The 57,251-nt window shown below is 62.0% G+C and carries 54 protein-coding genes (1 of these 54 running past the window's edge); 34 read left to right on the top strand and 20 right to left on the bottom strand.

Going from position 1 to position 57,251, the window contains the following annotated elements:
• Both VF285_RS08470 and VF285_RS08465 read left to right on the top strand, forming a co-directional pair.
• Positions 1 to 659, top strand: partial view of an amino acid ABC transporter ATP-binding protein gene (locus tag VF285_RS08470; protein WP_346952184.1) — the 3' portion only. The gene continues 73 nt to the left of window position 1, outside the view; only the last 659 of its 732 coding nucleotides appear in the window; its start codon lies off the left edge, out of view; the stop codon is at positions 657 to 659.
• Between the two features lie 16 nt (positions 660 to 675).
• A complete protein-coding gene (locus VF285_RS08465; RefSeq protein WP_346952183.1) occupies positions 676 to 1,146 on the top strand; it encodes a MaoC family dehydratase in 471 nt (156 codons plus the stop codon).
• A 101-nt stretch (positions 1,147 to 1,247) separates the two neighbouring features.
• On the opposite strand, the gene VF285_RS08460 is transcribed toward VF285_RS08465, so the two are convergent.
• From VF285_RS08460 to ompR, 3 genes are all read right to left on the bottom strand, one after another.
• Entirely contained in the window at positions 1,248 to 1,796 is a 549-nt protein-coding gene (locus tag VF285_RS08460; protein ID WP_346952182.1) for a peroxiredoxin, read from the bottom strand.
• 68 nt (positions 1,797 to 1,864) lie between these two features.
• Positions 1,865 to 3,262, bottom strand: coding sequence for a sensor histidine kinase (locus VF285_RS08455; RefSeq protein WP_346952181.1), 1,398 nt, complete (start codon positions 3,260 to 3,262; stop codon positions 1,865 to 1,867).
• Positions 3,263 to 3,306: 44 nt separating this feature from the next.
• A complete protein-coding gene (gene ompR / locus VF285_RS08450) occupies positions 3,307 to 4,041 on the bottom strand; it encodes a two-component system response regulator OmpR (RefSeq protein WP_346952180.1) in 735 nt (244 codons plus the stop codon).
• Between the two features lie 143 nt (positions 4,042 to 4,184).
• On the opposite strand from ompR, the gene tsaB reads away from it, so the two are divergent.
• The gene (gene tsaB, locus VF285_RS08445) at positions 4,185 to 5,420 is read left to right on the top strand and encodes a tRNA (adenosine(37)-N6)-threonylcarbamoyltransferase complex dimerization subunit type 1 TsaB (protein ID WP_346952179.1); all 1,236 of its coding nucleotides are present in this window, start codon (positions 4,185 to 4,187) and stop codon (positions 5,418 to 5,420) included.
• Positions 5,417 to 6,244, top strand: coding sequence for a uracil-DNA glycosylase (locus tag VF285_RS08440; protein WP_346952178.1), 828 nt, complete (start codon positions 5,417 to 5,419; stop codon positions 6,242 to 6,244). Before tsaB ends, VF285_RS08440 begins: the two co-directional genes overlap by 4 nt.
• A gap of 15 nt (positions 6,245 to 6,259) precedes the next feature.
• On the opposite strand, the gene lplT is transcribed toward VF285_RS08440, so the two are convergent.
• A complete protein-coding gene (gene lplT, locus VF285_RS08435; protein ID WP_346952177.1) occupies positions 6,260 to 7,564 on the bottom strand; it encodes a lysophospholipid transporter LplT in 1,305 nt (434 codons plus the stop codon).
• 149 nt (positions 7,565 to 7,713) lie between these two features.
• Here lplT and smc point away from each other — a divergent pair, with 149 nt between their 5' ends.
• The 3 genes from smc to ligA are packed head-to-tail and all read left to right on the top strand — an operon-like array spanning position 7,714 to position 14,475.
• Positions 7,714 to 11,247 (top strand): chromosome segregation protein SMC, encoded by a 3,534-nt coding sequence (gene smc / locus VF285_RS08430; protein WP_346952176.1) that lies wholly within the window; start codon positions 7,714 to 7,716, stop codon positions 11,245 to 11,247.
• Positions 11,248 to 11,272: 25 nt separating this feature from the next.
• Positions 11,273 to 12,307, top strand: coding sequence for a cell division protein ZipA C-terminal FtsZ-binding domain-containing protein (locus VF285_RS08425; RefSeq protein WP_346952175.1), 1,035 nt, complete (start codon positions 11,273 to 11,275; stop codon positions 12,305 to 12,307).
• Positions 12,308 to 12,339: 32 nt separating this feature from the next.
• Complete coding sequence (ligA, locus tag VF285_RS08420; RefSeq protein WP_346952347.1) at positions 12,340 to 14,475, top strand: NAD-dependent DNA ligase LigA; 2,136 nt, start codon at positions 12,340 to 12,342, stop codon at positions 14,473 to 14,475.
• Positions 14,476 to 14,553: 78 nt separating this feature from the next.
• On the opposite strand, the gene VF285_RS08415 is transcribed toward ligA, so the two are convergent.
• From VF285_RS08415 to msrB, 4 genes are read right to left on the bottom strand one after another with little or no spacing between them, the layout of a single operon-like run.
• Positions 14,554 to 15,402: a peptidylprolyl isomerase gene (locus VF285_RS08415; RefSeq protein ID WP_346952174.1), complete on the bottom strand. Its 849-nt coding sequence runs from the start codon at positions 15,400 to 15,402 to the stop codon at positions 14,554 to 14,556.
• An 8-nt stretch (positions 15,403 to 15,410) separates the two neighbouring features.
• Positions 15,411 to 15,731 (bottom strand): BolA family protein, encoded by a 321-nt coding sequence (locus VF285_RS08410; protein ID WP_346952173.1) that lies wholly within the window; start codon positions 15,729 to 15,731, stop codon positions 15,411 to 15,413.
• Positions 15,728 to 16,300, bottom strand: coding sequence for a septation protein A (locus VF285_RS08405; protein WP_346952172.1), 573 nt, complete (start codon positions 16,298 to 16,300; stop codon positions 15,728 to 15,730). Before VF285_RS08405 ends, VF285_RS08410 begins: the two co-directional genes overlap by 4 nt.
• Positions 16,297 to 16,692 carry a peptide-methionine (R)-S-oxide reductase MsrB gene (msrB, locus tag VF285_RS08400; RefSeq protein ID WP_346952171.1) on the bottom strand — a complete coding sequence of 132 codons (396 nt, stop codon included), beginning with the start codon at positions 16,690 to 16,692 and terminating at the stop codon, positions 16,297 to 16,299. Before msrB ends, VF285_RS08405 begins: the two co-directional genes overlap by 4 nt.
• A gap of 291 nt (positions 16,693 to 16,983) precedes the next feature.
• Here msrB and VF285_RS08395 point away from each other — a divergent pair, with 291 nt between their 5' ends.
• The 5 genes from VF285_RS08395 to VF285_RS08375 all read left to right on the top strand — a co-directional run bounded on the left by VF285_RS08395 (position 16,984) and on the right by VF285_RS08375 (position 23,211).
• Complete coding sequence (locus tag VF285_RS08395) at positions 16,984 to 18,153, top strand: ABC transporter substrate-binding protein (RefSeq protein WP_346952170.1); 1,170 nt, start codon at positions 16,984 to 16,986, stop codon at positions 18,151 to 18,153.
• Between the two features lie 37 nt (positions 18,154 to 18,190).
• The gene (locus tag VF285_RS08390; RefSeq protein WP_346952169.1) at positions 18,191 to 19,228 is read left to right on the top strand and encodes a branched-chain amino acid ABC transporter permease; all 1,038 of its coding nucleotides are present in this window, start codon (positions 18,191 to 18,193) and stop codon (positions 19,226 to 19,228) included.
• A 4-nt stretch (positions 19,229 to 19,232) separates the two neighbouring features.
• Positions 19,233 to 21,026, top strand: a complete 1,794-nt coding sequence (locus tag VF285_RS08385) for a branched-chain amino acid ABC transporter ATP-binding protein/permease (protein ID WP_346952168.1) — start codon at positions 19,233 to 19,235, stop codon at positions 21,024 to 21,026.
• The gene (locus VF285_RS08380; protein ID WP_346952167.1) at positions 21,019 to 21,765 is read left to right on the top strand and encodes an ABC transporter ATP-binding protein; all 747 of its coding nucleotides are present in this window, start codon (positions 21,019 to 21,021) and stop codon (positions 21,763 to 21,765) included. Before VF285_RS08385 ends, VF285_RS08380 begins: the two co-directional genes overlap by 8 nt.
• 249 nt (positions 21,766 to 22,014) lie before the next feature.
• A complete protein-coding gene (locus VF285_RS08375; protein ID WP_346952166.1) occupies positions 22,015 to 23,211 on the top strand; it encodes an ABC transporter substrate-binding protein in 1,197 nt (398 codons plus the stop codon).
• A 69-nt stretch (positions 23,212 to 23,280) separates the two neighbouring features.
• Here VF285_RS08375 and VF285_RS08370 read toward each other — a convergent pair whose 3' ends face one another.
• The 9 genes from VF285_RS08370 to fdxA form a co-directional block, all read right to left on the bottom strand.
• Positions 23,281 to 24,267, bottom strand: a complete 987-nt coding sequence (locus tag VF285_RS08370; RefSeq protein ID WP_346952165.1) for a branched-chain amino acid ABC transporter permease — start codon at positions 24,265 to 24,267, stop codon at positions 23,281 to 23,283.
• The gene (locus tag VF285_RS08365) at positions 24,264 to 25,151 is read right to left on the bottom strand and encodes a branched-chain amino acid ABC transporter permease (RefSeq protein WP_346952164.1); all 888 of its coding nucleotides are present in this window, start codon (positions 25,149 to 25,151) and stop codon (positions 24,264 to 24,266) included. Before VF285_RS08365 ends, VF285_RS08370 begins: the two co-directional genes overlap by 4 nt.
• An 88-nt stretch (positions 25,152 to 25,239) precedes the next feature.
• Entirely contained in the window at positions 25,240 to 26,451 is a 1,212-nt protein-coding gene (locus VF285_RS08360) for an ABC transporter substrate-binding protein (protein ID WP_346952163.1), read from the bottom strand.
• Positions 26,452 to 26,509: 58 nt separating this feature from the next.
• Positions 26,510 to 27,223 (bottom strand): ABC transporter ATP-binding protein, encoded by a 714-nt coding sequence (locus VF285_RS08355; RefSeq protein ID WP_346952346.1) that lies wholly within the window; start codon positions 27,221 to 27,223, stop codon positions 26,510 to 26,512.
• A gap of 64 nt (positions 27,224 to 27,287) precedes the next feature.
• Positions 27,288 to 28,073, bottom strand: coding sequence for an ABC transporter ATP-binding protein (locus VF285_RS08350; protein WP_346952162.1), 786 nt, complete (start codon positions 28,071 to 28,073; stop codon positions 27,288 to 27,290).
• Positions 28,074 to 28,276: 203 nt separating this feature from the next.
• Positions 28,277 to 28,918 carry an endonuclease III gene (gene nth, locus VF285_RS08345; protein WP_346952161.1) on the bottom strand — a complete coding sequence of 214 codons (642 nt, stop codon included), beginning with the start codon at positions 28,916 to 28,918 and terminating at the stop codon, positions 28,277 to 28,279.
• Positions 28,915 to 29,526: an electron transport complex subunit RsxB gene (gene rsxB, locus VF285_RS08340; protein WP_346952160.1), complete on the bottom strand. Its 612-nt coding sequence runs from the start codon at positions 29,524 to 29,526 to the stop codon at positions 28,915 to 28,917. Before rsxB ends, nth begins: the two co-directional genes overlap by 4 nt.
• Positions 29,527 to 29,538: 12 nt before the next feature.
• A complete protein-coding gene (locus VF285_RS08335; RefSeq protein ID WP_346952159.1) occupies positions 29,539 to 30,756 on the bottom strand; it encodes a polyhydroxyalkanoate depolymerase in 1,218 nt (405 codons plus the stop codon).
• Positions 30,757 to 31,019: 263 nt separating this feature from the next.
• Complete coding sequence (gene fdxA, locus VF285_RS08330) at positions 31,020 to 31,346, bottom strand: ferredoxin FdxA (RefSeq protein WP_346952158.1); 327 nt, start codon at positions 31,344 to 31,346, stop codon at positions 31,020 to 31,022.
• Positions 31,347 to 31,524: 178 nt separating this feature from the next.
• On the opposite strand from fdxA, the gene VF285_RS08325 reads away from it, so the two are divergent.
• From VF285_RS08325 to VF285_RS08295, 7 genes are all read left to right on the top strand, one after another.
• The gene (locus VF285_RS08325) at positions 31,525 to 33,723 is read left to right on the top strand and encodes a bifunctional (p)ppGpp synthetase/guanosine-3',5'-bis(diphosphate) 3'-pyrophosphohydrolase (protein ID WP_346952157.1); all 2,199 of its coding nucleotides are present in this window, start codon (positions 31,525 to 31,527) and stop codon (positions 33,721 to 33,723) included.
• A gap of 140 nt (positions 33,724 to 33,863) precedes the next feature.
• Positions 33,864 to 35,063, top strand: coding sequence for a tryptophan synthase subunit beta (trpB, locus tag VF285_RS08320; RefSeq protein WP_346952156.1), 1,200 nt, complete (start codon positions 33,864 to 33,866; stop codon positions 35,061 to 35,063).
• A 9-nt stretch (positions 35,064 to 35,072) separates the two neighbouring features.
• Entirely contained in the window at positions 35,073 to 35,906 is an 834-nt protein-coding gene (gene trpA, locus VF285_RS08315; RefSeq protein WP_346952155.1) for a tryptophan synthase subunit alpha, read from the top strand.
• A complete protein-coding gene (gene accD, locus VF285_RS08310; protein ID WP_346952154.1) occupies positions 35,903 to 36,787 on the top strand; it encodes an acetyl-CoA carboxylase, carboxyltransferase subunit beta in 885 nt (294 codons plus the stop codon). Before trpA ends, accD begins: the two co-directional genes overlap by 4 nt.
• A complete protein-coding gene (locus VF285_RS08305; protein ID WP_346952153.1) occupies positions 36,784 to 37,065 on the top strand; it encodes a hypothetical protein in 282 nt (93 codons plus the stop codon). The genes accD and VF285_RS08305 overlap by 4 nt, the downstream gene beginning before the upstream one ends.
• Before the next feature lie 30 nt (positions 37,066 to 37,095).
• Positions 37,096 to 37,932, top strand: coding sequence for a fumarylacetoacetate hydrolase family protein (locus VF285_RS08300; protein WP_346952152.1), 837 nt, complete (start codon positions 37,096 to 37,098; stop codon positions 37,930 to 37,932).
• Positions 37,933 to 37,949: 17 nt separating this feature from the next.
• Complete coding sequence (locus tag VF285_RS08295) at positions 37,950 to 38,900, top strand: VOC family protein (RefSeq protein ID WP_346952151.1); 951 nt, start codon at positions 37,950 to 37,952, stop codon at positions 38,898 to 38,900.
• 108 nt (positions 38,901 to 39,008) lie between these two features.
• Here VF285_RS08295 and VF285_RS08290 read toward each other — a convergent pair whose 3' ends face one another.
• The gene (locus VF285_RS08290) at positions 39,009 to 41,825 is read right to left on the bottom strand and encodes an Rne/Rng family ribonuclease (RefSeq protein WP_346952150.1); all 2,817 of its coding nucleotides are present in this window, start codon (positions 41,823 to 41,825) and stop codon (positions 39,009 to 39,011) included.
• Positions 41,826 to 42,306: 481 nt separating this feature from the next.
• Here VF285_RS08290 and VF285_RS08285 point away from each other — a divergent pair, with 481 nt between their 5' ends.
• On the top strand, positions 42,307 to 43,272 hold the full coding sequence (locus VF285_RS08285) for an RluA family pseudouridine synthase (protein WP_414648100.1): 966 nt from the start codon (positions 42,307 to 42,309) through the stop codon (positions 43,270 to 43,272).
• Complete coding sequence (locus tag VF285_RS08280) at positions 43,269 to 44,000, top strand: HAD-IA family hydrolase (RefSeq protein ID WP_346952148.1); 732 nt, start codon at positions 43,269 to 43,271, stop codon at positions 43,998 to 44,000. The genes VF285_RS08285 and VF285_RS08280 overlap by 4 nt, the downstream gene beginning before the upstream one ends.
• A gap of 102 nt (positions 44,001 to 44,102) precedes the next feature.
• Here VF285_RS08280 and VF285_RS08275 read toward each other — a convergent pair whose 3' ends face one another.
• Both VF285_RS08275 and VF285_RS08270 read right to left on the bottom strand, forming a co-directional pair.
• Positions 44,103 to 44,810: an SAM-dependent methyltransferase gene (locus tag VF285_RS08275; protein WP_346952147.1), complete on the bottom strand. Its 708-nt coding sequence runs from the start codon at positions 44,808 to 44,810 to the stop codon at positions 44,103 to 44,105.
• A gap of 10 nt (positions 44,811 to 44,820) precedes the next feature.
• Positions 44,821 to 45,408 carry a Maf family nucleotide pyrophosphatase gene (locus tag VF285_RS08270; RefSeq protein WP_346952146.1) on the bottom strand — a complete coding sequence of 196 codons (588 nt, stop codon included), beginning with the start codon at positions 45,406 to 45,408 and terminating at the stop codon, positions 44,821 to 44,823.
• A gap of 134 nt (positions 45,409 to 45,542) precedes the next feature.
• On the opposite strand from VF285_RS08270, the gene VF285_RS14465 reads away from it, so the two are divergent.
• The 13 genes from VF285_RS14465 to lepA all read left to right on the top strand — a co-directional run.
• A complete protein-coding gene (locus tag VF285_RS14465) occupies positions 45,543 to 46,076 on the top strand; it encodes a YceD family protein (protein WP_414648099.1) in 534 nt (177 codons plus the stop codon).
• 76 nt (positions 46,077 to 46,152) lie between these two features.
• Entirely contained in the window at positions 46,153 to 46,335 is a 183-nt protein-coding gene (gene rpmF, locus VF285_RS08260) for a 50S ribosomal protein L32 (protein WP_346952144.1), read from the top strand.
• Positions 46,336 to 46,357: 22 nt separating this feature from the next.
• Positions 46,358 to 47,416, top strand: a complete 1,059-nt coding sequence (plsX, locus tag VF285_RS08255) for a phosphate acyltransferase PlsX (RefSeq protein WP_346952143.1) — start codon at positions 46,358 to 46,360, stop codon at positions 47,414 to 47,416.
• A gap of 21 nt (positions 47,417 to 47,437) precedes the next feature.
• The gene (locus VF285_RS08250) at positions 47,438 to 48,412 is read left to right on the top strand and encodes a beta-ketoacyl-ACP synthase III (protein WP_346952142.1); all 975 of its coding nucleotides are present in this window, start codon (positions 47,438 to 47,440) and stop codon (positions 48,410 to 48,412) included.
• 10 nt (positions 48,413 to 48,422) lie between these two features.
• Complete coding sequence (gene fabD, locus VF285_RS08245; RefSeq protein WP_346952141.1) at positions 48,423 to 49,355, top strand: ACP S-malonyltransferase; 933 nt, start codon at positions 48,423 to 48,425, stop codon at positions 49,353 to 49,355.
• A 1-nt stretch (position 49,356) separates the two neighbouring features.
• Complete coding sequence (gene fabG, locus VF285_RS08240) at positions 49,357 to 50,097, top strand: 3-oxoacyl-ACP reductase FabG (protein WP_346952140.1); 741 nt, start codon at positions 49,357 to 49,359, stop codon at positions 50,095 to 50,097.
• 134 nt (positions 50,098 to 50,231) lie between these two features.
• Entirely contained in the window at positions 50,232 to 50,471 is a 240-nt protein-coding gene (acpP, locus tag VF285_RS08235) for an acyl carrier protein (RefSeq protein ID WP_346952139.1), read from the top strand.
• 137 nt (positions 50,472 to 50,608) lie between these two features.
• Positions 50,609 to 51,838: a beta-ketoacyl-ACP synthase II gene (gene fabF, locus VF285_RS08230; RefSeq protein WP_346952138.1), complete on the top strand. Its 1,230-nt coding sequence runs from the start codon at positions 50,609 to 50,611 to the stop codon at positions 51,836 to 51,838.
• Positions 51,839 to 51,872: 34 nt separating this feature from the next.
• On the top strand, positions 51,873 to 52,472 hold the full coding sequence (gene rpoE / locus VF285_RS08225; protein WP_346952137.1) for an RNA polymerase sigma factor RpoE: 600 nt from the start codon (positions 51,873 to 51,875) through the stop codon (positions 52,470 to 52,472).
• 9 nt (positions 52,473 to 52,481) lie between these two features.
• Complete coding sequence (locus VF285_RS08220) at positions 52,482 to 52,991, top strand: sigma-E factor negative regulatory protein (protein ID WP_346952136.1); 510 nt, start codon at positions 52,482 to 52,484, stop codon at positions 52,989 to 52,991.
• Between the two features lie 53 nt (positions 52,992 to 53,044).
• On the top strand, positions 53,045 to 54,010 hold the full coding sequence (locus VF285_RS08215; protein WP_346952135.1) for a MucB/RseB C-terminal domain-containing protein: 966 nt from the start codon (positions 53,045 to 53,047) through the stop codon (positions 54,008 to 54,010).
• A 23-nt stretch (positions 54,011 to 54,033) separates the two neighbouring features.
• The gene (locus VF285_RS08210; RefSeq protein ID WP_346952134.1) at positions 54,034 to 55,515 is read left to right on the top strand and encodes a DegQ family serine endoprotease; all 1,482 of its coding nucleotides are present in this window, start codon (positions 54,034 to 54,036) and stop codon (positions 55,513 to 55,515) included.
• 90 nt (positions 55,516 to 55,605) lie between these two features.
• Positions 55,606 to 57,251 (top strand): translation elongation factor 4 (gene lepA / locus VF285_RS08205; protein WP_346952133.1); only part of this gene is annotated, 1,646 nt, incomplete at its 3' end.

Genomic DNA, 57,251 nt, shown 5'->3' with positions numbered 1-57,251 from the left:
ACGTGGAGACCGGCCAGGTGGTGGCGCTGCTCGGGCGCAGCGGTTCTGGCAAGAGTACGCTGCTTCGGTGTCTCAATGGCCTGGAGATCATCGACAGCGGTCGCATCGAGATCTCCGGCCACACGATGGACTACGAGCCCAAGCGCCTGCGCGCCTTGCGTCAGGACGTCGGCATCGTCTTCCAGAGCTACAACCTGTTTCCGCACCTGTCGGTGGCGGAAAACATCATGCTGGCGCCCAATCTGGTCAAGAGCCTGGACAAGACGAAAAATCGCCAATTGGCGGAACAGGTACTGGATCGGATTGGCCTGCTGGACAAGATTGATGCCTATCCCGACAAGCTGTCAGGGGGCCAACAGCAGCGGGTGGCCATTGCCCGCGCGCTGGCCATGGAACCCCGGGTGATGCTTTTCGACGAAGTCACTTCTGCGCTGGACCCCGAACTCACAGAAGAAGTGCTGGCCGTCATTGAGCAACTGGCTCGCGACGGCATGACCATGCTGCTGGTCACCCATGAGATGAATTTTGCGCGCCGAGTGGCCAACATGATTGTCTTCATGAATGAGGGCAGGATCTGGGAAACCGGTGAACCCGAGGCGATGTTCGCTCATCCGCAGACACCAGAATTCAGGGCGTTTACCAGCCGCAATGTGAAATGACACAAGAAGGTACTCCATGACTGAGCCGCTGGATGTGGACCCGCCGTTCTATTTGAAAGTGGGCGATTGCGTCCGTTTCTCGAAGACCGTTGCCGAAAGCGACGTCTATCTGTTTGCTGGCATCACGGGCGATCTCGCTCCGGTGCACACCAATCAGCAATACATGAAAGATTCATTCTATGGACAGCGCATCGTGCATGGCGTGCTGATCATGGGGTTCATGTCGACCGCCTCGAGTATGGTCGTCGCCCGGTGTGCACTCGAGAGCGACACCGAGGTCCCCGTCTCGCTGGGGTACGATCATGTCAGGTTCCTGGGGGCTGCGCTGATCGGGGATACCGTCACCGTGGATTATCGGGTGACGGCGATCGATCCTGCGCGATCCCGTTCCACCGCCGACATTCAGGTACACAACCAGGACGATCGCCTGATCGCTGTGGCAACGCATGTCCTGAAGTGGGTCCGGAATGATCGCACGCACGCCTGACCGGCCCCGGATGGCTCGCGAGGGGCGCTGGCGGAACACTGTGCAGCGGGTGGCAACCACTCGTTGACCGTGCGGTATGGCGGGTGCCCCGGTCGGGCCGATCAGAGTGTGTCGCCGCCCAGTGGGCGGTTGCAGACGCACGGTGCGTCCGTGAGCAGGCCATCGAGGATGCGCAGCGTCTCGTGCGGGCTGCGGCCGATCTTCAGGGTGTTGACCGACACGTGCTGGATGATGTTGTCGGGATCGACGATGAAGGTAGCGCGCAGGGCCACGCCTGTGGCGCGTTCGCGTACACCCAGTTGGTCGATCAAGGCACCCGCGATATCGCTGAACTGGTAGTGATTCAGCCGGCTCAGTTGAGGGTCGTCGCGCCGCCAGGCGAGTTTGACGTATTCGTTGTCGGTCGATCCACCCATGAGGACGGTGTCGCGCTCTTCGAATTCACCCACCAGCGAATTGAATCCCACGATTTCGGTCGGGCAGATGCGTGAAAAATCTTTTGGATAAAAGTAGATCACCTTCCATTTGCCGGGGAAGGACGATTCTGTAATGTCTTCGAAGGCTGAGACGCCGTTTTCCTCGTGCTCGTTGAATCCCGGCTTGACGCCGGTGACGCGGAAGGCCTCGAGCTTGTCGCCTATGGTCTTCATCGGGGCTCCTTGGTGACGTGGGCCAACCGGGCCCACCACCCCATTCTACGCCACCAGGCGCACCGTCTTCATGTCGTGGCGGCAGGACGGTCTGCCGCACGTGCCTTGATCTTCGGGATCTCGATGCGGGCCACCAGGCCTTGCGACGGGGTGGAGATGAGTTCGAACTTGCCACCCACCTGACCCAGCAGGCGCTCGACGATGGCCAACCCCAGCCCAGCCCCGCTCACCCCGGTACGCGCCGTCTCGCCACGCGCGAAAGGGCGCAGCAGCCGCTGGATATCGCCATGAGGAATGCCCACGCCTCGATCCTGGACGTCGATGCGCAGCAGGTTGCCCACCTGATAGGCGGATAGCGAGATGTGGGCTCTATCATCGCTGGGGCTGCGGCCATAGCGACGGGCGTTTTCGATCAGATTGCTGACAATGCGCTTGAGATCGTTGGCGCTGATGCGGGCCTGCAAGCCTGTGGCAATGTCCGACTTGAGCTCGCCTCCCAGGGATTCGGTATGACTGCGCTCGCGTTCGAACAGGTCTTGCAGCACGCGCGAGACGTCGATGCCGGCTTCGGGAACCTGTCCGGCGGGTCGTGCGTATTCCATGAGCTGACCAATACTGTGATTGATTTGAGCCAGGTCTTCGTCGATGGCCTGCCGGGCTTCGTCCGTCATGTGGCTCATCTCGATCTCGAGCCGCATGCGCGCGAGCGGCGTGCGCAGATCGTGCGAGATTCCCGCCAGCATGAGTTCGCGGTCCGCCTCATTCTGGCGCAGATCGCGCGCCATGCGGTTGAATGCAGTGTTCAGGTCGCGAATCTCGGTAGGGCCTTTTTCAGAAAGCGGGGTGGGCGTCTCGCCGCGTGCCAGTTGCTGCGTGACTTTGGCGAGACGGGCCAGTGGCTGGTTGATGAAGCGTACGCTGATGGCCGCACCCAGCAGTGCCAGCAGCAGCGTCGCGCTGATCCATCCCAGCCACTCGCGGCCGGTGGTCAGGCGCAATTGGTCGCGATCGAACACGAGCCAATATTGATCGTTGTCGATGTGAAAACTGATCCAGATGCCTGGTACCTGGTTCACGGACCACATCATGACGGTCTGTTTGCCGAGCTGGTTGCGGATCTCTGCAGAGACGTGATCCCAGTACGCCGTATCCGGCAGCGGTTCCATGACATCGGTCGTGGCGCGTGGCTGGACGCGCAGGCTTTCTTTGGTGGCCAGATCCAGCAGCAGTGCCGGTCGGACCTGTGGCGGCGCATACACCAGTGCCGAGCGGGTGATGCTCACCGTCGAGGCGACGCGTTGGGCCATCTGCGAGGCACGCGGGCCTTCTTCGATATTGAACGCGATCTGCAGCCAGGCGCCCAGGCTGACCAGCATCAGGAAGCCGATCAGCAGGAACGACCGACTGAACAGGCCGAGTCGCAGCCTGGGGAAGAGGTTGCGCCCCGATCGTTTGGTAGGCGTCATGGAAACCACCCGCCTGGATGCCCAGGCGAGTTGTCTAGAGAGGGTTATTGTCCGCCGTCGGGGACAAAAACGTAGCCCAGGCCCCAGACCGTCTGGATGAAGACAGGCTTGGAAGGATTGGGTTCGATGAGTTTACGCAACCGCGAGATCTGGACATCGAGGCTGCGGTCAAAGGCTTCGTATTCGCGCCCCCGGGCAAGTTCCATGAGTTTGTCGCGTGACAACGGCACCTTGGGATGGCGGGCGAAGACTTTCAGGACGGAGAATTCGCCCGTGGTGATGGGTACCGATTCGCTGTTGCGCGTGAGCGTGCGGGTCGACAGGTTCAGCACGTACGGGCCGAATTCGATGGATTCGTTTTCCTGGCTGGGGGCCCCGGGGTGTTCGTCGGCGCCGCGACGACGCAGGATGGCGTTGACCCGCGCCAGCAGTTCGCGCGGGTTGAACGGTTTGGTCAGGTAGTCGTCGGCACCCATTTCCAGGCCCACGATGCGGTCGATTTCTTCGGCCTTGGCGGTGAGCATGATGATGGGGGTGTTGTCGTGGTTGCCCCGTAGGCGGCGGCAGATGGAGAGGCCGTCTTCGCCGGGCAGCATCAGGTCGAGCACCAGCAGGTCAAAGTGTTCGCGTTGCCAGAGCTTTGCCATTTCTTTGGCGTCTTCGGCGACGTACACGTTGAAACCCTGTTCTGTCAGGTACCGGCGTAAGAGATCACGCAGCCTGGGATCGTCGTCGACGATCAGAATTTTGCGGGTGAGAGTCTGGTTTTGAGTATTCATGCGGAAAATGTAACAGGGACGAGGGGAGGGTACTAGTGCTTATCACAAGAAATTACATAAAAACATTGGATGAATCTGGCGCGAGATGGTTCCGTCATGGCCCTCTCTGCGCACTGTACCTGCATGGTTAAAATGTTCCTGCCATGGACGATTTTCACATTCTTGCATTCGAATCATCAAGCACTTTGTGCAGCGTGGCGCTGCTCAGCCGTGTTGGGGAACATCTGCGCCTGCGTGCTGCCCAGCATTCGGGGCAAAGCGAGCATGCCGAGCACATCCTGCCCATGGCGCAGGAGCTGCTGGACGATGCCGGTCTGGCGGCGAACAATCTCACTGCGGTGGCCTTTGGCCAGGGGCCGGGAGGGTTCACCGGCCTGCGGGTGGCTTGCGGCGTTGCCCAGGGAACGGCCGTGGCGCTGGGAATCCCGGTAGTGCCTGTCGACTCTTTATGTGCCGTTGCGGTGCAAGCGGCCGGGATGCACGCTGCCGGTATTCATGTGGTGCTGCAGGATGCTCGCATGAACGAGGTCTATGCGGCGGTGTATCGGGCCACCGACGACGATTGGATCACGCTTCAGGCGCCCGCCTTGCTGGCGCGCGCCGATGTTGTCCGCTGGGTCGCGCAAGAGTCTGCAGGCTGGGGTATGCAGGCAGGTGGAGGCTGGCAGGTACACGGTGATGCGGTCCTGCGCTTCGAGGGGCTGGCCGACGCACTCCAGGCGCTGGGCGGCGTCCTGCCGCCGACCGCAGAGGCATCGGCCCAGGCCAGCGTCATTGCCCGACTGGCGGCGCGCGCGTGGCAGGCGGGGCAGGGGCTGGATGCGCAGTATGCCGCACCGGCGTACGTGCGCGACAAGGTGGCCTACACCACGGTTGAACGGTCTACGGGCCTGGGCGGGAATCCGGCAGTCGATGCGCAATCGCGCACGGTGCATGAGATGTCGCTCACGGATCTGGACGAGGTCGCGTCCATCGAGCGACAGGTTCAGGCTTTTCCCTGGACGCGTCAAAATTTTGCCGATGGCCTGGCCAGTGGGCAACGTGGCTGGGTAGTACGTCGCATGGGGGGCATGCAAGGCTTTGCGCTGGTGCTGGATACACCCGACATGGCACATTTGCTGGTGATTGGGGTGCGACCCGATGCGCAGCGCCAGGGGGTGGGTGCCGTATTGCTGAAGCACTGCATTGAGCATTGCCGTCAACAGGGCCTGCCGGCCCTGACGCTTGAAGTGCGTCAAAGCAATGCGCAGGCCATTGCCTTCTATCACCAGCACGAATTTCACCAAGTGGGTTTGCGCCGAGGCTATTACCCGGCGGGCCAGGGCAAGCGCGAAGACGCCTGGCTGATGACGCTCACCCTGCCGGAAGCCGCGTCATGAAACCGCGGCATCTGGTCTCACCGTTACAGCGGGCCTGGTTGGATGAACTAGGGGTGGACACGCATTGGCTGGCCGTCGCAAAACCGACTGCGGCATCCCCTGAAAAGGCTGCCCGCGTGCTTCAGACGCCTGCGGCCGTACCCGTCGCAGAACGCGCGCCGGCACGTCCTTCCAGGGAGGAGGGCGGACGGCGTGCACCGAATGAGCCCATGTCGCCGCCGCCGGTGCCGTCCTCTACCCCTTCAGTGGTTGAAGGGGCTCAGGCGCTGGCGCAGGCCGTGCAAACGTGCTTGCAGCCTGTGGCGGGTGGGCCCCGAGGGCTGGCCGTTCCAGGCGTGGGTCAATGGGACCGCCCCCGGTATTTCATCGTGGGTGAACAGCCCGGCATCGAAGATGAAGCGGTGGGACGGCCTTTTCAGGGCAGTCCCGGGAAGCTGCTGCGCGCCATGCTGGGCTCGGTGTTTCTGCCGCAGGTCGATCAGGCCTACCTCACCAACTTGGTGAAGTGCCGGCTGCCGGGGGGGCGAGCCCCCTCGCCTGAAGAAGTGGCCGCCTGCCTGCCCTATCTGCAACAGGAGATCGCGCAGGTAAGGCCACGGTGGATTCTGGCTTTGGGCGGAGTGGCGGCACAGGCCGTCCTGCAATCCACCGAGGGCCTGGATGCCTTGAGGGGTCAGCATCAGGTCTGGCACGGCCCCGATGGCAGCGACATTCCGGTTTGGGTCACCCATCATCCAGCGTCCTTGCTGGTGCGTTCTGCCGACAAGTTGCAGGCCTGGCGCGACCTGGTGGCACTGAGTCAGGCCGTTGTGGCGGCAGGCTGAGCCCCTGCGGGCTGATTACTTCAGGGCTGTTCCGTGGCTGGTCTGACCGATGAGCTTGCTCAGTTCGGGATTGGCCAGGTGGTTGAGCTTGTTCCAGCGCATGAAGGCCAGCATCAGACAGGCCACGAGAATGCCAAAGAGCGCGATGATGCCGTTGATTGGCAGACCCAGCCAGAGCATGAGGCTGTAGGCTGCCAGCATGAGCAGGATGTTGAGCTGTTCGTTGAAGTTCTGGACGGCTATGGAATGACCCGCCGACAGCAGCACGTGGCCCCGGTGCTGCAGCATGGCGTTCATGGGGACCACGAAGAACCCCGACAGACCGCCGATGATGAGAAGCAGCAGGTAGACGGCCCAGGGGTTGTATATCAGCGGCATCAGCAATACCACCAAGCCCATGAGCACCCCGACGGGCAGTACCGAGAGCGCACGGCGCAGCGGCACACGCCCCGCCGCAACGGCACCGATGACCGTGCCGAAGGCCGCAACGCCCATGAGGATCGAGGCCTGATCCAGGCGATACCCCAGGTGCTGTGCCCCCCATTCGATCACGATGAACTGCAGTGTGGCACCGGCACCCCAGAACAAGGTGGTGACGGCCAGTGAGATCTGCCCGATCTTGTCGGACCACAGGATGCGCACATGGCGCCCGAAGTTGCGCACCAGCGCCATGGGGCGGGTTTGCTGGCGCGGGTAGAACGCGTGTGTGTCGGGGATGAGCAGGTTGCAGATGGCGGCGGCGATATAGACCAGACCTATCATCAGAATGGCGCTTTGTGCGCTGTTGTCGGCCAGCGTGTCTACCCACTGGATGGACATGAGCCAGGTCGAAACGCCCGGACTGATGAGCAACCCGCCCAGCACCGTACCCACGATGACGGACAGGACGGTCAGCCCTTCGATCCAGCTATTGCCTTTGACCAGGAGGTCTGGCGGCAGCATTTCGGTGACGATGCCGTATTTGGCCGGCGAGTAGGCGGCGGCGCCCACCCCGACGACGGTATAGGCCACGAAGATGAGCATGAGCTGGTGGATGTGGCTCAGGCCAAAGGTTCCATAGCTGTACATCATGACGCAACCCACGGTTTTGAGTGCGTTGGTAGCGAACATGACCCGGCCCTTGGGGAATGAATCTGCAAAGGCACCGACAAAGGCGGCCAGCACCACGTAGGCCAGCGCGAACCACCATTTCATCATGGGGGCCATCCAGTCGGGCCCGCTCAGATCGGCGATGAGCCCAATGGCGGCGATGAGCAGGGCATTGTCCGCGACGGAGGACAGAGCCTGCGCGGCCATAACCATGTAGAAGCCCTTGTTCAAGCGAGAACCCCGAGGTGTTAGACTGCCTGACCGCATCGTGCGCGGACGGTAATGAAGAGTTGCAGTATAGCGGCTCGTGCCCCGTTGCAGAATGGCGCGCCAGCTTGGTGCGTTATCATACGCTCGTCATACGAGACACTAACTGACCCGTGCGCCTCACGCAGATCAAACTTGCCGGATTCAAGTCTTTCGTGGATCCGACCGTGATTCCTACGCCCAGTGAACTGGTGGGGGTGGTGGGGCCCAACGGCTGCGGAAAATCCAACATTATCGATGCCGTGCGCTGGGTACTGGGCGAAAGCCGGGCGTCCGAGCTGCGCGGTGCGTCGATGCAGGATGTGATTTTCAATGGCTCTGGCCAACGCAAGGCGGCCGCGCGGGCATCCGTCGAACTGGTCTTCGACAACGCCGAAGGGCGCGCCTCGGGCCAGTGGTCCACCTACGCTGAAATCGCCGTGCGCCGCGTGCTCACGCGTGATGGCGCCAGCAGCTACAGCATCAACAATCAGGCCGTACGTCGTCGTGACGTCCATGATATTTTTCTAGGGACCGGGCTGGGGACGCGCGGGTACGCCATCATTGGTCAGGGCATGATCAATCGCCTGATCGAGGCACGGCCCGAGGAACTGCGGGTGTATCTCGAAGAAGCAGCCGGCGTATCCCGCTATAAAGAACGCCGCCGCGAAACCGAGAATCGGTTGGGCGACACGCGCGAGAACCTGACGCGGCTCGATGACATTCTGCGCGAGTTGTCCACGCAACTCGAAAAGCTGGAATCCCAGGCCGAGGTCGCGGCCACCTACCGGGCGCTGCAATCCGAGGGTGAACTCAAGCAAAACGCGCTGTGGCTGCTGCGTGAGCAGGCAGCGCGCGAGAGCCGGCAATCGCTGGCCGTCGAAACAGAACAGGCACAAGCTGCACTCGAGGCCGCCATCGCGCGGCTACGGGCTCTGGAGTCCGACCTCGAGACCCGACGCGCCGCGCACTTTGACGCCAGCGAACAGGTGCATCAGGCTCAGGCACGCCTCTTCGAGGCCGGCGCACAGGTCAGCCGCCTGGAGGCTGAAATTCATCACGTGGTCGAAGGCCGCCAGCGTCTGCAGGCCCGGCGAGCGCAGTTGCAGACGCAGATCCAGGAATGGGGCGATCAACAGGCCCACAGCCAGGCGTCGATTGAAGACGTAGAAGCGCAGATCGAAGAAGCGCAAGCAAGCGCGGAGACCTTGTCCGAAGGCCTTGCGGCGGCGCAGGATTCCTTGCCGGCATTGGATGCCCGACTGCGAGACCTGGCCACGCAGCGTGAGGACGAACGCCGCGTGCTGGCGCGCACCGAACAAGATCTGGCGCTGCTTGCGCAGGCACAGCGTGAGGCCGATGGCCAGTGGCGCCAGTTGGACGATCGCGCCGGGCGCCTGCAGGCCGAGCGCGCCGCGCTGGGTGCCCCTGATGCAGAGGCGCTTGTGCGGCTGCAAGAGACCTGTGAGGTCGCAGGCGCACGCCTCGAAGAGGCTCAGGCGCGCTTGCTGGACCTGGAAGATCGCCAGCCGGGGCTTGAAGAGCAACGGGCCCAGGCCTTGCAGCTGAGCCAGGCTGCCCGGGCTGATCTGGAGCGGCTGGATGCGAGGCGGCAGGCGCTCTCGGCGCTGCAGGAAAAAATTCAGTCTGAAGACGCATTGCTGCCCTGGCTGCAGCGTCAGGGGTTGGAAAGCCTGGCTCGATTGTGGCGGTTGCTGCAGGTGGACCCGGGCTGGGAAACCGCGCTTGAGGCGGTGCTGCACGAGCGCATGAATGCGTTGGGGTTGCGTACGCTGGATCACGTGCGCGCGTTTGCCCAGGATGCGCCGCCGGCACGCCTGGCTTTTTATCAGGCCCCTTTGCAGGCTCCCGCGGGTCCCCAAGCGCCCCCAGGTGCGCGTCCGTTGCTGGATTTCGTGCAGGCCAGGGAGTCCGGCCTGTTACCCCTGCTGCAGGGCTGGCTCAGTGGTGTGTACGTTGCCGATGACTTGGGCGTTGCCTTGGCGCGGCGCGCCGAGCTGCCGGCAGGGGCGTTCTGGGTCGTGGCGGCTGGGCACCGGGTCGACTCAGACAGCGTGCGCTTCTATGCGGCAGAGGGCGAGCAGGCAGGTCAACTGGCACGCCAGCAGCAGATTGATAATCTGGGGCGTGAACTGAAGGCTGCGCAGCTCATCGTCGATCAGGCCGTGGATGCGCATGCGCAGGCCGAAGCCGATTGCCGGGCCTTGACGCAAGAGTTGCAGCCCGCGCGCCAGCGAATCGGCGAGTTGATGCGAACCCACCATGAGGCGGAGTTGCAGCTGAGCCACCTGCGCCAGCAGCATGCACAGTCTGACGAACAGGCGCGTCGCATTGCCCGCGATCTGGAAGAATTGCAGGCGCAGCAGCAAGCTGTGGCCGCACGGCGGGACGAGTCCGAGGCCCGGTTCGAAGTGCTGGATGAGACTTTGGCGGTTCAGCAGCAGCAGGTTGCGGATCGCGACCAGCAGATCGAGGCGCTGGCGGCGCAGGCAGAACAGGCTCGTCAGCAAGGCCGGGATCGTGAACGGGCCGTCCAGGAGGCGGATTACGCGGTCCGTCTGCTGCAGACGCGTCTGGAGGAGCTGCACCGCACCTTGAGGCTGGCTGACGAACAGTCACGGCGTTCTGGCGTCGAGCTCGAGTCTCTTCAGGGCGAGCTGTTCGAACTCGATGAGACTGCCGCGCAGGCGGGGCTGCAGGATGCCCTCGCGGCTCGCGTGGCCTGCGAAGACGCGTTGCGGGAAGCGCGCGTAACCCAGGATGCGCAGGCTCAGGGCCTACGGGAGTCGGATGAGGGCCGCATGGTGATCGAGCGTGAACTCGATCCCTTGCGTGCTCGCATCACCGATCTGCAGCTCAAGGAGCAGGCTTCGCGCCTGTCGGTAGAGCAGTTCGCCGAGCAGCTGGACGCCCGGCAGGTGGATCGTGCAGCCTTGCGGCGCGAAATGGCGCAGCAGCCGGATTCCTGGCAGCGACTGGATTGGCTTCAGTCGGAAGTCCAGCGTGTGGCGCGGCGTATCGAGTCTCTTGGTGCGGTCAACCTTGCGGCGCTCGATGAGCTGTCGGCTGCCAGTGAGCGCAAGGGCTTCCTGGACGCTCAACGTGCCGATTTGTTGGCCGCCATCGAAACGCTGGAAAATGCCATACGCAAGATTGATCGCGAGACCCGCGAACTGCTGTCGCAAACGTTCGAGACCGTGAACCAGCATTTCGGCGAGCTGTTTCCACAACTCTTCGGGGGCGGCGAGGCGCGGCTTACCATGACAGGCGATGAAATTCTGGATGCAGGGGTGCAGGTCATGGCTCAGCCGCCCGGCAAGCGCAACAGCACGATCCAGTTGCTGTCGGGGGGTGAAAAGGCGCTGACGGCCACGGCGCTGGTGTTTGCCTTGTTCAAGCTCAATCCGGCGCCTTTCTGCCTGCTGGACGAAGTCGACGCACCGCTGGATGATGCCAATACCGAGCGTTATGCAAATTTGGTCAAGAGTATGAGCGATCAGACACAGTTTTTGTTCATTTCTCACAATAAAATTGCGATGCAGATCGCGCGCCAGCTGGTGGGCGTGACCATGCAGGAGCAGGGCGTATCACGGATCGTGGCCGTCGATATGGACGCCGCCTTGCAGCTGGCCGCAGCGGACGCTTGAACGACGGGGGAATACGAGGTTTCATATGAGCGATTTGCAAATTTTGCTGATTTCCATTGGGGTGGTGCTGATTGCCATCGTCCTGCTCTATAACGGCTGGCAGGACTGGCGCGTGCGGCGCAAGATGCGTGACACCTTGCCCGAATCAGAACACGATGCTCTCATGCAGGACGTGGCCTCACCCGTTGTCGGGTCAGGTACCGGTGCTGCCCCTGTGTCGCGTCGCGAGCCCGGGATATGGTCTGCCGAGCGTCCCTCTGCGGTGGCAGAAGAAAGCCCTGAGGTGGACCCTGCTTGCGAGGCCGTCATCGATATTTCCCTGGCGCATCCTGTGGCGGGCGATGCGCTGATCGAAGCCATCGGGGCGATTGCCCGGGTCGGCAAGAAGCCGGTGCGGGTTTTTGCCGAAAGCGAAGGCGGAGGGCATCGCACGGAAGTCAGCTCGGACGAGTCGTACGTGTCGCTGCAGCTTGCAGTGGTGCTGGCCAATCGCAGTGGGCCTCTGTCGGCCATCGAGTGGTCCAATTTGTGGACGCTGGCTCAGAATCTTGCCGAGCGCTTCGAGGGTCTCATCGAGGCGCCTGATCAAGACGTCGTGCTCAAGCAAGCCGCCGATCTGGACGCGCGCTGCGCCTCCATGGACGCGCAGGTTGGATTGTTGCTTCAATTGGCATCACCTCGTGCACCCGCCCGCATTCTGGACGCCGCTCGCGAGGTCGGTTTCGTGCAGGCACGCGGACAGTGGGCGTGGATGGCCGAAAACGGCACCCCACGCTTCATCCTGCAGATCGATTCCCAGGACGATGGCGCCGCTCATCGCGTGGATCTGGTGCTGGATGTCCCCAACAGCCTGCCCGACGACCAGGCGTTCAGCCGTATGGTGGGTGTGGCGCGCGATCTGGCCTCGCGCCTTGATGCACATGTGCTCGATGACCAGGGGCGTACGTTCCAGGACAGCTCGGCGCCAGCCATCGATCGCCAGATCAGCGGTCTGTATGATCAACTCGACCAGGCGGGCTTCTTGGCGGGCACCGAGCGCGCGGCGCGCGTGTTTTCGTGACTTCCCCGGCAGATGCGCCGGATCGCCGGCGCATGCTGGCCTTGCGCGACGAGATCAACGCGCATAACCGGCACTATTACGTCGAAGACGACCCGCAGATCTCGGATGCGGCTTATGACCGGTTGATGGTCGAGCTGCAGGCGCTTGAAGCGGCTCACCCCGATTGGGTGACTCCGGATTCCCCCACGCAGCGCGTGGGCGCGGCACCGCTCAGCAGCTTTCAGCCCGTGCACCATGCGGTGCGCATGCTGTCTCTGGGTAATGCGTTCGAACCGCAGGATGTGCGGGATTTCGACGAACGCATCGTGACGATCTTGCTGCAGGCGGGCTTATTGGCGAAGTCGACCGGCGATGAGGCAACCCGGGCACAAGGCGCGCTGTTTGCAGAAAATGCACCGGCCGGCTCCGTGGAGTACGTCGCAGAATACAAGTTTGATGGCCTGGCCGTGAATCTGCGCTACGAGCAGGGCTTGCTGGTGCAGGCGGCCACCCGCGGCGATGGCGAAGAAGGCGAAGACATCACCGCCAATGTTCGTACGTTGCGGTCGGTGCCCTTGCGCCTGTTGGGTGATTCCGTTCCGGCCGTGCTCGAGGCGCGTGGTGAGGTCCTCATGGGGCAGGCGGATTTCGAGCGTCTCAATGACATGCAAGCGGCGCGTGGCGAAAAGCGCTTCGTCAATCCTCGCAATGCGGCCGCCGGCAGCTTGCGACAGCTTGATTCTCGTGTCACGGCAGGGCGTCCGCTACGTTTCTATTGCTATGGGTGGGGGCAGATTCAGGACGGGTCGGGGACGGAGATCCAGCCGTGTAGCACGCATGCCTCCATGCTGGACTGGCTGGCAGCATTCGGGTTCGCGGTGAGCCCGGGGCGCAAGCTGTGTCATGGCGCGGAAGATTTGCTGGCGTTCTACGAGGCCGTGGGGCGTGAGCGCCCCGGTTTGCCTTTCGGCATCGATGGCGTGGTCTACAAGGTCAATAACCTGAAGGCCCAACAGGTACTGGGCTTCGTGGCGCGGGCGCCGCGTTTTGCCATCGCGCACAAATTCCCGGCCCAGGAAGAGACGACGAAGCTGCTGGGCATCACCGTGCAGGTGGGGCGCACAGGCGCACTCACGCCGGTGGCACGGCTGCAGCCGGTGTTTGTGGGCGGGGTGACGGTCACCAATGCTACCCTGCACAACGAAGACGAGATTCACCGCAAAGATGTCCGTATCGGCGATACGGTGATCGTGCGCCGTGCCGGGGATGTGATTCCCGAGGTCGTGGGCCCTGTTCTGGCGCTGCGTCCGGCCGATGCGCTGCCCTTCGATTTTCTGGCGGCCTGTCCAGTCTGCCCCGAGTGCGGGTCAGCGGTAGAGCGGCCTGAGGGCGAGGCGGTGACGCGGTGCACGGGAGGGCTCTTCTGTCCGGCGCAGCGCAAGCAGACGCTTTGGCACGCAGCAAGCCGCAAGGCGCTGGATATTGACGGGCTGGGGGACAAGCTCATCGACCAACTGGTCGACAACGACCGGGTACGCACGCTGGCCGACCTGTATAGTCTGAGCGCGCTGGAGTTGTCTACGTATGATCGCATGGGGCAGAAGTCTGCGGCCAACCTGGTAGCGGCCATCGATGGCAGTCGGCACCCGCCGCTGTCGCGCTTGCTGTATGCGCTGGGCATCCGCCATGTGGGGGAAACCACGGCGCGAGACATCGCCCGTCATTTCGGTACGCTGCAGGCGGTACTGGACGCGTCCGAGGAGGCTTTTCTTCAGGTTCCTGACGTGGGGCCGGTGGTGGCGCTGTCGATTTATCGTTTTTTTGCGGAGCCGCACAATCGTGAGGTGCTGGCAGCGCTGTCGGCCGCTGGTGTTCAGCCGCAGGATGAGGTGGCGGTGGCGGGTCAGAAGCCGCTCTTGGGTAAGACGCTGGTGCTGACGGGGACGTTGCCGACTCTGTCACGCGATGAAGCTGCGGCCTTGATTCTGGCGGCGGGCGGCAAGGTCAGCGGCTCGGTTTCGCGCAAGACGTCATGGGTGGTGGCGGGCGAGGACGCCGGCAGCAAGCTCGGCAAGGCGCAGGAGCTGGGTGTGGCGGTGATCGATGAGGCAGGGCTCAGGGCGTTGCTGGCGAGCGCCCCAGTGAGCACTGCCTCCTTGGGAAGTTCCGGCGACGCCGGAGCCGGGTGAGCAGAGCAAAGGGCCCTGAGCCTCACCCCGCCGGGCTCTATGCCAATAGAGCCATAGAGCCCGGTTTCTGCGGCAGCCTTACTTGGAAGCCGGCGCAGCCGGTGTGGCAGCAGCAGGAGTAGCCGCAGCAGGAGCAGCAGGAGCTGCCTCATCCACCACCTTGGCGTCCTTCATCAGCCCTTTCTGATAATTGGCCAACGACTGTTGGCGCATCATCTCTTCGAGCTGCGACTTCGACTCTTCGAACGAAGGGAACGCCACTGGACGCTCGTCTTCTACCTGAATGATGTGCCAGCCAAATTGCGTCTGCACCGGAGCGGCACTGAGTTGGCCCTTCTTCATGCTTTCCACGGCCTTGGCGAATTCCGGCACATAGTTGCTTGCCGGGCCCCAGCCCAGTTCGCCGCCATTCTTGCCGCTGCCCGTGTCGATCGAGTCCTTCTTGGCCGCGGCTTCAAAGGTGATTTTCTTGGCCTTGATCGCCTTGATGATGGACTTGGCTTCGGACTCGTCCTTGACCAGGATGTGGCGTACCTTGTATTCGACCTTATTGGCCTGTTGGGCCTTCAGCGTGTCGTATTCCTTTTGGAGATCCGCATCGCTGACCGGATGATCCTTCAGGTACTTGGACATGAGCGCGCGGACCAGAATGCTCTGCTGTGCCAGTTCGGTTTCCTGCTGCACGGCCGGGTCCTTTTGCAGTCCCAGCTTTTCAGCTGCCTGAACAGCCACCAGGCGGTTGATCATTTCTTGCTTCACCTGAGTACGCAGCTGCGGCGTATCCTGGGCACCCTGAGCAACCAGCAGGCTCACGAACTGGTCGAATTTTTCTTGCGTGATGGCTTGCCCGTTGACCGTGGCGAGGTCCTTGGCATAGACAGGCATCGTCATGGCGCAAGCAAGAGCCAGAACAGCGAAACGTTTCATGAAATTCCTCAGGTTGAAGGTGTGCTGGCCTCGATGGCCAGAGCGTGAATCGGATGGGGCATCAGATCCCGCACGCAATCATACACAAGGCGATGGCGTGCAAGCGTTCCGAGTCCCTGAAACTGCGCACAGGTGAGCCGTACACGAAAATGACAGCCGCCTTGGGCGGCCGCGTGTCCCACGTGCAGATGCGACTCATTGATGACATCCAGCTGCGTCGGGTTCAGGGCCTGCAGACGTTGCTGCAGCTGCGTTGCCAGGGCGGTGGCATCGACGGGATTTGGTTCGGGAGCCGTGGTGACGGCGCCAGGCTCGGCGGGAATCATCATGTGGCGTCCTCGCTCGATGAGCTCGCCTCGGCTTCAGCCTGGATGTGGCGTCCCAGCCACAACGACTGCACCACGACGAAAAGCACCAGCAGGATCATCAGCCCGAAGACCTTGAAATTCACCCATTGGGCTTCGGTGAAGCGTCCTGAAAATGCCACATACAGGTTCAGCACCCCCGAGGCCAGGAAGAACGCCGCCCAACTGTCGTTGAGCCGGCTCCAGGCGCGTTCGGGCAGCGCGATTTTTTCGCCCATGAGTTTGCGCATCAGGTTGCGGCCCATAAACAAGCGGGTCACTAGCAAGATGCCGCCGAAGAGCCAATACAGCACGGTGGGCTTCCACTTGATGAATGTGTCGTCGTGGAACAGCAGCGTCGCACCGCCGAACACTACGATGACGGTCACGTTGATCCAGTGCGTGGCTTCTATGGTGCGGCCCGTCAGCTTCAGCCACAGAATCTGGACGATGGCAGCAGCAATGGCCGCTCCCGTTGCGACATAAATGTCAGCAAACTTGAAGGCCACAAAAAACAGGATCAGCGGGAAGAGGTCGAACAGAAATTTTTTCATTCGGCCGGGATGAATTTCAGGGAAAGGGAGTTCATGCAGTAGCGTAAACCGGTGGGTGGGGGGCCGTCGTGGAACACGTGCCCAAGATGGGCGTCGCAACGGGCGCACAGTACTTCGGTACGGACCATGCCGTGGCTGGTGTCGTGCAATTCGCGCACGCGGTCGGGCGCAATGGGCTCAAAATAGCTGGGCCATCCGCAGCCGGCGTCAAACTTGGTGTCCGATACGAAGAGCGGCGTGCCACAGCAGATGCAGACATAGGTACCCTGCTGGGTGTTGTCCCAGTACCGGCCCGTGAACGGGCGTTCAGTGTTCTTCAGTCGTGCGACTGCGTATTCGTCGGGGGAAAGTTGTTCGCGCCATTGGGCGTCCGTGCGCGTGACCTTGTCCACAGCAAATCCATCATCAGGTCAAAGATCCTTCTATGATAGACGACTTGACCTGCTTCTGCGCGCGCACTTTGCCACCGGAAACAGGTAGGTGTATCTGCATGTTTCCCCCAGTGTTTGATCCTTGAATGGGCGAGGCTTTGCAGGAGATCGCCGGCATCAGGCCGCATACCCGGAACACAGCGAAATGGCCAGTGCTGCGATAATATACGGCCACAAAATGGGACAGTGCCCGAATATTGGGGTTCGTGAGCACGGCTGGACTCAACACCCAAACACATACGGAGACAAATCATGCAGTTGAATCGTGTATTTCGTCGCACGCTGGTTGCCGCTGCCTTGCTGGCGGCCGTTCCGCTGGCAGCGTCCGCGCAGGTGAAGGTCGGCATTTCCGTGTCTGCCACGGGACCCGCCGCTTCGCTGGGCATTCCTGAACAGAATACAGTCGCGCTCCTGCCCAAGAAAATCGGTGGGGAAACCGTGCAGTACATCGTGCTGGACGATGCCACCGATACGACGCAGGCGGTCAAGAACATTCGCAAGCTGACGGCAGACGATCACGTTGACGTCGTGCTGGGCTCTTCGGTGACTCCGGCATCGCTGGCCATGGTGGACGTGGCGGCTGAGACCGGCACCCCCATGATCAGCCTGGCCGCCAGCGCGAAGATCGTCGAACCGGTGGACGGTCCGCGCAAGTGGGCGTTCAAGACCCCGCAAAACGATGCGCTGATGGCACATGCCTTGGCCGATGCCATGGCCAAGCAGCATATCAAGACACTGGGTTTCATTGGCTTCAGCGATGCCTACGGCGACAGCTGGCTACAGGAAATGAAGGCGGCGGGTGCGTCCAAGGGCATCAAGATCGTGACTGCCGAACGTTTCGCTCGTCCCGACACCAGTGTGACAGGACAAGTTCTGAAGCTTCTGGCAGCGCATCCAGACGGCATTCTGATTGCTGCTTCTGGCACGCCAGCCGCGCTGCCTCAGCGTGAGTTGGTCCAGCGTGGCTACAAGGGCCAGATCTACCAGACACACGGTGCGGCCAATGAAGACGTGTTGCGCGTCTGTGGCAAGGCCTGCAACGGCATGATCCTGCCGGCGGGGCCGCTGCTGGTTGCGAGCCAGCTGCCTGACAGCAATCCCGTGAAGAAAACTGCGCTGACGTATGTTCATGCCTACGAGGCCAAATATGGTGCCGGGTCGCTCAATACGTTCGGTGGCCATATGTGGGATGCCGGGCAGCTCATCAATGCCGCCATTCCGGTCGCGCTGAAGACTGGTGCCAAGCCGGGGACTCCAGAGTTCCGGTCGGCTCTGCGCACTGCGCTTGAGAACGTCAAAGAGCTCTCGGCGTCGCAAGGGGTGTTCAACATGAGTCCCACGGATCACGCCGGTCTGGACAAGCGGGGCCGCGTCATCGTCAAGGTGGTGAACGGCAAGTGGGTCTACCAGCCGGATCTGTGAGCGTGAACTGTCTGCCTGATTGCGTGCCGAGGTCCTGGTGGATCTGACGATTGCGCTCATCCTGCTGCAGGATGGTGTCCTGAATGGCGCCATCTATGCCCTGCTGGGGTTGGCACTTGTTCTGGTGTTCCTCGTCACGCGCGTGATTTTCATCCCGCAAGGGGAGTTCGTCACGTTTGGTGCCTTGTCACTGGCGTTTCTGGCCAATGGCAAGGTGCCTGGAACAGCGCATCTGCTGGTGATTCTGGGGGTGCTGGTGTGCCTGGTCGAGATTGCTCCAGCCTGGCGTTCGCGCGATTGGCGTGGCTACGTGCGCACGCTGATGTGGGCGCTGGTGCTGCCGCTCGTGCTCGAGCTGCTGGCGCCTTGGGCGGCGGGGGCGCACGTCCCGCTGCTCCTTCAGGTCGTATTCGCACTCGCTCTGGTGGTCCCCATGGGGCCCATGATCTACCGCCTGGTCTATCAGCCGGTGGAACAGGCCAGCGTGCTGGTGTTGCTCATCATTTCGGTGGCCGTGCACTTTGCGCTGACAGGCTTGGGCCTCTTGTTTTTTGGTGCCGAAGGGTGGCGTACACCTGCGCTGGTCGAGGGCAATATCCAGATCGGGCCGGTCAGCTGGACGGCGCAGACCTTCGCGGTGCTCATCCTCACGGTGCTTCTGATTGGCGGGCTGTGGTTGTTTTTCAGCAAGACGCTCTATGGCCGGGCACTGCGCGCCACTGCCGTGAACCGGAGGGGAGCCCGGCTGGTCGGAATCAGCACCCGGGTGGCGGGCGGGCTGACGTTCACGCTGGCCGCCGCCATTGGTGCGCTTTCAGGGATGCTGATTGCGGCCATCACCACCATTTATTACGACACCGGCTTTTTGATTGGGCTCAAGGGCTTTGTCGCGGCCATCTTTGGCGGCTTGGTCAGCTATCCCATCGCGGCGGCTGGTGCCTTGTTCGTGGGCCTGCTCGAATCCTTTTCCTCATTTTGGGCCAGCCCCTTCAAGGAAGCCATCGTGTTTACCCTGGTGATCCCCGTGCTGTTGTGGCGCTCGTTTGGCAGCGTGCACCTGGATGAGGACGACTGAGCCGATGCGCCCGCGTTTTCTTCTTGTCGTCGTCGTGCTGGCCTTGGTCCTGTTGCCCTGGGTGCCAGGTGTGTCAGGGTTCTGGATCACGCAGATGAACTATATCGGGCTCTACAGCCTGGTGGTTCTGGGTCTGCTGCTGCTTACTGGCGTGGGCGGGCTGACGTCCTTTGGCCAATCGGCGTTTGTGGGCCTGGGTGCGTATGCCACAGCATGGGTGACCACTGCGGGCGGCATGTCGCCGTGGGTGGGGCTGTTGGCTGCTTTGGTACTCACCTGGGTCGTCGCGTACGTGCTGGGGGTCATTACGCTGCGTCTCTCGGGGCACTATCTGCCCTTGTGCACGTTGGCCTGGTGTCTGGCTCTGTATTACCTGTACGGCAATCTGGATTTTCTCGGCCGGTATGACGGCATCGCCGGCATTCCAGCCCTTTCGATCGGTCATTGGTCTCTGGGAACCAGCGCCAGCATGTACTGCCTGATCTGGGGCGCGTTGCTGTTGGCCCTGTGGGCGACGCACAACCTGCTGAATTCCCGTGCGGGCCGTGCAATTCGATCCTTGCGCAGCGGCGCCATGGCCGAGTCTTTCGGTGTCGATCTGCAGCACTACAAGGTTGTGATCTTCGTCTATGCGGCCTTGTTGGGCGGGCTGTCGGGCTGGTTGTATGCGCACATGCAGCGCGCCGTGAGCCCCAGTCCCTTCGGCCTGGGATATGGCATTGAGTACCTGTTCATGGCGGTGGTGGGTGGTGCTGGCAGCGTCTGGGGGGCCGTGGTCGGGGCCGCCGCGATCCTGATTCTCAAGGACCAGCTTCAGAACGTGTTGCCCGCGTTGGTGGGCAGTACGGTCAACATCGAGATGCTGGCCTTTGGTGTGCTCATGATCCTGGTGTTGCAGTTCGCGCGTGATGGGTTGTGGCCCGTGCTGGCACAGGCTTGGCAGCGCTTGGGCGGAGCAGCGTTCGGCTCTTCTGGTGGAAACCAGTCGGACGTTGCACAGGCTGCAGAGCTGCCGCGCCGGGCTCTGCCTGCCGTGGGTGAGCCCGTGTTGCAGGTCCAGGCCGTCCGTAAGGAGTTCGGGGGGCTGGTGGCGGTGAATGACATCAGCTTCGAGCTCCGAGCCGGCGAGATCATGGGGCTCATTGGCCCCAATGGCGCGGGCAAGAGTACTACCTTCAACTTGATCAGTGGCGTGCAGCCGCTGACGTCAGGGGCTGTCCGTTTCATGGGGCAGCCCATTGACGGCTGTTCCTCGCGCGAGATCGCGCAGCGCGGCCTTGCGCGCAGCTTCCAGCATGTCCAGTTGCTCCCTGAAATGAGCGTACTCGAAAATGTCATGCTGGGGGCGCACTTGCGCGAGCAGGCTGGAGTCGTTGCGGCGGCCTTGCGCCTGGATCGGGCGGGCGAGGCTTCGCTGCGCCGCGAAGCAGCCCGTCAACTCGAGCGCGTGGGGCTTGCCGATGTCGCTCAGCAAGCGGCAGGCAGCCTGCCCTTGGGGCGCCAGCGTATCGTCGAAGTAGCCCGCGCCTTGTGCTGTGATCCCATTCTCCTGCTGCTTGACGAGCCTGCTGCCGGCCTGCGCTACCAAGAGAAGCAGGCTTTGTCGGCTGTGCTGGATCAGCTGCGCCGCGAAGGCATGAGCCTGCTGCTCGTGGAGCACGACATGGATTTTGTCATGAAGCTCACGGACCACTTGCTCGTGATGGATTTCGGGACACGACTGGCGGAAGGGGCGCCAGCGGAGATTCAGTCGAATCCAGCCGTTCTGGAGGCGTATCTGGGGGGGCTCGATGAATAATCCTGACGTACTACTTTCAGTTCAGGCGCTTTCGGCCCACTACGGCAATGTGTTGGCGCTCAGCCCGTTGAACCTGGAAGTTCAACGTGGGCAGATCGTGACCGTCATCGGCGCGAATGGCGCCGGAAAATCCACGCTGCTCAACGCCATCATGGGTGCCTTGCCTCAGCGCGGCCATAGCCGGGGGGCGGTGCTTTTTCAGGGGCAGGATGTGCAGGGTTGGGATATCGAGCGGCGAGTCGGTCGTGGGATGTCATTGGTGCCCGAGCGGCGGGAGCTGTTCGCCAGCATGTCGGTGCGTGACAACCTGCTTCTGGGCGGATTCAGGCTCTACCGTGCCGGTGTCAAAGGATGGCGCGATACGCTGACCGAGGTCTATGCGTTGTTCCCCAGGCTGAAAGAGCGTGCGGAGCAGGCTGCCGGGACGCTGTCGGGCGGTGAGCGCCAGATGCTGGCCGTGGGTCGTGCGCTCATGGCTCGCCCGGCACTGCTCATGCTTGATGAGCCCAGCCTTGGGCTTGCGCCACGCGTGGTGCGCGAAATTTTTCAGACCATCGCTCATCTGCGCAGCACCGGGGTATCGATTCTGCTAGTGGAACAAAACGCCCGTGCGGCGTTGCACGTTGCCGATCGCGGCTATGTGCTTGAAACGGGTGAACTCATCCTCGAAGGCGCCGCCACCGACCTCGCCGACAACCCCCGAGTAATCGAAAGTTATTTGGGGCTGGGCCGGACGTAAAGGAGTCCCCGCGGACTCCTTTACGCCGGCCCAGCCGGTCGGGCGTGCAAGCCCGACCGTGGGCAACGGTGCAGGACCCAAGATGCTCCAAGCCTGCAAGCCCGACCGCGGGCAGGAAAACGATTCCTCGGCACGTAACTCCGAATTGACAGCTTCACCGAGCAAACTCTAACCTCGAATCGGGGACCCGCAGACGCCATGAGCACCGGCGGAAGACCCTCATAAAACGACAAAGGATGGAGACAACACATGAAGAAGCTATTGCTTTGCCTTGCACTTGCGGCAGCCCTGCCTACCATGGCGGGCGCAGCCGAACCTCTGCGTATCGGGGTGCTGAACGATCAATCAGGCATTTACTCCGATTTTGGCGGCGTCACTTCCGTGACGGCTGCACAGATGGCCGTCAAGGATTTTGGCGGCAAGGTGCTGGGCCGCAAGATCGAGGTCCTGTCGGCAGATCACCAGAACAAGGCCGACGTGGGTACCGCGATCGCACGCAAGTGGTTCGATCTGGATCACGTAGAGATGATCGCCGATCTGACGAACTCGGCCGTGGCCCTGGCCGTGCAGAGCCTGGCGCAGGAAAAAGACAAGATAACCATCGCCTCCGGACCTTTTTCATCGGCGCTGACCGGTAAAGCCTGTTCTCCGACCGGTTTTCATTGGGCTTTTGACACCTACGCGGCTTCCGTCGGCACGGCCACCGGCCTGGTCAAGGAAGGCGCCAAGTCTTGGTTCATCCTGGGGGCAGACTATGCCTACGGCAAACAGTTGGCTGCTGACTTGACCAGGGTGGTGGACAAGAACGGCGGCAAAGTCGTGGGTCAGGTCTTTCACCCTGTCGGCGCTTCTGATTTTGCGTCGTTCCTGCTGCAGGCCCAGGCGTCCAAGGCTCAGGCCGTTGCGCTGGCCAATGCAGGAGCTGACACCAGCAACAGCATCAAGCAGGCGGCCGAGTTTGGCATTACCAAGGGGGGCCAGAAGCTCGTTGCGCTGGGTATCGTCATCAGTGACGTTCACGCACTAGGATTGGACAAAGCGCAAGGGCTGGTGGCGACGACGCCGTTTTATTGGGATCGCGATGAAGCAAGCCGCAAGTTTTCAGCGCGTTTCGAAAAACTGACTCACCGCGAACCCGGCATGGTCCAGGCCGGTGTCTACTCGTCTGTGCTGCACTACTTGAAAGCCGTCAAAGCAGCCGGGACGACTGAAGGCCGTGCGGTCGCTGCCAAGATGCGCGAAATCCCCGTGAACGATTTCTTCGCCCACAACGGCAAGGTGCGTGCCGATGGCTGGATGGCGCACGACATGTATCTGGTGCAGGTCAAGACGCCCGCTGAATCCAAGGGACCTTGGGATTACTACAAGGTTTTGCGCACTCTGCCGGCCAGCCTGGTGTCCGTCCCTCTGTCGGAATCTGCCTGCCCGCTCGTGAAGCACTCATGATGAGTCTGCAAGCCTAGAAAACGCGCGCGCCCATCCTGAGTTCCTGGATGGGCGCTGTGCGATGAGGGCTCAGCCCTGCGTCTTGAGCGCAGCCCGCGTTTGCCGCCAGTGCAGCCATTCGCCCACGATACCGCGGCGGAAGGCCAGCACACAGATGACGAAGATGAGCCCGATTACGATCGTGACGGATTCGCCCAGCACCCGGAACCACTGGATGCCGGTTTCCTGCATCAGGAAGCGGCCCAGGTCCCCCACCTTGTTTTCGAGTGCGACATAGATGATTGCGCCCAGCACCGGCCCCGACAGCGTGCCTACCCCGCCGATGAGGGTCATGAGGATAAGCGTGCCCGACATCTGCCAGGTGGCGTCAGAAAGCGTGGCCGACACGAAGACCAATGACTTTGTGGCGCCTGCCAGCCCGCACAGTGCGGCCGACAGCACGAAGGCCAGCAGTTTGAATCGGTTCACGTCGTAGCCCAGGGATACCATGCGCGGTTCGTTTTCGCGGATGGCTTTCAAGGCCTGCCCGAAGGGAGAATGCACGGTGCGCCAGATGAGTGCGTAGCCCGCAGCAAAGATCACCAGCACGACGTAGTACAGGTTGATGTCCTTGCTCAGGTCCAGCCCGAAGAGGCTGCCGCGTGGGATATTTTGCAGTCCGTCTTCGCCGCCCGTGAAGTGCGCTTGCAAGAAGTAGAAGAACAGCATCTGCGCCAATGCCAGCGTGATCATCGCGAAGTAGATGCCGCTGCGGCGAATGGACAAAATGCCGAAGACGAGGCCCAGCAAGGCGGCGCAGACCGTGCCGAAGACCAGTCCGCCCAGCGTGGGCCAGGCCCAGGTGGTCAGCGCAAGGCCACACATGTAGCCTGCCAGCCCTACGAAGGCAGCATGTCCGAAGGACAGCAGCCCGGTGTAGCCCAGGAGCAGGTTGAAGGCGCAGGCAAAGAGCGCATAGCACATGACCTTCATGATGAAGATCGGGTAGCCGCCGACGGCGGGCAGGGCCGCGATGACGGCGAGTGCGACCAGAGACGCAATGACTTGTGGCTTCATGATTCTTTTCCGAACAGGCCAGCGGGGCGCAGCAGCAGGACGATCACCATGATGATGAACACCACGGTGGTGGAGGCCTCTGGCCAGAAGACCTTGGTGAAGCCTTCGATGATGCCCAGGCCCAGGCCGGTCACGATGGACCCCATGATGGAGCCCATGCCACCAATCACCACGACGGCGAACACGACGATGATGAGGTTGGACCCCATGAGCGGGGATACCTGGAAGATGGGAGCCGCCAGCACCCCTGCAAAGGCGGCCAGGCCCACGCCCAGCCCGAACGTAAGGGAAATCATGAGCGGCACGTTCACCCCGAAGGCTTCAACAAGTTTCGGGTTCTCGGTGCCGGCTCGCAACAGCGACCCCAAGCGCGTTTTTTCAATCAGGAACCAGGTGAGCAGGCAGACGACGATGGACGCCACGACGACCCACCCGCGATAGATGGGGAGGTACATGAAACCGAGGTTGACCCCGCCGCTTAGTAGTGCCGGCGTGGAGTAGGGTTGGCCCGACACCCCATAGACACTGCGGAACAGCCCTTCGATGAGCAATGCCAGACCGAAGGTGAGAAGCAGCCCGTAGAGTGGGTCGAGCTTGTAGAGGTGGCGCAGGAGCAGCCGTTCGAGGAGGATACCGAACAGGCCCACCACGATGGGCGAGAGCAGCAGCATCCACCAGTAGTTCAGGCCCAGGTATTGCAGCCCCAGCCAGGCGACGAAGGCCCCCAGCATATAGAGCGCGCCGTGGGTGAAGTTGATGATGTTGAGCAGGCCGAAAATGATGGCCAGCCCCAGCGAGAGGACGGCATAGAACGAGCCGTTGACCAAGCCGAGCAGCAACTGCCCTAGCAAGGCCTGAATGGGTACACCAAAGAGTGTGATCATAAGGCTGCAGCGAAAGCGGACGAAGGAAAAACCAGAACGGTGGGGTCGCCTCGCCTGCAGGCGAGGCGACCGTGGTCACGCGTCGCGCTTAGCCCTTGAGCAACGGGCAGGTGGATTCCGACTCCGGTCCATAGACCGATTCTGCCGGGAGATCACGCACGATGTTGTAGTAGTCCCAGGGTGCCTTGGATTCGGAAGGCTTCTTGACCTGGGCGAGGTACATGTCGTGCATCATCAGGCCATCTTTGCGGACGTAGCCGTTCTTTACGAACATGTCGTTGATCTTGTGCGACTTCAGGTACTGCATGACGGTGTCGCCGTCATCCGTTCCAGTGGCCTTGACGGCTTCCAGGTAGGTTTTGGCGGCGGAGTAATCACCCGCCTGCAGGAAAGAGGGCGCGCGATGCTCTTTGTCGAAGAAGCGTTTGGCCCATGCACGCGAGGCGTCGTTCTGGTTCCAGTACCAGGGCGTGGTCAGGAACAGGCCTTCGGTGTTGGCCAGGCCCAGCGAGTGGATGTCGTTGATGAACACCAGCAGACCGGCGAGCTTCATGGTCTTGGTGATGCCGAATTCTTTGGCGGCTTTTACGGAATTGACGAAGTCCAGACCGGCATTGGCCAGGCCCAGCACCTGGGCGCCTGAGCTTTGAGCCTGCAGCAGGAAGGAGGAGAAATCCGTCGTGGAGAGCGGTGCGCGCACTTCACCCAGCACCTTGCCACCGTCTTTCTTGACGACGGCTGCCGTGTCTTGTTCCAGCGAGTGCCCAAAGGCGTAGTCTGCCGTCAGGAAGAACCAGGACTTGCCGCCATCGTGCACAATAGCCGAGCCTGTGCCACGAGCCAGTGCCGTGGTGTTGTAGGCGTAGTGCACGGTGTAGGGGGTGCATTTCGCGTTGGTCAGCGCGGACGAACCCGGGCCTACGGCAATGAAGGGCTTTTTCTTTTCAGCAGCAACCCCGGCCATGGCCAGTGCCGTAGCGGAATTGGTGCCACCGATGAGCATGTCCAGGTGCTGGGTGTCGAACCATTCGCGCGCCTTGGAAGAGGCCACGTCAGCCTTGTTCTGGTGGTCCGCCGTCAGCAGTTCGATCTTCTTGCCGTTGATTTCCCCACCCATGTCGGCAATGGCCATGCGGATGGCGTCTGCCCCCGCGTTGCCGTCGACGTCGGCGTAGACTCCGCCCATGTCGGTGATGAAACCGATGCGTATCACGTTATCGGAAATCCCCGCCGCCTGGGCTGACAGGCTGATGCCTAGGCCTGCGACAGCCAGTGCGACGGATAGGGTGCGAAGTTTCATGCGAAGTCTCCTGAGAGTGCCGGGGTGTCCGGCTGGTAATTCGGTGGATTGTGGGACATCAGACGCCGAGCAGACTATCCAGCGTGGACTGTTTTTCCTGAAGCTGGCCAGCTGCGAATTCTTCGATGATCTGGCCGTGCTCCATGACGTAGAAGTGATCGGCCAGCGGTGCGGCAAAGCGGAAGTTCTGTTCGACCATCACGACTGTGTAGCCCTTGGTCTTGAGGGTACGGATCATGCGGGCCAGCGCCTGCACGATCACGGGCGCGAGGCCTTCGGAGATCTCGTCGAGCAGGAGCAGGTTGGCGCCGGTGCGCAGAATGCGCGCCACGGCCAGCATCTGCTGCTCGCCGCCCGAGAGCCGCGTACCGGGCGAGTGGCGGCGCTCGAGAAGGTTGGGGAACATTTCGTAGATTTCGGCCAGCGACATCCCGCCGCCCAGCGTGTCGCCCACCGTGGGGGGCAGCAACAGGTTCTCTTCGCAGGACAGCGAAGCGAAGATGCCGCGTTCTTCGGGGCAGTAGCCTATGCCCAGATGCGCGATGCGATACGTAGGCAGATGGATGGATTCGGTCCCCTGGATGCGGATGGACCCCGTGCGCCGCCCGGTGAGTCCCAGCAGGGCGCGCAGCGTGGTTGTGCGTCCTGCGCCGTTGCGTCCCAGCAAGGTGACGACCTCGCCTTGTTCGACGGTCATGTTCACGCCGTGCAGGACGTGAGATTCGCCGTACCAGGCATGCAGATCAGAGATTTCGAGTGCGGCGCTCATGATGCCTCCTTGGCGCTGCGCGCCGTCCCCCCAAGGGGGAATTCACACTTGGGGTGGCCCTGCGTGTTCATGCCTGAGCTCCTTCGAGTTCACCCTGGGCCGTGCCCATATAGGCTTCCATCACGGCGGGATTGTGAGAGACTCTGTCGTAGTCTCCTTCGGCGAGTACGGCGCCCCGGGCCAGCACGGTGATGCGGTCGGCGATCGACGAGATGACCTTCATGTTGTGCTCCACCATGAGGATGGTGCGGCCTGTGCTCACTTGCTTGATGAGTTGCGTGACGCGGTCTACGTCTTCGTGGCCCATGCCCTGGGTAGGTTCGTCGAGCAGCATCAGGCTGGGCTCCATGGCCAGAGTCGTGGCAATTTCGAGGGCCCGCTTGCGCCCGTAGGGCAGGTTGACTGTGATTTCCTGGGCAAACTCGGCCAAGCCAACTTCGTCCAGCAGTTCCATGGCCCGGGCATTGAGGTGATCAAGACAGGATTCGCTGCGCCAGAATTGGAACGAGGAGCCGGTGTTGCGTTGCAGTGCGATGCGGACGTTGTCGCGCACCGAGAGTTGAGGGAACACGGCTGAAATCTGGAACGAGCGGATGATGCCCCGGCGCGCGATTTCGGCCGGTCTGTCGCGGGTGATTTCCTGCCCATCGAAGAAAATCTGGCCGGACGTGGGTGTGAGGAACTTGGTGAGCAGGTTGAAGCAGGTGGTTTTGCCTGCGCCGTTGGGGCCGATCAGGGCATGGATATGCCCACGCTGGACTTTGAGGTCGACTGAATCGACCGCGACGAAGCCGAGGAAAGTCTTGGTGAGCTGACGTGTTTCGAGAAGGATGGGGGCGTTTTCGGTAGCCATGATGCCGAGGTTCCAATGTCGCAGTGCGGTGCCGCTGAACGAATGGGCAACAGTATGCGGCGTGAGCGAACCGATCTCTATAGGGGTTTTACAGAATTTTTAGTGATTGAAGAAAAAATATTGCAGTGCCGCAAAGTGGGCAGGAATCAGATCTGGAGAGACCTGCGGCGCTGTTCTTCGCGCCACTGTACCGCGGGTATGCGTTAGGTTTCAGGCCGCGTTTTGTTCGGGTAGTCGCACAAGTCGCTGATGGGGCATTGCGGACATTTCGGTTTGCGGGCCACGCACACGTAACGGCCATGCAAAATGAGCCAATGGTGTGCATCGAGCAAATAGGGCTTGGGAACGCGTTTGAGCAGGGCTCTTTCAACGGCCAGTACGGTTTTGCCAGGTGCGATGCCGGTGCGATTGGCCACGCGGAAGATGTGCGTGTCCACGGCCATGGTGGGCTGGCGAAAAGCGGTGTTCAGCACCACGTTGGCCGTCTTGCGGCCTACGCCGGGCAAGGCTTCCAGATCTTCTCGCCGATCGGGAACTTCGCCGTGGTGACGTTCCAGCAGCAGTTCGCAGGTGCGGATGACGTTGCGCGCTTTCGTCTTGTAGAGGCCGATGGTCCGGATCGCTTCAGTCAGCCCCGCTTCACCTAGCGACAGCAGGCCTTGCGGCGTGCCATGCTCGGGGAAAAATTTGCGAGTCGCCAGGTTGACCGAACGGTCCGTGGCCTGCGCCGAGAGCATGACGGCGATCAGCAGCTGGAAGGTGCTGGTGTATTCCAGCTCGGTCTTGGGGGCCGGGTTGGCTGCCTGAAAGCGGCGAAAGCACTCTTCGATGGCGGCGCGCTTCATGTCCGCCGCGCTCGGGCCCGCGCCAGTGCTTGTGCGATGCGGTCTTGTTTGTCGTGAGGGTCGGCCGGCTCGGCAAGAGTCGGTTTGTTGGCCAGCGTGCGCGCCGCCGGCCCTTTGGCCTCGGTGTGGCGCTGCTGTAACCGTGCTGTGCGGCTCTGGAATCGCGAACGGGCCGCGTTGGCGGCTTCAGTCGTCCATTCGCGTTTGGTAGGCACCATGGTGATGCAGTCTACCGGGCAGGGAGCTACGCACAGTTCGCATCCAGTGCACTCGTCTTCGATGATGGTGTGCATGAGCTGGTTGGCCCCCAGGATGGCATCCACAGGACAAGCCTGGATGCACAAGGTGCAACCTATGCAGTGCTCTTCGTCGATGAGGGCGACCCGAAACGGGCGGTAGGTGCCGCATTCCGGGTCCAATGGAAGCTCGGGGCGGTTCAGCAGCTTTGCCAGGGCCGAGATGGTCTGAGGGCCACCCGGCGGGCAGCGGTTGATGTCCGTGCGGCCGTCCGCAATGGCTTGCGCGTAGGGACGGCAACCTTCGAAACCACATTGTGTGCACTGCGTTTGCGGCAGCAGCGCATCGATGGCATCAACCAGAGAAGACACGGAACGGTGGGGTCAGGCGTGAGCGCGGATGAAAGCCGAGATTTTAGGACAAACCTGCTGGCGCCAGCGGCTGCCCGAGAAGATTCCGTAATGACCGGAATGATTGGCGGTGTAGATTTCGCGCATCGAGGGCGAAAGATGCGAGCACAAGGCATGCGCCGCGTGCGTTTGGCCTTGCCCCGAGATGTCGTCAAGCTCGCCTTCGATGGTCATCAAGGCCGTCTTGTGGATGGCCGCCGGTTCGACCAGATTGCCGTCGATCTTCCAGAGCCCGCGCGGCAGGCTGAAGTCTTGAAACACGATGCGGATCGTGTCCAGATAGAAGCGCGCCGGCATGTCCAGGACTGCGTTGTATTCGTCGTAAAAGCGGCGGTGGGCTTCTGCGTCGCTCTCGTCGCCACGCAGCAGGTGCAGATAGAAGTCGTAGTGAGACTTCAGGTGCCGGTCCGGGTTCATGGCGACGAAGCCTGCGTGCTGCAGAAAGCCTGGGTAGACGGGGCGACCTGCACCGGGATAGCGCGTCGGCACCCGGTAGATAAGGTTGTCTTCGAACCAGGAATAGGGTTTGGTGGTCGCCAGACGGTTCACTTGGGTGGGGGATTTACGGGCGTCGATGGGTCCCCCCATCATGATCATGGAGCGCGGCTGGCAATGCTCGCCGGTACTGGCCAGCAGCGAGATTGCAGCCAACACCGGTGCGGTGGGCTGACACACGGAGATGACGTGCGTATTGCGTCCCAGGTGTCGCAGGAACGCCTGAATGGTGCGGACGTAGTCGTCCAGCCCAAAGGTGCCTTCGGAGGCCGGGACGATCCGGGCATCGACCCAGTCGGTGACATAGACGTCGTGTGCGGGAAGCAGGGCGCGCACGGTATCGCGCAGCAGCGTGGCGTGGTGCCCGGATAGGGGGGCGACCAGCAGCACCACGGGGTCGTCGCGCTGCGCGTCGCGGACGAAGTGCACCAGATGGCAGAAGGGCTGCGCAATCGTGATTTCTTCCGAGACGGCGACCTCGTGCGACCCAATGGTGGTCGTGGGCAGATTCCATTCGGGCTTTTCGTATTCTTTGCCCAGACGGTTCGCCAGCTCGTAGGCCGCGGCAAATTGTCGCGAGAACGGGGTGTAGGCCAGCGGGCTGTAGGGATTCGAGAACAACTGCGATCCCGTACTGGTGAAGGCGGCCATAGGGGTCAGGAAAGCGCGCTGAAGTTCGTGCAAGTCGTAGAGCATAGATGGGTGCGTTCCGGTCGTTCTGCCCGGATGCAGATCAATGCCTCCGGGTACTGAGTGTGCTGATTTAAAGTACTGGGATTCGTTACGAGGCGCTACCGGAATTTCCCCGACAGGGGAATTCCTGACTCAAAATGTGGGGTTTTCCGTACAAGTGACGCGAAACGTCAGGCCTGCGTCAGAATCACACAATCGTGCAAGTATCCGGCATCAGGGTTGAACGGCTTTCGGAAGTCGGATGTTGCGCGACGTTAGGTGCAGATTCACGGACGCTCGAGATACTTGAGCTTGGCGGCAAGGCCGTTCCAGTCGTCGGCGCCGTCCAGCGCGTCGATGGATCGATTGATGGGCTTGAAGGTGGGCGACAGCTCTGCGTTCAGCGGAATGAAATCGACCTGGTCTTCGGGGACGTCTTCTTCCGCAAAGATGGCGTTGGCCGGGCATTCAGGGACGCACACCGCACAATCGATACATTCTTCGGGGTCGATCACCAGGAAATTCGGGCCTTCACGGAAGCAGTCGACCGGGCAGACATCGACGCAGTCGGTGTACTTGCATTTGATACAGTTTTCGGTAACGACGTGGGTCATGAAAAGCTCCTGCTGGAATCCCGCCTGGGTAGGGCACCCCCGATTTTAACGAATTTGAGCGGTGGGCCTCGAAGTGCCTGATATCCCAGCGCGGACATGCCCGCGAAGGCGGAGCTGAGCCTGCCTGGGGCGCGCGACTCAAGTAGTATAGAGACTTGTCTTTGCGTTGCCGCTTCTCATGAATCCCGTCTCTTCCGCTGAGTCTGTCGATCCCCTGGGTCCCGAGTGGTTTCAGGAGGCCTGTCGCGGGCTGGATGACGAAGGCGTGCCGCTCTTGTCTCAAGCGGTCGCGTGGGTTCGTGCGCCCTTGCAAGGCGCGCAGGCCAGTACAGGCGAACCCTTGGCTGCTCACGGAGCGCTGGTGGTCCTGATTCTGCAGGAACTCGGATCGGATGCCGCCACGCGCGCTGCCGCCTTGTTGGCCGTCCAGCCAGTACCCGAGGGCGAAGTAAGCCGTTCCGACCCCGTGCGCCAGGCCTTTGGGCCAGAAGTCATCACGCTCGTACAAGGGGTGCGCGCACTGCTGCGCCTGGGCACGGTGGCGGGGCAGGTGGGGAGCCACTCCGGGGCCGACCAGAAAGAGATGCAGCGCAAGATGCTGCTCGCCATGGCAGCCGATTTGCGTATCGTGCTCATGCGTCTGGCGTCGCGGCTGCAATCCTTGCGCTGGTATGCCGCCAGCCACACGCCGTGCCCCGAGTCCTTTGCGCAAGAAACCATGACGCTCTATGCGCCGCTGGCCAATCGCCTGGGCATTTGGCAGCTCAAGTGGGAAATCGAAGACCTCTGCTTCCGGTTTCTGCAGCCTGAGACCTACAAGGCAATTGCTCGGCAACTCGAAGAAAAGCGTGTCGAGCGCGAAGCATTCATCGATGCCGTCGTCACGCGGCTGAGCGCTGCGCTGGCAGAGGCCCACATTGATGCCGAGATCAATGGACGGCCCAAGCACATCTACAGCATCTGGAACAAGATGCGTATCAAACACCTCGAATTCCAGGAGCTGTTCGATCTGCGTGCCTTGCGGGTGATCGTGGCCGACGAGCGCACCTGCTATGCGGTGCTGGCGATGGTTCACGCGATGTGGACGCCCGTGCCCGATGAGTTCGATGACTATATTGCCCGCCCCAAACCCAATGGCTATCGGTCCCTGCATACGGTGGTCGCTGATGCCCAGGGGCGTATTTTCGAGATCCAGATCCGTACCCGCGACATGCATCAGTATGCCGAGTTCGGCATGGCGGCGCACTGGCGCTACAAAGAGGCAGGGGCCCGCGGGGGCCAGGTAGCGGCCTCTGGAGAATACGATCAGAAGATCGCCTGGATGCGGCAGTTGCTGGCCTGGAAAGAAGACAGCGGGCCTGCGCCGGCGGCCGCACCGGCAGGGGCGGGGCGTATTTACGTCATGACGCCGCAGGCGCGCGTGCTCGAACTGCCCGAAGGCTCGACGCCGGTAGATTTCGCGTATCTGCTGCACACGGATCTGGGGCATCGCTGTCGTGGCGCCCGGGTCGATGGGCAGATGGTTCCCTTGTCCACCCGCCTGAAGACTGGGCAGACCATCGAGATCATCGCTGCAAAATCGGGAGGGCCTTCCCGGGATTGGCTCAATCCGCAGTTGGCCTATCTGGCCAGCCCCAGGGCGCGCTCCAAGGTGCGCGCCTGGTTCAATGCGGTTGAGCTGCAGCAGCGTATTGCGCAGGGCCAGACGCTGGTCGAAAAAGAGTTGCAGCGCCTGGGGCGTACCGCCGTCAATCAGGATCATCTGGCGCAGCAGCTCGGGTTTGCCCGCGCGGATGATCTATACGTGGCCGCCGCCAAGGAAGAGTTCAGCCTGCGGCAGATCGAGTATGCATTTCGCGCCCCAGAAGTTCCGGTGGCCCCATCGGAGCTTGAGCCTCGTGTATTCGGTGCCGACGCGGATAGCGTGTCCCATACAGGCAAGAGCGGTGTGCTGGTGGTCGGGGTGGATTCCCTGCTGACGCAGCTTGCGCGGTGCTGTCGGCCAGCCCCCCCTGACGCCATCGAGGGTTTCGTGACGCGTGGGAGGGGCGTGTCCATCCACCGGCGTGATTGTCCTTCGTGGCACGCCTTGTCCAAGCGGCATCCTGAGCGCTGCATTGCCGTTGCCTGGGGCAAGACGGGCGACGCGGTCTATCCCGTGGACATCACGATCCATGCACAGGATCGGCCCGCGGTTCTGCGGGACGTGTCCGAAGCCTTCGCACGCCTGCGCCTGCGGGTGGTTCGTGTGACGACATACAGCCGCAGCTCGCTGGCGCATATGGTGTTTACCATCGAAGTGCGCGATGGCTCGCAGATTCGCGAGGCGCTGGCGGCTGTCAACGAACTGCCGGGCGTGCAGGCAACCCGCCACTGAGGCGTGGCACGGATCTGGATGGCCCGGGGAGCATTCGCCGGGCCGACGACTGTGTCTGGCTGTTAAAATGCTCCTTTGGCCGCCAGGATGGCGTGCCGTGTCCATGCGTCCCCAGGGGCGCTTTCGGAGCGAGTCTAGACTTGAAACCCTATCATCTGCCGGATGCCCAGGGGCATTTTGGAAAGTTTGGCGGTTCATTCGTCGCCGAAACGCTGGTGCACGCACTGGATGCGCTGCGGGATGCCTATCAGCACTACCGCGACGACCCTGAATTCCAGCGCGAATTCGCCTATGAACTGGAGCATTTCGTGGGCCGCCCCAGCCCCGTCTACCACGCCCGTCGATGGTCCGAAAAGCTCGGGGGAGCCCAGATCTGGTTCAAGCGCGAAGACCTGAACCACACGGGCGCGCACAAGATCAACAACTGCATCGGGCAGGCGTTGCTGGCGCGCCGTATGGGCAAGCCCCGCATCATTGCTGAAACCGGCGCAGGGCAGCACGGGGTGGCCAGCGCGACGGTCGCCGCCCGGTATGGTCTCGAGTGCGTGGTCTATATGGGTAGCGAAGACGTGCGCCGCCAGGCCTCGAACGTCTACCGCATGAAGCTGCTGGGCGCCACGGTGGTGCCCGTCGAATCGGGCTCACGTACCCTGAAGGATGCCCTGAACGAGGCCATGCGCGACTGGGTCACCAACGTCGAGAACACCTTCTACATCATCGGTACTGTAGCAGGGCCGCATCCCTATCCTCAGATGGTGCGTGATTTTCAGGCCATCATCGGCCGCGAATGCCTCGAACAGATGCCGCGCGATGCAGGGCGTCAGCCTGATTACGTCGTCGCCGCCGTGGGTGGAGGGTCGAATGCCATCGGCATTTTCTACCCTTACATCGAAAACGAATCGGTGCGGCTCATCGGGGTCGAAGCGGCGGGCGAAGGCCTGGATTCCGGCCACCATGCGGCGTCGCTCAGCCGCGGCGTGGTGGGGGTGTTGCACGGCAACCGCACGTATCTGTTGCAAGACGCCAATGGCCAGATCACCGAAACGCATTCGATTTCTGCCGGGCTGGATTACCCCGGCGTCGGGCCTGAACATGCCTGGCTGAAAGACTCAGGCCGCGCACAATACGTGGGTATCACCGATCAGGAGGCGTTGACCGCTTTCCTCGATTGCTGCCACATCGAGGGCATCATGCCGGCGCTCGAATCTGCGCATGCGATCGCGCACGCCGTCAAACTGGCTCCTACTCTGCCGCGTGACCAGATCATTCTGGTCAATTTGTCGGGTCGGGGTGACAAAGACATGCACACCGTGGCCGAATTCAGTGGCATTACGCTTTAGGAACCCGTCATGACCCGTTTGCAATCCCGTCTTGGGGCTCGTTTTTCGAACCTTTCCGGGCGCGCCGCGCTGATTCCCTATGTGACGGCAGGCGATCCTCTGGCGGGGCCCACGCCGGCGCTCATGCAGGCGCTGGTCCAGGCAGGAGCCGACGTCATCGAGCTGGGGGTGCCGTTTTCGGACCCTATGGCCGATGGCCCTGTGATCCAGCAGGCTGGCGAGCGCGCCATTGCCGCTGGCATGAGTCTGGCTGGGGTCCTGGACGTCGTGGCCGAGTTCCGCGTGCACGACACTGTCACTCCCGTGGTGCTCATGGGGTATGCCAATCCCATCGAGTGCATGGGCACCGAATCTTTCATCCAGCGGGCGGCTCAGGCCGGTGTGGATGGGGTACTGGTGGTCGATTACACCCCTGAGGAATCTGCCACGTTCGCAGACCACCTGAAGGCGGCGGGGCTGGACCCCATCTATTTGCTGGCACCCACCTCCACCGAGTCACGCATGCGGGACGTCGCGCGCCTGGCGCGTGGCTACGTCTACTACGTGTCCCTCAAAGGGGTCACGGGCGCGGGGAATCTGGATACGGACGACGTGGCCCGTCATTTGGCCGTCATTCGCCGTCAGATATCGATTCCGATCGGGGTCGGGTTTGGCATTCGTGATGCAGAAAGCGCGGCACAGCTGGCACGTCATGCGGATGCCGTCGTCATCGGCAGCAAACTCATTCAGGTGATCCAAGAGGCTTCCGAACAGAAAGGCCCCCTTGCAGCCGTGCAGGCAGCCGCACAATGGCTGGCCGGTGTGCGAGCCGCCATCGAACATGTCGAAAAAGGTCAATCATGAGCTGGTTTGAAAAAATCCTCCCTCCGCGCATTCACCGCAGTGTTTCGGGCACGTCATCCAAGCGTGTCCCGGAAGGTCTGTGGGTCAAGTGTCCCGCGTGCGAGGCGGTCCTGTACAAAGAGGACCTGCATGCCACGCTTAACGTGTGTCCCAAATGTGGCCACCATATGCGCCTGGGCGCGCGCGCGCGCATTGATTCCCTGCTGGATACGGATGGTCGTGAAGAAATTGGCGCGCAGATCCGGCCTATGGACCCGCTCAAGTTCAAGGATTCCCGCAAGTACCCTGAGCGGATTTCTGCAGCGGTGAAGCAGACCGGAGAAACCGAGGCCTTGATCGTGATGGCGGGAACTATTTTGTCTGTGCCCGCCGTACTGGCTTGTTTCGAATTCTCGTTCATGGGGGGGTCCATGGGCTCGGTGGTGGGCGAGCGCTATGCGCGCGGCGTCCAACATGCCATCGACAAGCGCATGCCGTTCATCAGCGTGACGGCGACGGGTGGGGCTCGTATGCAAGAGTCCCTGTTTTCGCTGCTGCAAATGGCCAAGACGACCTCCATGCTGCATCAGCTGGCGGATGCTGGGCTCCCCTACATCAGCATCCTGACCGATCCTACGATGGGCGGTGTGTCGGCCTCGTTTGCCTTCATGGGAGACGTGGTCATTGCCGAGCCCAATGCCCTCATTGGGTTTGCGGGCCCGCGTGTCATCGAGCAGACGGTACGCGAAAAGCTTCCCGAAGGTTTCCAACGGGCCGAATTGCTGCTGTCCAAGGGTGCGATCGACCGGGTCATTGACCGCCGCCAGCTGCAGTCTGAACTGGCCCATCTGCTGGCACTCTTCACGCGCCAGCCTATCGAGACCGTCGCTCAGTCGGCGTGATCCTTGAGCGGTTCCGACAGTACCTCGAAGACGAAAGAGCGGAACCAGCCGACGCGGTCCTCAAGAAAACGGATGGTCAGGTCACAGAAGACTCTTTCATCGCGGCCGCCAGAGGCCTAAAGTGGATCAGTCCGCGCGGTCCGGTCGAAATCGACCCCCAGACACGTGACATTGTGGAAAACATCTACATCCGCAGGGTCGAACGGGTCGATGAGGCGCTGCAAAACGTGGAAATCGATACCATCAAGTCGGTGAAGGACCCCGGTAAAGCGGGCTGACATCTCATTTCAATCAATAAAGGATGACTTATGAAATTGCTACGCTATGGCTCGAAGGGCGCAGAAAAGCCGGGCATGCTGGATGCCCAGGGGCATATCCGCGATCTGTCCGGACTGGTTTCGGACTGGACACCGGAGCGGCTGTCACCCGCGGGCCTGCAGGCCCTGCATGCGGTCGACGTCTCGAAGCTGCCACTGGTGAGCGGGTCTCCGCGGCTGGGCACGCCCGTGGCGGGGACCCGCCAGTTCATGGCCATCGGCTTGAACTACCGCAAACACGCTATTGAATCCGGTCTCGAGATTCCCACCGAACCTGTGATCTTCAACAAGGCACTGACGTCCCTGAGCGGCCCCAATGACGACATCCAGATGCCTGAAGGCTCGGAGCAGACCGATTGGGAGATCGAACTGGCCTTCGTGATGGGGTCTGAGGCTCGCCACGTGTCCGAGGCCGAGGCGCTGGGTCTGGTAGCGGGCTATTGCCTGTCCAACGACGTGTCCGAGCGCTTCTGGCAGATCAAGCGGGGCGGGCAGTGGGTGAAGGGCAAGAGCTTTGACACGTTCGGCCCCATCGGTCCGTGGCTGGTCACAACTGACGAGATTCCGGACCCACAGACCTTGGCCATGGAACTGAAGGTGAACGGGCAGGTCCGCCAGCACAGCAACACGGCCGACATGATCTTCTCGGTGGCGTATCTGGTGTCGTACCTGAGCCAGTTCATGACGTTGCTGCCAGGGGATGTGGTCACGACGGGCACTCCCTCCGGGGTTGGTCTGGGCATGAAGCCGCCGGCCTACCTCAAGCGGGGAGACGTGATGACGCTCTCGATGGACAAGCTGGGCACGCAGACCCAGAAAGTGGTATAGCTCTCCGGAGAATTGCGATGGAGTCCTTGATCGATGGTCCGTCGCGCCGCCCCGGTGTGCTGGCGGTGCATTCGGTGCATGAATTCGTGTTCAGCGTGCCTGATCTCGAGGCAGCACGCACTTTCTACCAGGCCTTCGGATTGGAGGTGCGCGACGAGAACGGCGCGCTGGGTCTGTATACCGATGGCCATGCCCATCGATGGGGACGGGTGATGCCAGGCGCTGCCAAGCGGCTGCTCTGGGTGACCTGGGGCATTTTTTCCGGTGATCTGGATGCGTTCACGGCCCGTATCCGTGATTTGCACGTACCGCAGGTTCCTGCGCCACCGCAGGCGGCGGGTGAAAACGGCCTCTGGATTCAAGGGCCGGACGGGCTGGCTCATCAGATCGTGGTGGCCGAAAAGACCTCGCCCAACCAGAAATCCTCACGAACCTTTCCCCCCGAGAACATTGATCGGGGCCGTTCGCCCCATCGTAGCCAGATCTGGAAGGTCAGGCCTCGCCGGCTGTCGCATATTTTGCTGTTTTCCCCGGATGTGGATCGCGGGCTGGCCTTTTACGAGACGGTGCTGGGCTTGAGCCTGTCGGATCGCTCGGGCTCTCTCATTGCATTCATTCACACCCCCCATGGCAGTGACCATCACCTGATCGCCATTGCGAAGTCGAGCGGCTACGGGCTGCATCACAGCAGCTGGGACGTGGCGTCCCTGGACGACGTGGGCCTGGGGTCTCAGCAGATGGCCCAGGCCGGTCATGCGCGCGGCTGGGGGGTAGGGCGCCATGTCCTGGGCTCGAACTACTTCCGCTACGTCCGTGACCCTTGGGGCAGCTATGCCGAATATTCGTTCGACATCGATTATGTCGCGTCGAACGTAGATTGGCCCGTTGGCGATTACCCGCCTGAAGATTCGCTCTACGTCTGGGGGCCCGACGTGCCCGACGATTTCATCACGAACTACGAACTTTGAAAGCACCGGGCCGCTGTCGCCTGGATTGGCGGCAGCGGCCCGGTTCGAAGAGTCTCAAGCTGAAGGCGCCCCCAGAAGGGCAACCTTCGGCTTCGCTTCGGTGGCACCTCAGTGCGTTTCCACCTGCTGCATGGGCTCTTCGTGAACGGCCGCACGCGGTTTGCGTGCCCGACCCAGCGGCTTGGTCGGCGTCACCGGTTCTGCCTGCTGGACGGTCCCCGGGCGGGTCTCGACCATGTGCATCTGTGTCCCTTCCAGAGCCTGTGCGGCCGTCGGCAGCACGATGTCCGAGCCGGTGGCGACCGAGGCGACCGTCGTCGCGACTGGCGCTGTCGGCGTGACGACAGGGGTCGATGGGGCCTCTGCCGTCAGCGGGAGTGCAGATTCCACGGAAGTTGCAGTCTCTGCCAGAGCGTCGCTCGTGAACTCAGGTGCGGTCACCTCGGGCTCAGCGGGCTGGGTGGCCTCTGCAGGCCCTGAGGCCGGCACGCTTTCTGTGAGAGCATCAGGCTCGTAGCGCGGTGTTTCGTGGGACACGTGCGCCGCAGGTTCTTGAGTGCTGACGGTTTCTTCAGAGGAAGTCTGGTCGATGCTGTCTTGCCCTTCGGCGGCTTCGCTGCCGCGGCGACCACGACGGCCACGACGACGGCGACGCTTGCGTTCCGGGTCCAAGCCTTCGACGGTTTCTTCGGGCTCGACGTCGATCTCGGGACCCGCAGCCGGAACGGCGACGTTGGGCTCCTCAGGCTGTGCAGCCGGAGTGGGCGAGGCATCCGGGGTGTCCGTCGATGCGTTGACCTGTTCGTCCGATTGCGACGTGGCGTCGTCCTGGCGATGGCGGTTGCGGCCACGGCTGCGGCGGCTGCGCCGGGGTTCGCCGGTTTCGGTGGAGGTGATCTCGGGGCGAGGTTCCGCTGCGGCCGATGCAACCGTTTCGACGTCCGTGTCGCGCTCTGAGTGAGGCCGTTCGGGCAGACGCTCGCGGCGGCGGCGTCCGTCCAGGCGCTCGCTGCGCTCTTCGCGCTCGGTGTGCTCGCTCTTTTCAGCGCGTGCAGTGCGTTCGCCGCGGCCATCCTGGCGACGTTCGCCTCGCCTCCCGTTGCGTCCGCTGCGATCGCGCCGGTGGCTGGCTTGCGATTCTGGTTTGGCCGCCGGGGTGGCAGGCGTCTCGGCCGGCGCAGCGGGCGCAACGTCGGATGCGCCGGCAAGCCAGCCGAAGAGCCGTTTGATCAGCCCGCCCGAAGCGGCGGATGCCGCGGGAGCAGTGGCCGGAACCGGGGCAGTCTCTTTAGGGGCGCGTTCGACATGGTGGGGCGCAGGCTGGGTGGGTTGTATCCCCTTGACCAGTGCCTCGGGCCGTGGCTTGGCTTCCTGGGCTCGGTTGGGTTGCCAGACCAGCTTTTCTTCTGGCTCTTCCACGAGCTGGAAGCTGGTCTTGCTTTCGTCCAGGCGCGGATCGTCATGGCGCAGACGTTCGATGTGATGGTGCGGCGTCTCGAGATTCTTGTTCGGAATCAGGACCAGGTTGACCTTCAGGCGCGCTTCGATCTGGCTGATGTCGTGGCGCTTTTCATTGAGCAGGAATGTGGCCACGTCGACGGGAACCTGTGCATGCAGGGCCGCAGTGCCTTCCTTCATGGCTTCTTCTTGCAGCAAGCGCAAGACGTGCAAGGCGCTGGATTCCGCGTCGCGGATGACACCGGTGCCGGTGCAGCGCGGGCAGGTGACATGCGAGCCTTCGTTCAGGGCCGGACGCAGGCGCTGGCGGGAGAGTTCCATCAGGCCAAAGCGTGAAATCTTGCCCATCTGAACCCGCGCCCGGTCGAAGTGCAGCGCATCGCGCAAACGAGTTTCGACTGCACGCTGGTTCTTGGTCTCTTCCATGTCGATGAAGTCGATCACGATAAGACCGCCCAGGTCGCGCAGGCGCAATTGGCGAGCGACTTCATCGGCCGCCTCGACGTTGGTTCGGGTGGCGGTTTCTTCGATGTCGGCTCCGCGGGTGGAGCGTGCGGAGTTGACGTCGACTGCTACCAGGGCCTCAGTGTGGTCGATCACGATGGAGCCGCCCGAAGGCAGGGTGACCGTGCGCGAATAGGCCGTTTCGATCTGGTGTTCGATCTGGAAGCGCGAGAACAGCGGCACATCGTCGTTGTAGCGCTTGACACGGTCGACGTTGTCCGGCATGACCACGCCCATGAAGGCCGTGGCCTGGTCGAAGATGTCGTCGGTGTCGACCAGGATTTCGCCGATCTCGGGCGAGAAGTAATCGCGAATCGCCCGGATGACCAGGCTGGATTCCAGGTAGATCAGGATGGGAGCCTTGTTTTCGTGGGCGGCCGCGTCAATGGCCGTCCAGAGCTGCAGCAGGTAGTTCAGGTCCCATTGCAGTTCTTCGACTCCCCGGCCGATGCCGGCGGTGCGCGCAATCATGCTCATGCCCGAGGGGACTTCGAGCTGATCCATGGTGTCGCGCAGTTCCTGGCGGTCATCACCCTCGACGCGGCGCGAAACACCACCGCCTCGGGGGTTGTTGGGCATGAGCACCAGATAGCGGCCAGCCAGCGAGATGAAGGTCGTCAGCGCGGCACCCTTGTTGCCGCGCTCTTCTTTTTCGACCTGGATGATGAGTTCCTGGCCTTCAGAGAGCGCATCCTGGATGCGTGCGGAGCGTACGTCCACGCCTTCTTTGAAGTAGCTGCGGGCGACTTCTTTGAACGGCAGAAAGCCGTGGCGCTCTTCGCCGTAGTTCACGAAGCAGGCTTCGAGCCCGGGTTCGATACGAGTGATAACGCCTTTATAGATATTGCCCTTGCGCTGTTCGCGCCCGGCAGTTTCGATGTCCAGGTCGATGAGCTTCTGGCCATCGACGATCGCGACGCGTAGTTCTTCTTGGTGCGTCGCATTGAACAGCATGCGTTTCATGAGTGGGTTCTCCGTTGTCAAGGCGCGTCGGGTTCGACGCGCAGCCACGGGTCACTCGGTGTGTCACGCTACAGTCTGCAGCGGAGATGGGCGGTGCGAGCCAATTAAGCCGCGCCGACCCTCCGGATATGGGGCACGGCGCGCCGATTGGCGCGAGGTTCTGGCAGCAGGAAGGTCAAAGGCACGATGGTGATTGACAAAAAGTTTGCTGGGAACTGCGGGCGCGTACTGAGAACCACGCCAGGTGCGGAAGAGCGAGCAGAAATCTGCAACGTCGCACGCGGCATGCTGTCGATTCCTGTATTTCATACGAGAAACATACACGGAACCTGGACAGGCCGGCGACCGAAGACCCGAAGACCTGGAACACTGCGCAGTACACTATCAACCCTGCCGTTTGACGGAGATGCCTTTCTGGTGTCTCTACGTCAAACAGTTCCCGGCCTCTATAGGCTGTTGCGATTATATGACGCTTTCCCCCATGCGCAAAATAGTGATTCCATCGGCTGAGCCGCCCGTTGTTCGTCAGGTCACGATTACTGATGAGAACGCGGATCAACGGCTGGATAATTTCCTGGTGCGCGTCTGCAAGGGAGTCCCCAAAAGCCACCTGTACAAGGCCATTCGCGACGGCCAGGTGCGCGTCAATCGGGGGCGCTGCCGCGCCGAGACACGCCTCGCGGTGGGTGACGTCGTTCGAGTGCCGCCGCTGCGCATGCCCGATCCTTCCGCCCGGGTGCCAGCACCTCCTGCGGCTTTTCCCATCGTGTACGAAGACGCCCATTTGCTGGTGATCGACAAACCCGCCGGAGTAGCCGTCCATGGGGGCAGCGGCGTTTCGTTTGGTGTCATCGAACAATTGCGAGCCGCGCGACCTGAAGACCGCATGCTGGAGCTGGCGCACCGACTGGACCGTGAAACTTCGGGCGTACTCATGATCGCCCGCACTCGGAAGGCCCTGGTACGACTGCATGACCTGATGCGTGACCACGTAGGCCGCAAGCGCTACCTGGCCCTGGTCGTGGGCGATTGGGTCAACGATCGCCAGCACGTGCGCCTGCCCTTGCTCAAATACCTGACACCGTCCGGCGAACGGCGTGTCAGGGTCGACGCCGAGGGCAAGCCGGCCCATACCATCGTCACCCTGCGTCACCGCTACGGGGGTGCGTGGTCATTGCTCGAGGCCGAGCTGCGTACGGGTCGCACTCATCAAATCCGGGTGCACCTGGCCGCCCAGGGCCATCCTATCGCCGGCGACGAAAAATACGGCCGTGACGAAATCCGCGCCGCGCTCTTCACCCGAGGCTTTAGACGCATGTTTCTGCACGCGTTCAGCCTCGAAATCCCCCATCCGGTCACGGGCGAACTCCTTACTCTGGAAGCCCCTCTGCCGCCCGCCTGCCAGCGCCTGCTGGATCAGCTCGAAGCACAAGAACTCCGCCCATGAATTCACCCGACTCACCCATGCCCGACGTTTCCGGTTTGGCCCGTGCGCACCTTGCGACGCCCGACCCGGCGGGGTCCAAACAATACAAGGCCGTGATCTTCGACTGGGACGGCACCCTGATGGATTCTACCCACCATATCACCGGCTCCCTGATCGCCGCGTGTCGCGACCTGGGACTGCACGAGCCCAGCCCCGAAGAAGCTGGCTGGGTCATCGGCCTCTCGCTGCAGGCAGCGCTGTATCGATTAGTCCCCGAACTCAGCGCCGACAACGCCGACGCCTTCATCGCCTGCTACAAACAGCACTTTCAGAGCTTGCAACACGAACTCCATCTGTTCCCTGGCCAGGAACAGCTGCTGCAGGATCTGCACACCCAAGGAATCATCCTGGGCGTGGCCACCGGCAAAAGCCGTCGAGGCCTCGACGCCCAGATCGCCCGCCTTGGCCTGGCGCCGCTGTTTGCAGCCACACGGTGTGCCGACGAAGCCCGCGGCAAGCCCGACCCCGACATGCTTGAGCAGCTCATGCGGGAACTGAACCTCGAAGCTCGCGACGTACTGATGGTGGGCGACACCGCCCACGACATCCAGATGGCCCATGCCGCTGGCGTAGATGGCCTGGCCGTAGGCTACGGCGCCCACGCCCCCGAAGAACTCAAGTCGGCCCTTCCCACCGCACTCACCCTGACCGTTCCCCAGATGCAAGCTTGGGTACGCGCCCACGTATAGGCCCCCCTCGTCAGGCACAGCCATCGTGGGGTGGGTGCACGTTCGGGCCCGCTGAGCCGCCCAGGAACGCCGAGCCGCCCAAGAATCGGGCAACTCAAGAATTCAGCTAGCCAAGAACAGGAAAAGGGAAGGCTTCTTCTCAAAATCCGGCATCCCTGCCTTCTTCCATTCCGCCACCGTCCGCGTCGCAATCCACTCATCGTCACACGTCAGCGCGCACGCCACGCACAACCGCGTCGACTCCCGCAACACCCGCAGCATCGCCTCGAACATCGCTCCGTTCCGGTACGGCGTCTCAATCAGAATTTGCGTCTGCTGCTGCTTATGCGAAACCGACTCCCAGGCCCGCAACTGCGCATCACGTTCCGGTCCCTTCACCGGAGCATATCCGTGAAACGCGAATCGCTGCCCCTGCAGCCCGCTTGCCATCAACCCCAACATGATCGATGACGGTCCCACCCAGGGCACCACCCGCATCCCCATCTGGTGAGCCTGCGCCACCACCAGCGCCCCTGGGTCTGCGACCGCCGGGCAGCCTGCTTCTGACACCAAGCCCACATCCTGCTCGACGGGCACCGCCTTCAGCCAGGCGCGGATGTCCTCTGCCCGCGTATCCGGTCGCAGGGCCTCGATCGAAATCTCTTGCAGCGCGATTGGGGTTCCCACCTGCTTCAGGAAACTACGCGCTGTGCGGGCGTTTTCGGCGATAAAGTACCGCAGCGAAATAGTGGTTTCGCGGGCCGCCTGGGGCAACCAGCGCTCGTGAGCGTCCTGGCCCAGGCCCACCGGGATCAGATGCAGGGTCGTCATGATGTTCCTTTCAGACAGGAGGGGCAGGTCGCAGCGGGTCCGCTCCGAATCCTCGCAGCAGACGGCACAGCGCAATGAGCGGCAACCCGATGAGCGCCGTGGGGTCGTCGCTGCGGATACTTTCCATGAGTGCGATGCCCAGGCATTCCGCCTTGGCGCTGCCCGCCACGTCAAAGGGCTGCTCGGCGCTCAGATAATGGTCGATCTGCGCCTCGGACAAGGTCAGAAACCGGCATTCGGTGGATACCAGTGCCGCTTCGCTGCGCGCTCCTTGCGTAAGGCACAACGCAGTGTGAAACAGTACCGTGCGGCCACTGAAGCGCTGCAATTGAGCGTGCGCTGCTTCAAAGCCTCCTGGCTTGCCAACCGGCTGGCCATTAAAATCCGCCACCTGATCCGAACCGACAATCAACGCCTCGGGATGCATGCGGGCGATTCGAGCCGCCTTCTCGCGCGCCAGCCGGACCGAGAGCGCTGCTGGACGTTCACCTGCGTGCGGTGTTTCATCGATATCGGGCGTGATGCTTTCGAAGGGCAGTGCCAGGCGCTGCAGGAGTTCGCGGCGGTAAGGGGAGCTGGAAGCCAGGATGAGCTGCATGGCGGAAAGCCGTATGGAAGTGGCGCCAGTGTACCGCGGGCCGCCTTGCCTTCTTGGGCTTTGTTGCCGCTCGAAATTGACCGCATATGGCGTACTCTAGTATGATCTAGAGTTTTCTTTTGTTGTAAAAATCAATGGTCATTGATGCGCAGGCCTTTACAAGCGCTTCGGGGGCCCTTTCGGGGCACCTTTTTGCGTTGTCATGTGTGCGTCTTTGCCAGGGGTTGCCCGAAAATCAGCCCGGTGGCTTTGAGTGGCAGCTGGATGGGCGGGTCGATGCGGGGCGTGGTTACCGGCGGTGGCTGGACGTCAGGGCGCAGGGGGTGGTGCGGGTCGTGTGTCAGCGGTGTCTTTCGCCGTTTGATCTGACGCTGCATGTGGACACGACCTTGGGCTTGCTTGATAACGCTGCACAGCTCGAGGCCATGGATGCGCTCGAGGCGGAAGGTCGCGGAAGCGATGTCGAATACCTTGTGGCGGATGCGTTGCTGGATGTCGAATCGCTTGTCGAGGACGAACTGATTCTGGCGCTCCCGGTTGCTCCACACCATGAAACATGCCCTGATGCGGAGGGCGGGCACGAGGGGCCTGACGATCGCGATCCGTCTCCTTTTGCGGCATTGGCGCAACTGAGGACCCAACTGAAGACGCAACCAAAGAAACACTGAAGAAAACCGAAGCTTTCATTCAACACGCGGGTTCGCGCTTACCTTACAATGGGCGGCCCCGAAACCAGGAGTCATCATGGCTGTTCAGCAGAACAAAAAGAGCCCGTCCAAGCGCGGCATGCATCGTTCGCACGATTTTCTATCGGCACCGGCCACGGCCATCGAGCCCACCACCGGCGAGCTGCACCTGCGCCATCACATCAGCCCCAACGGCGTTTATCGTGGCCGTAAGGTTCTGAAGACCAAGAACGACGACTGATCGCTGCGTTTATTTCGCATCGATGCCCGATCGCAACATCACTATCGCCGTGGATTGCATGGGCGGCGATCACGGCCTGCCCGTCACGGTGCCGGCCGCGGTGGCGTTTGCCCGCAATCATCCTGACACCCGCTGCCTGCTGGTGGGTGACGAGCCCCTGATCCGCGAGTCGTTGCAGCAGAATGCAGCGCTCGATGGTCAGTTCGAGATCGTGCATGCCTCCGAAGTCGTCACCATGCACGATTCGGTCGAGATTGCCCTGCGGCGCAAAAAAGACTCCTCCATGCGGGTGGCGGCACAGGCGGTCAAGGACGGCCGCGCGAGCGCGGCGCTGTCGGCCGGCAATACAGGTGCGTGGATGGCGATTTCCCGCTACGTGCTCAAGACGCTGGACGGCATCGACCGTCCTGCGATCGCGACGGCACTCCCCAACCAGCAGGGTGGGGCCACCACGGTGCTGGATCTGGGCGCCAATGTCGACTGCACGGCAGAGCACCTGTTGCAGTTCGGTCTAATGGGGGCTGCCCTGGTGTCCACTGTGGACGGCCAGGCCCAGCCCAGGGTGGGGCTGCTCAACATTGGTGAAGAACTCATCAAGGGCAATGACGTCGTCAAGCAGGCCGCTGAGCTGTTGCGCACGAGCGGCCTGAACTTCTACGGCAATGTCGAAGGCGACGATATCTTCAAGGGTACCGTGGACGTCGTGGTCTGCGATGGTTTCGTGGGTAACGTGGTCCTCAAGTCCGTCGAGGGCCTGGCGCGCATGATCGGCGCCATGATGCGCGAAGAATTTCGCCGTAATCCGCTGACCATGGTGGCCGGGCTGGTTGCCACCCCGGTCCTGCAGCGCTTTCGTTCTCGTGTCGATAATCGCCGCTACAATGGTGCCGCGCTGCTGGGCCTGCGCGGTGTGGTATTCAAGAGTCACGGGTCGGCGGATGCTTATGCATTTGGCCAGGCATTGCGGCGCACACGAGAAGCCGTTGTAAACGACCTGCTGGCCGGCATCGGGCAGCGGCTGGATGCGTTGCGTGCGAGTGTGCCCGAGCCGGTGTCCGTTCAGTCCAGCCCGTCTGCCTAATTCATTTTTTCCGGAATTCCTATGCCTTACGCCAGGATCACAGGAACGGGGGGCTATCTGCCCCCGCATGTTGTCAGCAACGACGCTCTGGCAGCAGATCTGGCCACGCGCGGGGTCGAGACGTCCGACGCCTGGATTGTCGAGCGCACCGGCATCCGCCAGCGGCACATCGCCGATCCGGGAACCCGGACCAGTGCTCTGGCCACCGAGGCGGCACGGGCTGCGCTGCAAAGTGCGGGCGTGGCTGCAGAGGACATCGACCTCATCATCGTGGCTACGTCCACTCCAGACTTTATTTTTCCCAGCACGGCCTGCCTGGTGCAAGCCAATCTGGGGGTCGCAGGTGCCGCAGCGTTCGACGTACAGGCCGTCTGTAGCGGCTTTGTCTACGCCTTGGCCACGGCTGACGCCTTCATTCAGGCGGGGCGGGCACATCATGCGTTGGTGATTGGCGCTGAAGTCTTTTCCGGCATTCTCGACTGGAGCGACCGGCGCACCTGCGTGCTGTTTGGCGACGGTGCGGGTGCGGTGGTGCTCAGTGTTTCCGACGAGCCCGGCATCCTGGCCGCACGCCTCAATGCCGATGGCACGCAGCACCATATTCTGTGTGCGGCAGGCAACGTGGTGGGTGGTCATGTGACGGGCGACCCCTTTTTGCGCATGGACGGACAAGCGGTGTTCAAGCTGGCCGTCAACTCGTTGGCCCGCTCGGCGCGAGAAGTCTGTGCCGATGCCGGTATGGCCGTGTCGGACCTCGACTGGATGGTGCCGCATCAGGCCAACGTGCGTATCCTGAATTTCATCAGCCGCAAGCTGGAGCTGCCTGAAGAAAAGCTCATCGTGACCCTGGATCGCCATGCGAACACTTCGGCGGCCAGCGTACCGCTGGCGCTGGACGTGGCCTGGCGCGATGGGCGTATCAAGGCCGGACAGACGGTACTGCTGCAGGGCGTGGGTGGCGGTTTCACCTGGGGTTCTGTCCTCGTGAAAATTTAAGGTCGACAAGATGAAAATTGCATTCGTGTTTCCAGGCCAGGGCTCGCAGACTGTCGGCATGATGGATGCCTGGGCCGACGACGCATCCGTGCAGGCCACGCTTCAGATTGGCAACGAGGCCCTGGGCGAAGACCTGGCGGGCCTGGTGGCACGAGGTCCGGCCGAGACACTCAACCTGACCACACACACCCAACCGGCCATGCTGCTGTGTTCGGTGGCGATGTACCGTGCCTGGGGCACGGCGGGGGGGCAGACGCCTGAGCTCGTGGCCGGGCATAGCCTGGGGGAGTACTCGGCACTCGTGGCGGCACAGGCCCTGGATCTGGCGGATGCGGTGCGCACCGTTCGGGTACGGGCCGACGCCATGCAGTCTGCTGTTCCGGTCGGGCAGGGCGGCATGGCCGCCATCATCGGGCTGGACGATGACGCAGTGCGTACTGCGTGCGCGCAGGCTGAGCAGGGTCAAGCGGTCGAAGCCGTCAATTTCAATGCGCCAGGGCAGGTGGTCATCGCGGGCCATGCCGAGGCCGTGGCACGTGCCTGTGAACTTGCCAAGGCAGCGGGTGCCAAGCGGGCACTGGTGTTGCCCGTGTCGGCTCCGTTTCATTCGCGTCTGCTCGAACCTGCCGCCCGCGTGCTGGCACAAGCGTTGGCGGGCGTGGCTGTGTCCAGTCCCGCGATTCCGCTCATCAACAACGTCGACGTAGCGCAGCCGCGGGACCCGGCCGGCATTCGCGATGCGTTGGTGCGTCAGGCGTGGCATCCTGTGCGTTGGGTCGAGACCATCCAGGCCATGAAACGCGAGGGTGTCACCCATATCGTCGAGTGTGGCCCGGGCAAGGTCCTGTCGGGGCTCATCCGGCGGATCGACCGCGATATTCAATCTTTCAATATCACCGATCCGGCGTCGCTGCGGCAGACGCTGGACGCTCTTCGAGGCTGACATGTCAGAACCCTTATTGACGGGCAAGATTGCCCTGGTGACCGGCGCGTCGCGCGGAATTGGGCGTGCCATTGCCCTTGAACTCGCCGCTCAGGGTGCCACCGTGGTGGGGACCGCCACCTCCGAATCCGGTGCGCTCGCCGTCACCGAGGCGCTGGCGCCGCAGGGTGGGCGGGGTGCCGTGCTCAACGTCAATGACGCGGTGGCCTGTGACGCTTTGCTCGCCGAGCTGGCGTCTCAGGGGGCACCTCATATTCTGGTCAACAATGCCGGCATTACGCGTGATGGCCTGATTCTGCGCATGAAGGACGACGATTGGGCGGCGGTGCTCGATACGAACCTGTCTTCCGTTTTTCGGCTGTCGCGCGGCGTGGCCAAGGTCATGATGAAGGCGCGTTGGGGCCGCATCATCAATATCACCTCCGTCGTGGGTTATAGCGGTAACGCCGGTCAGGCCAATTATGCTGCAGCCAAGGCAGGCGTCGCAGGCATGTCTCGGGCCCTGGCCATCGAGCTCGGCAGCCGGGGAGTGACCGTCAATTGTGTCGCGCCGGGGTTCATCGACACCGATATGACCCGGTCCCTGTCCGAAGCGCAGACGGCGGCGATTTTGTCGCAGGTGCCGCTGGGCCGCCTGGGCTCGCCGGCCGACATCGCCCACGCGGTCGCATACCTGGCCAGCGAGCAGGCTGCCTACGTCACGGGTACTACCCTGCACGTCAATGGCGGCATGTACATGTGAAGAATGTCCCCTAGGGGTATTACCGTAACGGGGCCTGCCCATCTAAGGTAAAATCCGTTCAAATATTTTTGCCCGCTGCCCGGCCAGGCGCATTTGGCTATAATTCGCGGGATTTTTCCTAACTGGAGATATGCATGGAAAGCATCGAACAGCGCGTCAAGAAGATCGTCGCTGAGCAACTCGGCGTCAACGACGCAGAGATCAAAAACGAATCTTCCTTCCTTGACGACCTCGGTGCCGATTCGCTCGATATGGTCGAGCTCGTGATGGCCCTCGAAGACGAATTCGAAACCGAGATCCCCGACGAAGAGGCGGAAAAGATCACTACGGTGCAGCAGGCGGTCGATTACATCACCTCGCACAGCAAACAGTAATTATTGGCGTTTCGGTCGCGCCTCACCGCGGCCGGTGCCTCTGGGCGGTTCATGGCGAAGCACGTTCGGCTCCCGGTTCGGGGGTCGATTGCGATGGCCTGCCATGAAGCCGCCCTTTTCATTTTCAGGAGCTGTATGTGAAACGACGCGTCGTCATTACGGGACTGGGCATTGTGTCCCCCGTAGGCAATGATGTGGCAACCGTCTGGGACAATCTCCTCCATGGCCGGTCGGGCATTGGGCGGGTAACCCGCTTTGACGCCTCGGTGCTCAGTTCGCAGATCGCCGGCGAGGTCAAGGACTTCCGGGTCACCGACTACATGGGTGCCAAGGAAGCCAAGCAGATGGATACCTTCATCCATTATGGGGTCGCCGCTGGGGTTCAGGCGTGGCGTGACTCGGGGCTCGAAATCACCGAAGCCAATGCAGACCGCTGCGGAACCATCATCGGTTCGGGCATCGGTGGCCTGCCGCGCATCGAAGAGACGCAGATCGAGTACCTCCAGCGGGGCGCACGGCGTATCTCGCCCTTCTTTGTCCCTGCTTCTCTCATCAATCTGATCTCGGGGCAATTGTCCATTCTTCTCGGGCTCAAGGGCCCCAGCTATGCAGTGGTTTCGGCCTGCACGACGGGGCTGCACTCCATTGGTGATGCTGCGCGTCTCATCGAATACGGCGATGCCGACGTCATGGTGGCGGGCGGGGCTGAAAGCTCCGTCTCCCCATTGGGCATGGGGGGGTTTGCCGCCATGCGTGCCCTGTCCACTCGCAACGACGATCCGACCACGGCTTCACGTCCCTGGGATCGTGACCGGGACGGATTCGTCCTCGGGGAAGGCGCCGGGGTAGTGGTGCTCGAAGAATACGAGCACGCGCGGCGTCGTGGTGCTCGCATCTACGGAGAATTCCGTGGCTTCGGCATGAGCTCCGACGCGCATCACATCACCAGCCCCGATCAGGATGGGCCGCGCCGGGGCATGCTGCATGCCCTGCACAACAGCGGTGTGAACCTGGACGAAATCAGCTATGTGAACGCGCATGGCACTTCGACTCCACTGGGTGACAAGAACGAGACCGAGGCCCTGAAGCTGGCCTTCGGCGATCATGCGCGCAAACTGGTGGTCAATTCCACGAAATCCATGACCGGCCACCTGCTGGGGGCTGCGGGGGGTATCGAGGCGGTATTCACGACGTTGGCGGTCTATCACCAGGTCTCGCCTCCGACTATCAATCTGTTCAACCAGGATCCGGAATGCGATCTGGATTACTGCGCCAACGAAGCGCGCGATATGAAAATCGACGTGGCTTTGTCGAACTCATTCGGGTTTGGTGGGACCAATGGTTCGATGATCGTCAGTCGCTTTTGAGCGGCCCGCTCCCCGATATGGCCAAGGAGCCCGCATGACCGAGCGCGAGGTTGACCTCGCGCTCGTGGAGCGCGTACGGAACGGGGACCGGCGGGCTTTTGACCTTCTGGTCATCAAGTATCAGCGGAAAATCATGCGCCTGCTCTCGCGCATGATTCACGATCCCTCCGAGGTCGAAGACGTCGCGCAGGAGTCCTTCATCAAAGCGTATCGTGCATTGCCGCAGTTCCGGGGCGAAAGCGCGTTCTACACGTGGTTGTATCGGATTGCCATCAACACAGCACGCAATTGGCAGAGCGCCAGTTTCCGGCGCCCAGTCACCGTGACGTCACTCGAAACAGACGATGGTGAAACTTTTGACCAAATTGATGGCCTAAGCGACGAGAGCACGCCTGAGTCGGTGTTGGCCAGTCGTGAGGTTGCCCGTACCGTCAACGAGGCCATCGAGGCCTTGCCCGAAGACTTGCGCACGGCCATCGTGCTGCGAGAAATCGAAGGGATGAGCTATGAAGATATTGCCAGCACCATGCAGTGTCCGATTGGAACCGTGCGTTCGCGCATCTTTCGGGCGCGCGAAGCGATTGCTGCCCGGCTGCGGCCTGTCATGGGGCAGGGTTCGGAGCATCGCTGGTAAGGAGTCATCATGAATACGCGCCATGAATCTCAACACGTGGAAGATAACTGGGAAGCATCCGTGTCCGCCTGGATGGACGGTCAGGAAGACCTGCGCCTCGACCAGATGGACAGTCCCCACGCGCGCCAGATCTGGGATACCTACCACCTGATTGGCGACGTGATGCGCAGCGACGACCTTGCCATTCAGCCTTCCGCCCGATTTCATGCGCGCGTATCCGCAGCGCTGGATGCCGAGCCTCCCATCGTGGCGCCTGCGCCGCTGACGCGTCGTCACCTGTGGCGTGTCAGTCTCTCGGGCATGGCGGTTGCGGCTGCGGTGGTTTCCGTCGTCTGGATGGCCCGCCCGGCGTTTTTTGGTGGCGCGGAAGCCTCGGATGGCCAGCCAGTTCTGGCCCAGGTGGATGAATCCAGCCAGCCGGCCGATCCGGCGCTTGCCGATTACATGGCCGCGCATCAGGCTATGGCAGGGGCAGGGCCGGTACGTCAGGTCTCTTACGACGGGATGGGGTCGCACTGATGGGCGCCCTAGCGTCGCCCTCGTCGAGTCCGTTGCGGCAATGGGTGCGGGGCATGGGCCTCGTATGGCTTCTCTGCGGGTTCGTTGCGCCAGCCGTCGCGGCGCAGCCGTCACCCGCCAAAATCTCCGATTTTCTCAGCCAGGTTCAGGCTGCAGCACGCACACTGGATTATTCCGGCGTCTATATCTATCAGCAGGGGGCGGCCATCCAGTCGGCCCGCCTGGTGCACGTTGTCGATGGGACGGGCGAGCGCGAACGCCTTGAAGTCCTCGATGGTCCTGCGCGCGAGTGCCTGCGCCAGAACGACGTTGAACGCTGCCTGCAGCCCGATCACAAGCTGGTGGTGGTGCAGCCAGCTCGCAGCGATCATTTTCCCGGCCTGATGCTCGGAGACGGACATACCATCGCCCAGCACTACGAATGGAAGCCCTCGGGTCGTTCATATCGTGTGGCCGGCCGTGATTGCTCGGTTTCGGAACTGTTGGCGCGTGACCATTTGCGCTACAGCTATCGCATCTGTACCGACCAGAAGACGCATCTTCTGCTCAAGTGGCAGACCTTGGATGCACGCGGGCACCTGATCGACCAGATTGCCTTCGGCAGCATACGGTTGGGGACTGACGTGCCATCCGGGTCGCTGGATTCCCGTTGGAATACTCAAGGCTGGAAGACTGAAACTGAATCCGGTACGCCCACTGACCTGCAGGCGCGCGGCTGGCGATTCTCGTTACCCGCCGGTTTCGCACCTGTGGTCCAGTTGTCGCGCAAAATCGGGCCCAGTCACGGGGTGGATCAGCTGGTATTATCCGACGGCCTGGCAGCGATTTCGATTTTCATTGAAACCTTTGACCCGAAACGCGATCAAAACGTCAAACAAGGCGGCATGCGCCAGGGTGCTCTGAATATTTATCGATTGCGTCTGGCGTCTTATTGGCTGACGGCTGTCGGGGAGGTCCCCGCGCAAACGGTGCGCGAAGTGGCCCGAGCCGTTCAGTATGTGCCACAGGCCGCCCATTGAAAATTGCTTTCTAGGAGAATTCCATGGCTTTCAATTTGCCCAGCATGCCCGCCGTCAAGCGGGTGGTTGCCGGCGCAGCGGCTGGCTTGATGATGGCTGCCGTGCTCCCCGCGACGGCGGCGCAGGCGGAAACCAGCATACCGACCGTCGCCTTGCCTGATTTCACGTCGGTTGTTGCAGAAACGGAAGGCTCGGTCGTCAATATCCGCACGACCGAGGCGGTCCCCGTGCGTCGTCCGACCATGGGGCCGGGAGGCGATCCCTCCGATCTTTTCCGCTGGTTTTTTGGGCCTGATTTTGTGCCGCCGGGGTATGGCTCTCCGCAGCAGCAACAAAAGCCGCATTCGCAACCCAAGCAGGCACATCCTCAAGAGCGTACGGTGCCGCGCGGAATTGGTTCCGGATTCATCATCTCCAGTGATGGCTATATTCTGACCAATAATCACGTGGTCGATAATTCCAATGGGATTTTCGTCACCATGACCAATGGCAAGGAATATAAGGCCAAGGTCATTGGCACCGACAAGCGCACCGACATCGCATTGCTCAAAATCGACGCCAAGGATCTCAAACCCTTGCCGTTGGGTGATTCCGACAAACTCAAGAAAGGTCAATGGGTACTCGCCATTGGTTCCCCGTTCGGTCTGGATTCAACCGTCACGGCCGGTATCGTCAGTGCCATCAATCGGGATACCGGTGATTATCTGCCGTTCATTCAAACTGATGTCGCGGTGAATCCTGGAAACTCGGGTGGCCCGCTCATCAATCTCGCAGGGCAGGTGGTAGGGATCAATTCCCAGATCATTTCGCGCAGTGGCGGCTTCATGGGTATTTCGCTGGCCATTCCTATCGATGAAGTGATGCGGGTGGTTGATCAGCTCAAGGCGCATGGCAAGGTCACGCGGGGCATGATTGGCGTGCAGATCACCGAAGTCCAGGACGACGTGGCCAAGGCACTGGGTCTTCCCAAGGCAGAAGGTGCGCTGGTGAGCAGCGTGGCGCCCAATGGTCCGGCTGCCAAGGCAGGTGTGCATCCGGGTGACGTGATCACCTCCTTCAACGGGAAAAAGATTGCGCACATGACCGATCTCCCTCGCATGGTCGGGGCAACGCAGCCGGGGACAGAAGTCACCATGCAGGTCTGGCGCAAGGGCAAGACGGTCGACCTCAAGGCCAAGATTGCCGAACTGACCGATCAGGCTGCCGCTGCCACGTCGTCCGCATCCTCGCCGGCTCCTGAAAAGGCAGACCGCCTCGGGCTCATCGTCAAGGCATTGCCAGCCGATGCTGGCAGTCATCAAGGGGTGGTGGTCGAGCAGGCCGACGGCGTGGCGTCTGACGCCGGAATCCAGCAGGGCGACATCATCCTGCGGGTCAACGACACCGACATCACCAGCCCCGAGCAATTTGCCAAGGTGGTGAAAGGCTTGAGCAAGTCCCGTCCGGCAGTGTTGCTGGTTAGCCGTGATCAGCAATCGCAATGGGTGATCATCAAACCTGAATGATGCGCGCTGCGTTAAACCGGTAAAATACCGGCTGAACGAAAGGGGGCGCCCTGCGGCGTCCCCTTCCTTATTTAGGGTGACCTTTTCTGTATGGACCTTATCCGCAACTTTTCCATCATCGCGCACATCGACCATGGCAAGTCCACGCTGGCCGATCGCCTGATCCAGCGTTGCGGTGGCTTGCAAGATCGCGAGATGTCCTCACAGGTTCTCGACTCGATGGATATCGAGCGTGAGCGCGGCATTACGATCAAGGCGCAGACGGCAGCGCTGCAATACAAGGCTGCGGACGGGCGCGTCTATGAGCTGAATCTGATCGATACCCCGGGCCACGTCGATTTCTCGTACGAAGTCAGCCGCTCGTTGTCGGCCTGTGAAGGCGCTTTGCTGGTGGTCGATGCCTCCCAGGGAGTCGAGGCCCAGACGGTCGCCAACTGCTATACCGCCATCGAGCTGGGCGTCGAAGTACTGCCCGTGCTGAACAAGATGGATCTGCCGTCGGCCGATCCCGATAGCGCCGCCGCCGAGATCGAGGACGTCATCGGCATCGATGCGTCGGGTGCCATCCTGGCCAGCGCAAAGACGGGGCAGGGCATCGATGAAATCCTCGAGGCCATCGTGGCCCACGTGCCGGCACCGAAAGGCGACCCCTCCGCAGCGCTGCAGGCCTTGATCATCGACTCCTGGTTCGACAATTACGTCGGTGTAGTAATGCTGGTGCGTATCGTCAACGGCACTTTGCGCCCCAAGGACAAAATCCTGCTCATGGCGACCGGCGCCACCCATTTGTGCGAGCAACTGGGCGTATTCACACCCAAGTCACAGCCGCGCGACGTGCTGAAGGCGGGCGAGGTTGGTTTTGTGATTGCCGGCATCAAAGAGCTGCAGCATGCCAAGGTGGGTGACACCGTAACCTTGGCACCGCGCCCCGCCGCGCAGGCCTTGCCTGGGTTCAAAGAGGTCAAGCCCCAGGTGTTTGCCGGCGTGTACCCGGTCGAGTCCAGCGCCTATGATCAGCTGCGCGATTCCCTTGAAAAGCTCAGCCTGAACGATTCGTCGCTCAAGTTCGAACCCGAGGTCTCCCAGGCACTGGGGTTTGGTTTCCGCTGCGGGTTCCTGGGGCTGCTGCACATGGATATCGTGCAGGAGCGGCTCGAGCGCGAATTCGACATGGACATCATCACGACGGCGCCCTCGGTGGTCTACGAAGTCGTGGATGGCAGCGGCACGGTGTTGAGGGTGGACAGTCCATCGCGCATGCCCGAGGTCGGGCAGATCCATGAAATCCGCGAGCCGGTGATGACGGTGACGCTTTTCATGCCGCAGGAATACGTCGGGCCCGTCATGGCCTTGTGTACCAACAAGCGGGGTGTGCAGCTCAACATGAGCTACCACGGCCGTCAGGTGCACCTGAGCTACGAAATCCCGCTCGCCGAGATCGTGCTCGATTTTTTCGACCGCCTCAAGTCGGTGTCCCGCGGCTATGCGTCCATGGATTACGAGTTCAAGGAATATCGCGCGGCCGACGTCGTGCGCGTCGATCTGCTCATCAATGGGGATCGCGTCGATGCGCTCTCGATGATCGTGCATCGCAGCAATGCGCGCGCGCGGGGTCGGGACGTCGTCACCCGCATGCGCAGCCTGATCCCTCGCCAGATGTTCGATATCGCCATCCAGGCGGCCATCGGCGCCGAGGTCATTGCCCGCGAGAATGTGAAGGCCTTGCGCAAGAATGT

The sequence above is a fragment of the Castellaniella sp. genome (assembly GCF_036379515.1).
Taxonomy (GTDB): domain Bacteria; phylum Pseudomonadota; class Gammaproteobacteria; order Burkholderiales; family Burkholderiaceae_B; genus Castellaniella.
The sequence above is the reverse complement of the archived record's forward strand: the minus strand, read 5'-3'. Positions and strand labels throughout refer to the sequence as shown.

Coding starts and splice junctions, on each gene's coding strand:
- fabD (WP_346952141.1), top strand. CDS start 48,423: ATGAAAATTGCATTCGTGTTTCCAGGCCAGGGCTCGCAGACTGTCGGC.
- VF285_RS08295 (WP_346952151.1), top strand. CDS start 37,950: ATGGAGTCCTTGATCGATGGTCCGTCGCGCCGCCCCGGTGTGCTGGCG.
- VF285_RS08410 (WP_346952173.1), bottom strand. CDS start 15,731: ATGATGATTCCCGCCGAGCCTGGCGCCGTCACCACGGCTCCCGAACCA.
- VF285_RS08210 (WP_346952134.1), top strand. CDS start 54,034: ATGGCTTTCAATTTGCCCAGCATGCCCGCCGTCAAGCGGGTGGTTGCC.
- VF285_RS08425 (WP_346952175.1), top strand. CDS start 11,273: ATGAGCGATTTGCAAATTTTGCTGATTTCCATTGGGGTGGTGCTGATT.
- VF285_RS08370 (WP_346952165.1), bottom strand. CDS start 24,267: ATGAAGCCACAAGTCATTGCGTCTCTGGTCGCACTCGCCGTCATCGCG.
- VF285_RS08335 (WP_346952159.1), bottom strand. CDS start 30,756: ATGCTCTACGACTTGCACGAACTTCAGCGCGCTTTCCTGACCCCTATG.
- VF285_RS08415 (WP_346952174.1), bottom strand. CDS start 15,402: ATGAAACGTTTCGCTGTTCTGGCTCTTGCTTGCGCCATGACGATGCCT.
- VF285_RS08375 (WP_346952166.1), top strand. CDS start 22,015: ATGAAGAAGCTATTGCTTTGCCTTGCACTTGCGGCAGCCCTGCCTACC.
- VF285_RS08455 (WP_346952181.1), bottom strand. CDS start 3,262: ATGACGCCTACCAAACGATCGGGGCGCAACCTCTTCCCCAGGCTGCGA.
- ompR (WP_346952180.1), bottom strand. CDS start 4,041: ATGAATACTCAAAACCAGACTCTCACCCGCAAAATTCTGATCGTCGAC.
- ligA (WP_346952347.1), top strand. CDS start 12,340: ATGCTGGCCTTGCGCGACGAGATCAACGCGCATAACCGGCACTATTAC.
- accD (WP_346952154.1), top strand. CDS start 35,903: ATGAGCTGGTTTGAAAAAATCCTCCCTCCGCGCATTCACCGCAGTGTT.
- fabG (WP_346952140.1), top strand. CDS start 49,357: ATGTCAGAACCCTTATTGACGGGCAAGATTGCCCTGGTGACCGGCGCG.
- VF285_RS08270 (WP_346952146.1), bottom strand. CDS start 45,408: ATGCAGCTCATCCTGGCTTCCAGCTCCCCTTACCGCCGCGAACTCCTG.
- nth (WP_346952161.1), bottom strand. CDS start 28,918: ATGAAGCGCGCCGCCATCGAAGAGTGCTTTCGCCGCTTTCAGGCAGCC.
- VF285_RS08325 (WP_346952157.1), top strand. CDS start 31,525: ATGAATCCCGTCTCTTCCGCTGAGTCTGTCGATCCCCTGGGTCCCGAG.
- VF285_RS08275 (WP_346952147.1), bottom strand. CDS start 44,810: ATGACGACCCTGCATCTGATCCCGGTGGGCCTGGGCCAGGACGCTCAC.
- rpoE (WP_346952137.1), top strand. CDS start 51,873: ATGACCGAGCGCGAGGTTGACCTCGCGCTCGTGGAGCGCGTACGGAAC.
- VF285_RS08365 (WP_346952164.1), bottom strand. CDS start 25,151: ATGATCACACTCTTTGGTGTACCCATTCAGGCCTTGCTAGGGCAGTTG.
- VF285_RS08220 (WP_346952136.1), top strand. CDS start 52,482: ATGAATACGCGCCATGAATCTCAACACGTGGAAGATAACTGGGAAGCA.
- VF285_RS14465 (WP_414648099.1), top strand. CDS start 45,543: ATGGTCATTGATGCGCAGGCCTTTACAAGCGCTTCGGGGGCCCTTTCG.
- VF285_RS08290 (WP_346952150.1), bottom strand. CDS start 41,825: ATGAAACGCATGCTGTTCAATGCGACGCACCAAGAAGAACTACGCGTC.
- VF285_RS08465 (WP_346952183.1), top strand. CDS start 676: ATGACTGAGCCGCTGGATGTGGACCCGCCGTTCTATTTGAAAGTGGGC.
- VF285_RS08460 (WP_346952182.1), bottom strand. CDS start 1,796: ATGAAGACCATAGGCGACAAGCTCGAGGCCTTCCGCGTCACCGGCGTC.
- VF285_RS08250 (WP_346952142.1), top strand. CDS start 47,438: ATGCCTTACGCCAGGATCACAGGAACGGGGGGCTATCTGCCCCCGCAT.
- plsX (WP_346952143.1), top strand. CDS start 46,358: ATGCCCGATCGCAACATCACTATCGCCGTGGATTGCATGGGCGGCGAT.
- VF285_RS08280 (WP_346952148.1), top strand. CDS start 43,269: ATGAATTCACCCGACTCACCCATGCCCGACGTTTCCGGTTTGGCCCGT.
- VF285_RS08360 (WP_346952163.1), bottom strand. CDS start 26,451: ATGAAACTTCGCACCCTATCCGTCGCACTGGCTGTCGCAGGCCTAGGC.
- trpA (WP_346952155.1), top strand. CDS start 35,073: ATGACCCGTTTGCAATCCCGTCTTGGGGCTCGTTTTTCGAACCTTTCC.
- VF285_RS08395 (WP_346952170.1), top strand. CDS start 16,984: ATGCAGTTGAATCGTGTATTTCGTCGCACGCTGGTTGCCGCTGCCTTG.
- VF285_RS08380 (WP_346952167.1), top strand. CDS start 21,019: ATGAATAATCCTGACGTACTACTTTCAGTTCAGGCGCTTTCGGCCCAC.
- VF285_RS08350 (WP_346952162.1), bottom strand. CDS start 28,073: ATGGCTACCGAAAACGCCCCCATCCTTCTCGAAACACGTCAGCTCACC.
- VF285_RS08385 (WP_346952168.1), top strand. CDS start 19,233: ATGCGCCCGCGTTTTCTTCTTGTCGTCGTCGTGCTGGCCTTGGTCCTG.
- VF285_RS08215 (WP_346952135.1), top strand. CDS start 53,045: ATGGGCCTCGTATGGCTTCTCTGCGGGTTCGTTGCGCCAGCCGTCGCG.
- tsaB (WP_346952179.1), top strand. CDS start 4,185: ATGGACGATTTTCACATTCTTGCATTCGAATCATCAAGCACTTTGTGC.
- rpmF (WP_346952144.1), top strand. CDS start 46,153: ATGGCTGTTCAGCAGAACAAAAAGAGCCCGTCCAAGCGCGGCATGCAT.
- fdxA (WP_346952158.1), bottom strand. CDS start 31,346: ATGACCCACGTCGTTACCGAAAACTGTATCAAATGCAAGTACACCGAC.
- VF285_RS08285 (WP_414648100.1), top strand. CDS start 42,307: ATGCGCAAAATAGTGATTCCATCGGCTGAGCCGCCCGTTGTTCGTCAG.
- acpP (WP_346952139.1), top strand. CDS start 50,232: ATGGAAAGCATCGAACAGCGCGTCAAGAAGATCGTCGCTGAGCAACTC.
- VF285_RS08440 (WP_346952178.1), top strand. CDS start 5,417: ATGAAACCGCGGCATCTGGTCTCACCGTTACAGCGGGCCTGGTTGGAT.
- VF285_RS08405 (WP_346952172.1), bottom strand. CDS start 16,300: ATGAAAAAATTTCTGTTCGACCTCTTCCCGCTGATCCTGTTTTTTGTG.
- VF285_RS08300 (WP_346952152.1), top strand. CDS start 37,096: ATGAAATTGCTACGCTATGGCTCGAAGGGCGCAGAAAAGCCGGGCATG.